Source organism: Streptomyces sp. NBC_00878, assembly GCF_026341515.1.
Lineage (GTDB): Bacteria > Actinomycetota > Actinomycetes > Streptomycetales > Streptomycetaceae > Streptomyces.
Map to the genome: position 1 here is coordinate 8307426 of NZ_JAPEOK010000001.1, position 57671 is coordinate 8365096.

Consider the following 57671-nt stretch of genomic DNA (forward strand, 5'->3'; position numbering starts at 1 on the left):
TGCGCAGCGTCTGCTGGGTGGTGCGGGGCGTGCCCCCGGCCTCGATCAGTAGCCGCCTCGCAGCACGCCGTGTCCCGGCACCTGCCGCGGCCAACTCCCCAAGCGTCGCGCCATGTTGCTCGTAGAGGCGGCGCAGATGTGCCGCGAGATTGCGGCGCGCCTGCTCGTCGCGCATCCGGCGCGTCTGCCACGAGGTGCGCATTTCGGTCCCGGCCTCGTGCAGCCGGTTGACGACCGTGCCGTACGACAGCCCACTGACGGCTACGAGCTCGGCGATCGTGGCCCCGGACTCGTAGCGCTGGCGCAGAACCTGAGCCGTGACCGCCCCATTCTCGAACCCCGTCTCGGTTCCTGCTGGTGGTGGTTGTGGTTGTGGATTCACGCGACGGACTCCCATTCACTGAGGGCTTCGGCATGGGCGGCGGCCAGCTCGTCGTAACTGCGCTGGTCAGTCGAGGTGATGAGGATCAGCCGGCCATCCGTGGCGACCCGCCAGTCGGCAGCAGGGCGACCGGTGGACGGATCGAGGACGGACCCGTCGGGGGCCTGCCACTCGCCCGGGATCTCATCGGGGCGGAGCGCGGGGACCAGGACCTGGCGCCCGTCTCGGACGATCACCAAGGCCTTGCTGCGGTGCTCCGCGAGCCGGTCCAGCGCCTTCCGGTATGCCGCGCGCTCGGCCGCGTGCAGGGCCTTGCGTCGGGTTGCGACGCCCGTGGTGCCGTGTCGGCGGGCGACCTCGTCCCAGCCCCGCGCCGGCCGTGTGTCTGGCCCGGAATCAGCATTCAGGGCGTCGTTACCGAAGCCTTCCAGTGCTCGGGGAGCCAGCGCCCAGGTCTCGCCGGTGTGGTCCACGAGGCCGTGGTCGGCCAGGCGTCGCAGCGTCCGGTAAGCGGTGGCACGGGATACCGAGGCCGTGCCGACAAGCTCGCTGACGGTCTGAACGGGCCGGACCTGCAGCGCTCCGATGATCATGAGGGCGGAGCTGCCGAGGCCGTGGCGGGCGAAGGCGTCGTGGCCCATCAGTCGGCTGATCACGGTGGAATCGATGTCGGCCGTCGTGCCTGTCTCAGAGGTGGGCCACTCCTCAAGTGCCGGGTCGGGGGGGTACTGAGTGGTCCGGGAACGAGACAGCGAAGCGGGGGCGCCATGGCCGGTGATGCCGTCGCCGAGATACCAGGTCGAACCCTCCCGCCCGTGGCCGACCCGCAGACGACGCAGCCAGCCCTCGGGCCTGAGGACGGTCTCGTAGACCACTCGCAAGGTCGTGCGTGAGATTCCTGCTTCCTCCGCGGTCTGCCGCTCGCTGGCGTGGTGCAGGGGGCCGCCCGCGATCTCAGCGAAGGTCAGATGGGCGCGCAGTACCCGCAGCGCGGTCCGCCGCCGCTCCCCACGCCAGGGCGTCGTCTCCATGCGGTCCCGCAGAGCGACGAGGACCTCAAACGCGTGATGGCGGGACTCCAGCACTCTCGTACTGCTGACCGCAGCCGAGGCGCTCGCCCACACCCGCCGGATGTAGTCCAGGGCGCGCGCCTGGCCGGAGCGCAGTGCGATGTGCCGGGCGTGCCGGCCACCCTCGTGGTCGGGGTGCAACAGCAGCCGGGTCAGCTGGGTGAAGGTTCCGCCGGAGCGGGCCACATGGCAGGCGATGGCCGCTGTGATCCGGTGACCGTGCTCTGCTGTGCCCTGGCGGTCCTCACGCAGGACCAGACTGCGGCCATCGGAGCCGAGCCTGCTGTAGCTGCCCGTGGCGTAGCGGCCGGTGAGGTCGCCGAGCAGGATGAGCTCAGCAGCCGCCGGGCGGAGTCGGTGGAGGCCCAGTAGACCGAACGGGTGAGAGGTCGGTCGTTGTGGCTCTGCCTGATACGTGAGGTTTGGCACGGTGGGGTCGTCTCGCAAAGACAGGGACGCCACCCAGGCCCGCTAAAACCGCGGGTGGTGTCCGGAACCGACCTCCAATCGGTGCCAGCGAAGCCTCCAGGATTCCCGTCCTGGGGGCTTTCGTATGCCTGGCTCCGGTGGAGGCAGGCGTCCCCATCACAGCTCGACCAAGGCCGAAGCGAAGAGCGTCAAGGTTGACGCCCTGATCGAACCGGCCAACTCGGGTCCACTCGGGGGCAAATGCAGAGGGATCGCCTCTGACTGCCTCCGAGCGGCCCGGGTCGAACCCGGGTCGAATCAGAGCGTTTACCTCTGACTGCCTCCGATCGCCTCTGCAACCCGTCCTAGCAGGTCACAGCCGCTTCGACCTTCATGGGCCCAGGTCAGAGGGGTGCTCCGGAATTACCAGCCGTCGTAGTACGCCTCGACGTCCTGGTGGCCGTACTCGAACCGCAGGGAGGCGGGTCGCAGGAAGCCTTCCGTGCCGACGACGAGTGCGGACCGGCCGCGCGGGCGCAGGGCTTCGGCGACGAGTTCGGCGAGGTCACCGGGCCGGGCGGCCGGAGTTCCGTCGAAGGCGATCCGCGGCCAGGGGCTCCCGTCGGCCGGCTTCAGATCGAGCAGGCGCTCGGCGAGGAGGCCGCCGAGCCGGTCCCAGGTGATCGCTTCGAGTCGCACACGGCCCATGATGCCGCGTGGGTGAACGGGGGTGGTGGGTGCGGAGTCACTTGTGGGTTCGAGGGTTCGAGGGCTTGACGGCTCCTGGTGGGTGCGGCGGGGGCGGGGTGGGGGTGAGGGTGCGGACGGGTGGGCGAGGGGTCGGGGTGGTCGGGTGCGGTGGGTTCGTCCACCGGGGGCCCGGGTGCGGTGTGGGTTCGTCCACCGGTGGCCCGGGTGGAGAGGCGGACGGGGGCCTGGGTCGACGGGTAGGCGGGGCCTGGGTCTACATGTGGGCGGGGGCCCGGGCTGGCAGGTGAGTGGGCGCCTGGCTGGCTGGCTGGCAGGTGAGTGGGCGCCTGGCTGGCTGGCGGGTGAGTGCGGGAGCCCGGGCGGGTCGCGATGTCACGCCGAAGCCGTGAACTTCCGGGTGCGTATCTCCCCGTACCCGGCAAGAATGTAGGGCGCCGGGACTAGCGGTGCCTTCCCGCGCCGCGCCGGCCGTCCGGCACCGGGAGGTACTACATGACCACCGCCGGAGACATCATGCACCGCGGCGCCCAGTGGATCCCCGCTCACGAGACGCTGGACCGTGCCGCCCAGCTGATGCGTGAGCTCAATGTGGGCGCGCTGCCCATCAGCGACGAGAACGAACGGCTCTGCGGCATCCTCACGGACCGCGACATCGTGGTCGGCTGCGTGGCCATGGGCCATGACCCGGCACGCATCACCGCGGGGGAGATGGCCAAGGGCACACCGCGCTGGATCGATGCGAGCGCCGACGTGGGCGACGTACTCGGCGAGATGCAGGGGCACCAGATCCGCCGCCTTCCTGTGATCGAGAACAAGCGCCTGGTCGGGATGATCAGCGAGGCCGACCTGGCCGCGCATCTGACGGACGAACAACTCGCGAGCTGGGCCGAGAGCGTCTACGCGAAGAGCGCGACACGCTGACCCCGAGGTCCACATGGGGACGCATTGACCCGGAGGTCCCCAAGGGGATGTGTTGACTCCGAGGTCCCCACGGCAGCGCCGGGACACGTGCTCGTTCGGCAGGACGTGCCGGACGAGTGCGTGTCACAGCCAGCCGTTGCGCTTGAACCCCCGGTAGAGCGTGGAGCACGCGACGGCGATGATGCCGACGGCCAGGCCGTATCCGAACTTCCAGTGCAGCTCCGGCATGTAGTCGAAGTTCATGCCGTAGACCCCGCAGACCATCGTCGGCACGGCGATCAGCGCCGCCCATGCCGTGATCTTCCGCATGTCCTCGTTCTGCGCGACGCTGACCTGCGCGAGATGCGCCTGCAGAATCGAGTTGAGTAGCTCGTCGAACGCGGCTATCTGCTCGGCGGCCCGCAGCTGGTGGTCGGAGACGTCGCGGAAGTACGCCTGTATCTCCGGGCCGATCACCCGTATCGGCTGGGTGGCGAGATCCATGATGGGGCGGCCCAGCGGGACCACCGCCCGCTTCAGCTCCAGGAGTTCACGCTTGAGCTGGTAGATGCGCCCGGGGTCGGCCCGCGCGCCGTTCGCGGAGAACACATCCGTCTCGACCTGGTCGATGTCCTCCTGTACCGAGTCCGTGACGTTCAGATAGTCGTCCACCACATGGTCCGCGATCGCGTGCAGTACCGCGGCCGGGCCCTTGGCCAGTTGCTTGGGGTTCGCCTCCAGCTCCTCGCGCAGCGGGCCCAGCGAACCGTGCCTGCCGTGCCGCACGGTGACCACGAAGTTCTGGCCGACGAACACCATGATCTCGCCGGTGTTCACCACCTCGCTGGTCGCGGTCAGTTCGGTGTGCTCGACATAGCAGACCGTTTTGAACACCGCGAACAGTGTGTCGCCGTACCGCTCCAGCTTCGGGCGCTGGTGGGCGTCCACCGCGTCCTCGACTGCCAGCGGGTGGAGGTCGAACAGCTCGGCGATGCCCGCGAACTCCACATCCGTCGGCTCATGCAGCCCGAGCCAGACGAATCCGCCGTCGACCTTGCGGACCCGCTCCACCGTCTCGACCAGATCGTGGCAGGCGGGGATCCTGGCCCCTTCTTCGTACGCCACGCAGTTCACCACCGCCGTGCCCAGTGGAGACCGGGCGGGATGGCTCAGGTCGACACGGGCATGCCGTCGTGTCAGCCGTGCCACCCTGCGGAGGCCACCGACCCTGCTCAGGCCCGTGACCCTTCGCAGATTCCCTGCCATGGACATCTGGATCTCCTCGCGTGGATCTCCTCGCGCCGCACTCTGCGCCTTGCCGCGGCCAGTCTGCCAGGATGTTTTGGCGGCCGGGAAAGCCTGTGGGAACGGAGGATTCCGCTCCGGATTCATCGCCTCGGCCGACAATCGGCCGAGGTGTCGACGGTTGTCGGCGTGCCGAGCGCGACGCGCTGGCATCGGGAGCGTCAACCATCATGGACAAGCGGGACAACTGGGATGATCGGCGCATGACGCGAACCGACGGGTATCTCCTCGACAACCGGCAGACCGAGGCGGGGCAGCGTTTCGACGCCCTCGCCGCTCTCTTCGACCCCACGACGTTCCGGCACATCGAACGGTTCGGCATCGGATCCGGCTGGCGCTGCTGGGAGGTCGGCGCGGGCGGCACGTCCGTGGTGTCCTGGCTCGCCAAGAAGGTCGGCCCCACCGGCAAGGTCGTGGCAACCGACATCGACACCTCCTGGGCCACCTCGGCGTTCCGCCCTCCCGTCGAGCTGCGCGTCCATGACGTGGGCGTGGACGAGGCGCCGGGGGAGGGCTTCGACCTCGTGCACGCGCGGCTCGTCCTGACCCATGTGCCGGACAGGGAGCGGGCGTTGCGCTCGATGATCAAGGCGCTGCGGCCCGGCGGACGGCTCCTGGTCGAGGAGGCCGATCCGGCGCTCCAGCCGCTGGCCTGCCCCGACGAGCGCGGCCCCGAACAGCAGTTGGCCAACCGGCTGCGCCACGGTTTCCGCAACCTGCTCACCGAGCACGGCGCCGATCTCGCGTACGGGCGCCGGTTGCCGGGCCTGCTCCGCGGGGCCGGGCTGCGACAGGTCGAGGCCGACGCGTACTTCCCGATCACCTCACCGGCCTGCGGCGCGCTGGAGTCCGCGACGATCCGTCAGATCCGCGGCCGGCTCGTTGCCGCGGGCCTTGCCACGGACCAGGACATCGACCGCCACCTCGCAAACGTGGCCACGGACGGAATGGACCTGGCCACGGCGCCCCTGATCTCGGCGTGGGGGCGCAAGGAGTAGCGCCGGGCGGGGGCGGGAAGGCTTGCGCCTCGCCGCCTCGCCGTCACGTTGGCGCGCGCCTCGGACTGCTCAAGCCTCTGCGGATGGCTTGGGTCGGCCTAGAGGCCAGGGGCGGCCTGCGGGTTGGGGTCGGCCTGTGAAATCCGGGTCGGCCTACGGGTCTAGTCCGGGGCGGCTCACGGGCCCGAGGTGTGGTGGCTCACGAGCCCGGGGCGGCTACCGGGCACACGGTGGCGCACGAGCCCGAGGCGCTCATGGATCCGGGTCGGCTAACGGGCCCGGGCGGCTCACGAGCCCGGGTTGGCTCACGGGCCCAAGGCGGCTGATGAGCCCGAGGCATCCCGTGGGTCCGGGGTGGCTCACAGGTCCGCGGTGGCTCATGGGCCCGAGGCGACTCACGGACCCGGGTCGGCCGACGGTCCCACGGCGGCTCATCCCGGGGTGGCCTCCGCCTCCGTCGCTGGCGCTGGCGGCGGCTTACGCTCCCGCCACTGGCCTCCCGCCTACCTGTTCCACCGCCCGAGCCCCGGCCCGGCACCCCTCCGCGGCGGCTTCCTCCGGCCGGGTGCCTGCGAGCAGCGCGGCCAGGAACGCTCCGGTGAAGGCGTCCCCGGCACCCGTGGTGTCGACGGGGGTCGCGGGTGCCGCCGGAACCCTGGCCCGGACCTCCCCCGACCGGGCGACCAGGGCTCCGGCCCCACCCTGTTTGACCACCACCAGCGGGATGTGGCGGCTCAACTTGGCCGCCGCGTCCGCCGGATCGGGCAGACCGGTCAGCAGACAGGCCTCGTCCAGGCTGGGCAGCAGGACGTCGACGCCCTCGGTGAGCGCGAGGAAGCGGTCCACGCCCAGCTCCGCGAGAAATCCCGCCGATGCGGGATCCACACTCACCGGCACCCCACGCGCGCGTGCCGACTCCACCGCCACCGCGACCAGAGCACGACACGACTCGGAGAAGAACAGATAGCCCGACAGATGCAGCCGCGCGACACCGTCGAGCAGGGACGGCGACCAGTCACCCGGGGTGAGGCGCAGGCAGGCGCCGCTGTCCGTGAGGAAGGTGCGTTCCGCCGCGGCACCCGTGTCCACCAGGCAGATCACCGTCCCGGTCGGCGCCTCCGGGTCGATGACAAGAAGGGGGCGTACTCCCGAAGCGGCCAGCTCGCTCTCGTGCCACGCGGCGGATTCCGCGCCCACCCTGCCGAGCAGCCGTACCTCCGTACCGTCGCGGCGGGCCGCCCAGCACGCGACGTTGGCACCCGCGCCGCCCGGCACGGTCCGGATGACGGCGGCCGTGTCCGTGCCGGACGCGAGCGGCCCACGGTGCCGGGCGACGACGTCCGTGACGACGTCGCCGACGACCAGGAGGGCCCCGCCGCGAGCCCCGCCGGGACCGCTCGTCCCGGTCACGCCCCTGCCCAGGCCGCCGCGATCCGCCCCGCGAGCCGTACGTTGCCGCGTACCGCCGCCAGATTGGCGCTCAGCGACGCCCCTTCGGTGTGGCGCACCAGGTAGCCGAGGAGGAACGGCGTCACCGCCTGGCCGCTCACGCCCTCCGCCTCGCACGCGTGCAGCGCGTCGGCGAGCACGCGCGCGTGGAGCTCGGGATCGAGCTGCTCCGCCTCCGGCACCGGGTTGGCGACGATGAGCGCCGACTCGGGCCCGTCGAGCGCGTCCTGTGCGCGCATGACGGCCGCGACCTCGCCGGGTGACTCCAGGGTCCAGTCCACCGGGTGACCCGAGTCGGACAGATAGAAGCCGGGGAAGTGCGCTGTCGCGTATCCGGCGACCGCCACCCCCAGCGTCTCCAGCCGCTGCAAAGTGGCCGGCACATCCAGGATCGACTTCACTCCCGCGCACACCACGGTGATCCGGGTCCGCGCCAGGAGCCCCAGGTCGGCGGACTCGTCCTGCGTCACCGTCCACTCCCGGTGTACGCCGCCGAGCCCGCCCGTCGCGAACACCCGTACGCCCGCCTGCGCGGCCAGCAGCGCTGTGGCGGAGACCGTGGTCGCGCCGCTGACCCCCGCGGCGACCGCGAGCGGCAGATCGCGATGCCCGAGCTTGCGGATGCCGTCCTCGTTGGCGACCCGCTCCAGCTGGTCCTTGTCGAGCCCCACGTGGGGCTGCCCGTCGAGCACGGCGATCGTCGCGGGAACGGCACCCTCCTGGCGTACGACGTCCTCCAGCTCCAGCGCCACCTGGAGATTGCGCGGACGCGGCAGCCCGTGCGCGATGATCGTGGACTCCAGTGCCACCACGGGCCGCCCCGCGGCGAGCGCCTCCCGCACCTCTTCGGACACCACCAGCACGCGCGTGCCTCCTGTCTGTCGGTTCTTCCCTCATCCCTGGCGGGCAACGCGCCCGGTCAAACCCTTGCGACCACCACAACGGGGCAGCAGCCTGAAGCCATGACGGACAACTCGACACGTCTCGACCATGTCGTCCTCTGGGTACGCGACCCCGCGGCCTCGGCCGACTTCTACGAGAAGGCGGTGGGCCTTGAGCCCATCAGAGTCACCGAGTTCGCCGCGGGCAAGGTGTCCTTCCCCTCCGTACGCCTCAACGAGGAGACCATCTTCGACCTCGCGCCCCTGACGATGGCCCCACGCATGGACGTCGTCCCCGACGCGGCCGACAGCGCCGGCCACCCGGTCAACCACGTATGCCTGTCCCTCCGGGGCGAGGACTTCGACGCGCTCCGTGCCCGCCTGGAGGAACGTGCCGTCCCCCTCTCGGACTTCACCCACGACGCGTACGGCGCTCGCGGAAAGGCCAAGCGGAGCTTCTACTTCCGGGACCCGGACGGCAACGTCTTCGAGGCGCGGCACTACGACTAGCTCCCAGGAATGAGCAGCTCCCAGGCACGAGAAAAGGGTGTCCGCGCGCGCGTGGACACCCTTGTGTCCTTCGGGGCTCAGGCGGGCCTCGCTCCGTTCAGCGCCCCGTGCGGATCGAGGACGTACTTGCGGCTGGCGCCCTGATCGCGGCACCGCTCCGGCCAGCCTTCGCGCGGGTCTCGATGGGCATGTCACGATGGGCACATCACGATGTGGCGGGCCGGCCTCGGGTGAACAGCGCCAGTGCGCCGAGCGGCAGCAGCAGGCAGGCGGCGATCAGGTTCAGCCAGCCGTAGCTCGCCTGGGCGACCACGAGGCCGGCCGCCGCGCCGCCGAGCCCCGCCGAGGTGTTCATGGTCAGGTCGGACAGGCCCTGTGCGGCGGCGCGCGCGGGCTGCGGCACGGAGTCCGTCAGGAGCGCGGAGCCGGAGACGAGACCGGCCGACCAGCCGAGACCCAGCAGGAAGAGCCCGGCGACGGTCTGCCCGTGACTGGCGCCCGCGGTGCCCGCGAGCAGCGCCGCGCACGCCAGCAGCCCCACGGCCAGACCGATCACCGGCAGCCGCCCGAACCGGTCGGACAGCCGGCCCATGACGGGCGAGAACGCGTACATCCCCGCGATGTGGATGCTGATGACCAGCCCGATCAGATCGATACTCGCGCCGTGGTGACCGAGGTCGATCGGCGTCATCGACATCACCGACACCATCGCCGTGTGGCAGACGGCCACGGTCACGAGGGCCAGCCGGGCCCGCGGCGAGGCCCGGACGGCCGCCGCCCCGGCCCGTATGGAACGCGCGGCGGGGGACCGCTCCTCGACCGGCGCCATCGCGCGGGCGGTGAGCAGCGGGTCGGGCCGCAGCAGCACGGCGACCAGCAGCGCCGATATGAGGAAGACTCCGGCCGCCCAGAGGAAGGGGCCCGCCGCCTCCGGTATGCCGAGCCCGGAGACGCTGCGGCCGGCGGGCGCGGCGATGTTGGGGCCGAGGACCGCGCCGATCGTCGTGGCCCATACGACGTTCGAGATGGCTCGTGCCCGGCGCTGCGGCTCGGCCAGGTCCGCGGCCGCGAACCGCGCCTGCAGATTCGCGGACGAGGCCGCGCCGAACCCCGCCATGCCGACCAGCAGCAGCGGAAAGTTGTCCACCTCCGCACCGAGCACGACGACCCCCGCCCCCAACGCCCCGATGAGGTACGCCAGCACGAGCCCCGGCCGACGACCGCGCGCGGTCATCAGCGCGGCCAGCGGCACCGAGAGCACGGCCGTCCCCGTGACCATCGCGGTGGGCGCCAGCCCGGCCAGCGACTCGGTGCCGGCGACCTCCTGGGCCAGGACGACCGCGAGAGCGATGCCGGTGGCCACCCCGAGCCCCCCGAGGATCTGCCCCGTGATGAGAACGGCGGCTATCCGGCGCCGCAGGGCAGGCAGCCCCTCCGCGTCGACGGGCCCGGCGGTGGACCGCTCGACGGCGGTCACCGAGAGCGTCCCGGAGCACCGCGACCGAACGCGCATACCTCGCCCGACTGTGCGGACCGCACCGTTTCGGACACATGCCCGCGCATGATCGATGTGGTCACCGCTGCGTACTCCCCCCTCATTCTGTGCCCAGGTCAAACTCTCACCACAACAGCGACCTCACGGCCGAGCTCCTCGAAGTACGTCCTCGAAGCACCCCTCAGAACAACGGCTCCGGCAGTACCCCTTCCAGCGCCAGCAGCTTCCGCTTGGTCTCCAGGCCGCCCCCGAACCCACCGATGCCACCGTCGCTCTCCACCACCCGGTGGCACGGCACGACGACCGGCAGCGGATTGGCACCCATGGCCATGCCCACCGCCTGGGCCGCACCCGGCTGGCCGACCCGCCGGGCCAGGTCGCCGTACCCCACCACGGACCCGTACGAAACGCCGGACGCCAGCTCGCCCAGCACCTGGCGGTTGAACCCGGAGATCAGGGACCAGTCGAGCGGCAGCTCGAAGTCCTTGCGCTCACCCGCGAAGTACGCCGCGATCTGACGTATCGCCTCGGCCAGCAGTGGGGACTCCGGTACCTCGACGGGGTCGGCGCCGAGTCGGGACCCGAGCCGGTCGAGCGCCTTGTCGCGCACCGCGTCCGTGGCGTGGAAAACGACGCTGACCAGGCCTTTGCCGGTCGCGGCCAGCAGCAGCGGACCGATGTCGCTGTCGACGACGGTCCACACCACCCGCTGCTCGTTCTGCCCATGGCTGTTCATGCGCTCCACGGTACGGCGCACCACTGACAACGCCGGTGGCGCGGACGCGTGCGAGCGTCCGCGCCACCGGCGAGGCCTTGTGACGTCGAGGTTCTGTGCCGTCGGGGGTTCCGTAATGCTGAGGTTCCGTGACGGCGGGGTCTTGTGAAGGCCGGGTCAGCCCTCGTTCAGCGCCTCCCGCACCACATCCGGCTTGTTCGTGATGACGCCGTCCACGCCGAAGCCCGCGACGCGCCGCGTGTCCTCCGCGGTGTCGACGGTCCACGTGGAGATCTCCAGCGGCTTGCCGTGCGGTCCGTCGAGCGCGTGGATCGCGGTGACGTAGCCGAGGGAGATGGTCGTGTGCGACGAGTTGATCTGGTCGGCGAACTGCGCGTACGCGGGCAGCTCCGCGACCGACGGAGTGCCCAGGAAACCCGTCCTGATGTCGGGCCGCAGCGCGTGCACGGCCCGAATGCTGTCCGCGCTGAAACTCTGTACGACCAGCTTGGTCCGAACGTGGGCCGGAGCCAGCCATCCCTCGTTGCTGAGGACCTCGAGGGTCTGCCGCTCGATGCCCGGGTAGAGCGCGGGATTCTTGATCTCCAGGACGAGCTTTTGGTGATTGTGTGAAACCCGGTTCATGTACTGCTTCAGCGTGGGCACGCGCGCGCCCGCGTACTTGGGGCTGAACCAGCTGCCCGCGTCGAGGCGCGCGATCTCCGCGGCGGTGAAGTCCTTGACCTTCCAGGGGGCCCGCCCGGGGAAGACCTCCTCGACGTTGGTCGTGCGGGTCAGGCTGTCGTCGTGGATCACCACGAGTTCGCCGTCCTTGGTGCGCTGTACGTCGTTCTCGACCCAGCGGAATCCGAGGTCGTCGGCCTTGTCGATGGCGGCCAGCGTGTTCTCGGGGGCATAGGCCGAGGCGCCGCGGTGGGCGATGACCAGAGGCCGGCCGGTGTCCGGCGCGGCGTGTGCGGTGGGGGCGGGGAGGACAAGGACGGCAGCTCCCAGGAGCGCGGTGGTCGTGGCGGCGGCAGCGCGCGCGTGCATGCGTACTCCTTGTGTCAGGGATCACGGACCGTTCCAGAGTGACAGCAGAGGGTCAACGAGAGGGGGGTGCAGGATGGCCACAGATTGAATGGAGTTGCTCAAGTCCGATCACGCGTGCCGCACAACTGCGGCAAGGCCGTGATTCTTTGCCGGAAAATCGTTCGAGCGTTCCGGGGCGAGTCATACTCACTGCGTCAACCCTGGCCGCCGTGGCGGCCCTGGGGCGGGGGCATCGCACACAATTCCGGGATGTAACAGGGCGGAAGGGCAACCGCGCATGCAGGGCACGGTCGACGGATTCAGCTACGGACTCGTCACGCCGTTGGTGGCGTATCTGATGGCCTGTCTCGGCGGAGCGCTGGGTCTGCGCTGCACCACGAGATCGATGCTCGTCACCCGTTCCTGGCGGCCGGGCTGGCTCGCGCTCGGCTCTGCGGCGATCGGCTCCGGCATCTGGACCATGCACTTCATCGCGATGATGGGGTTCTCCGTCCAGGAAACCCCGGTCCGTTACGACAAACTGACGACGTTCGCGAGCCTCGGCGTCGCGATCGTCATGGTCGGCATAGGGATCTTCATCGTCGGCTACCGGGGAGCCTCCGGAACGGCCCTGTTCACCGGGGGCACCATCACCGGCCTCGGCATTGCCACGATGCACTACCTGGGCATGGCCGGAATGCGACTCAACGGAAAGCTCGAGTACAACACCCTCACCGTTTCCGCCTCGGTCGTCATAGCCGTCGTCGCCGCGATCGCGGCCCTATGGGCGGCGGGACAGATCCGTGGCTTCATGTGGAGCGTGGGCGCGAGCCTCGTCATGGGACTGGCCGTCAGCGGCATGCACTACACCGGCATGGCCGCCCTCAACGTCCATCTGCACAACTCCGCCAGCACCCCTCCCGGGGACTCGCCCGCGTCCCTGCTGGCCCCCCTGATGGTCGGCCCTCTGGCCTTCCTGCTGCTGGCCGGTGTCGTCGTGATGTTCGACCCGCTGATGGTCATGGGCAGACCCGACTGGAGCCCCGTCGAGCAGAAGCCCGGCATCCCGGCCCACCCGGTCCGCCACACCGGCCACCCGCCCGTGCCCGGTCAGCGCCGGCGCTCCAGGCACCCCGGCTCCCGCACCCCGCAGAACTGGTGACGCGACCCCGTTGTCAGTGCGGGGTCGTACGGTGGAACCCATGCGGCCCGTATCCCAGATCGAACGCACGGTGGCGCCCTTCGAGGTCGTCAGTTCCTACCAGCCCAGCGGCGACCAGCCAGCTGCCATCGCCGAGCTCGAACGGCGCGTCCGCGCAGGTGAGAAGGATGTCGTCCTCCTCGGCGCGACCGGCACCGGCAAGTCCGCGACCACCGCGTGGATGATCGAGAAGCTCCAGCGCCCCACCCTGGTGATGGCACCGAACAAGACACTGGCCGCCCAGCTGGCCAACGAGTTCCGCGAGCTGCTGCCGAACAACGCCGTCGAGTACTTCGTCTCGTACTACGACTACTACCAGCCCGAGGCGTACGTCCCGCAGTCGGACACCTACATCGAGAAGGACTCCTCGATCAACGAGGAGGTGGAGCGCCTGCGCCACTCCGCGACCAACTCGCTGCTCACCCGCCGGGACGTCGTCGTGGTCGCCTCGGTCTCCTGCATCTACGGCCTGGGCACGCCGCAGGAGTACGTGGACCGCATGGTCAACCTCAAGATCGGCGACGAGATCGACCGGGACGACCTGCTGCGTCGCTTCGTCGACATCCAGTACACGCGCAACGACGTGGCCTTCACCCGCGGCACGTTCCGCGTCCGCGGCGACACCATCGAGATCTTCCCGGTCTACGAAGAGCTGGCCGTCCGCATCGAGATGTTCGGCGACGAGATCGAGGCCCTCTCCACGCTGCACCCGCTCACCGGCGAGATCATCAGCGACGACCAGCAGCTGTACGTCTTCCCGGCCACCCACTACGTCGCGGGGCCCGAGCGCCTGGAGCGCGCCGCCAACGACATCGAGAAGGAGCTCGGCGAGCGCCTCTCGGAGCTGGAGAAGCAGGGCAAGCTCCTGGAGGCCCAGCGGCTGCGGATGCGCACGACGTACGACCTCGAAATGCTCCGCCAGATCGGCTCCTGCTCGGGCGTCGAGAACTACTCGATGCACTTCGACGGCCGCGAGACCGGCTCCCCGCCGAACACGCTGATCGACTACTTCCCGGACGACTTCCTGCTCGTCATCGACGAGTCGCACGTCACGGTGCCGCAGATCGGCGCGATGTACGAGGGCGACGCCTCCCGCAAACGCACCCTCGTCGACCATGGCTTCCGGCTGCCCTCGGCCCTGGACAACCGCCCTCTGAAGTGGGAGGAGTTCCAGGAGCGCATCGGCCAGGCCGTCTATCTCTCGGCGACACCGGGCAAGTACGAGCTCTCGCGCGGCGACGGCTTCGTCGAGCAGATCATCCGCCCCACCGGCCTCATCGACCCCGAGGTCGTCGTCAAGCCCACCGAGGGTCAGATCGACGACCTGGTGCACGAGATCCGCAAGCGCACCGAGAAGGACGAGCGCGTCCTGGTCACCACGCTCACCAAGAAGATGGCCGAGGACCTCACCGACTACTTCCTGGAGCTGGGCATCCAGGTCCGCTACCTGCACAGCGACGTCGACACCCTGCGCCGTGTCGAACTGCTGCGTGAGCTGCGGGCCGGCGAGTTCGACGTCCTCGTCGGTATCAACCTCCTCAGGGAGGGCCTCGACCTGCCCGAGGTCTCCCTGGTGGCGATCCTCGACGCCGACAAGGAGGGCTTCCTGCGCTCCGGCACCTCACTGATCCAGACCATCGGCCGCGCGGCGCGCAACGTGTCGGGCCAGGTCCACATGTACGCCGACAAGATCACCCCGGCGATGGAGAAGGCCATCGAGGAGACCAACCGCCGCCGGGAGAAGCAGGTCGCGTACAACAAGGAGAGGGGCATCGACCCGCAGCCCCTCCGTAAGAAGATCAACGACATCGTGGCGCAGATCGCCCGCGAGGACGTCGACACGGAACAGCTGCTCGGCTCGGGCTACCGCAAGTCCAAGGACGGCAAGAGCGCCAAGGCCCCTGTGCCCGCGCTCGGTGGGAAGGCCGCCAAGGGAGCCAAGGGCAAGGCCAAGGAGACCGTGCCGACCGACCGGCCCGCGGCGGAACTCGCCGAGCAGATCGAGGAGATGACGGAGCGGATGCGCGCGGCCGCCGCTGACCTGCAGTTCGAGATCGCCGCAAGGCTGCGTGACGAGGTCTCGGAGATGAAGAAGGAGCTGCGGCAGATGAAGGAAGCCGGCATCGCCTGACGCCCGGAGTGGCGCGCTGTGTTGCAAGACCGACACAAAGTGTGCACCGGTCTTCGGCGCTGTCAGTGGCTCTGCGTAGGGTTGCTGGTCAACCGCAGGACTCTGCGGCAACAGGGGACAGTTCGAGAGGGGAACAGCGCGTGACGGTCAACATGACCAAGGGTCAGGCCATCAGTCTGCAGAAGAACGACGGAGGCACGCTGACCGCGGTGCGCATGGGGCTCGGCTGGCAGGCCGCCCCGCGACGTGGCCTGTTCGGCTCTCGCACCCGCGAGATCGACCTCGACGCGTCCGCCGTGCTGTTCGCGGACAAGCAGCCGGTCGACGTGGTGTTCTTCCGCCACCTCGTCAGCGACGACGGCTCCGTGCGCCACACCGGTGACAACCTCGTCGGTGGCGTGGGCCAGGGCGGCGACGACGAGGCGATCCTCGTCGACCTCGCGCGCATCCCGGTCCACATCGACCAGATCGTCTTCACCGTGAACTCGTTCACGGGCCAGACCTTCCAGGAGGTGCAGGACGCGTTCTGCCGCCTGGTCGACGAGACCAACGGCCAGGAGCTGGCCCGCTACACCCTGGCCGGCGGCGGCCAGTACACCGCGCAGATCATGGCGAAGGTCCACCGCGCGGGCGCGGGCTGGCAGATGACCGCTCTCGGTACGCCGGCCAACGGCCGCACCTTCCAGGACCTGATGCCGGCGATCCTGCCGCACCTGTAGGCAGCCAGGCACCCGGCGCACGAGCACATAGGGGGAACGAAGGCGATGACGGCTGAGCTGGTCCGGGGGCAGAACCACCCGCTGTCCCAGGCCCGACTTGAGATCCGGGTGTCGGCCGGCAAACCGATCGTGGCCGGGGCCACGCTCAGCGACGAACAGGGCACGGTGCACGGTGTCGAGTGGGTGGCCCACCCGGGCTCACCCACTCTGCCCGGCCTCGAGGTCTCCAAGCAGGCGGCAGCCGACCACCGCCTAGCCTGTGACCTGGATGCCCTGCCGGAGTCCGTGCACCGGGTCAGCGTGCTGCTGGCGCTGCCGTTGGGAGTGGGCGGCCCGGTCCGGTTCGGTGCCGTCGCCGCACCCTTCGTCGCGGTCACCGGACTCGACGGCTCCGAGGTCGCCAGCTACACCATCACGGACCTCGACGCCGAGTCGGCCGTCGTCGCACTCGAGCTCTACCGCAGACAGGGCGCCTGGAAGGTACGCGCCGTCGGTCAGGGGTACGCGGGCGGCCTCGCCGAACTCTTCGCCGACCAGGGCCTTCCCCAGGCCCGCCAACTCGCGGGCAGCATCAACGAAGCCGTCGCCCAGGGCCTCGCCCGTTCGGTGGCCGCGCCCCCGCCGCGTACGTCGGAGGGCGACCGCTCCCGGCACGCCGCGACGCCTGCGCTCGGCCAGAACCAGGGCGGATCCACACCCCAGGGCGCCTCCGGCCACGTAGCACCGCAGCACGGACACCCAGGCGGCCAGGGACCCACGTCATCCGGCACTCCCGGACACGCGACGCCGCAGGGCGGCCGCCCCTCAGGGCCCGGGCAGCCGGACCCGTCCGCCGTCACCCAGCCCGCCGGTGCCGGAGCCGGCGGCCCCGTCAACTACAGCCATCCGGGACGGCAGGCAGCGGCACCTCCGCCGCCCCCGCCGACGGCGCCCCCGGCCCAGCCGGGACAGCCCGCGCAGCCCGTCGCGGGCGACGCGACCGGCTGGTCCATGGAGGAGCGCCTCTACAACCAGGTGTGGGGCATGTTCGAGGACCTGGCCCGCGCCACGGCCGCGTACCGCAGCGCGGTCGACTTCGCCGAGTCGCGGATGGAGCAGGAGCTCGACAAGGTCCTGTCCGACCCGCGCAGCCGCATCGGCGGACAGGGCGACGCGGCGCGTGAGGCCGCCCGCGCCAAGCATGCCCAGTTGATCGACCGGGCCAGGGAGGCCCTCGACCGCGACCTCGCCCAGCTCACCGCCGAGGCCGAGGTCGTCGAGCCCGCGCTGCCGCCCGCCTTCGCGCGCTGGGACAATCCCACCTGGCACGGCTACCGGGTCCCGATGGAGATCCCCATGGCCCTGCGCCTGGGCGACCTCCACCTGCCCGAGAGCGCGGGCCTGAGCATTCCGATGCTGGTCCGGCTGCCGCTGGAGCGCGGCCTGTGGATCGACAGCGGACGCTCCGGATCCTTCGACGGCTCGATCGCCGACTCCGACGACCTGCGCCGCCTCGGCATGGACACGGCAGTGGCGATCGCGGCCCGGCTCCTCGCGGTCTACCCGGCGGGCGAGTACACGGTGCACGTCATAGACCCGGCGGGCTCCGGCACCTCGTCCCTCGCGCCCCTCGTACAGACGAGTGTGCTCGACGGCCCGCCCGCCGTCGGCGCCGCGGGGGTGACCGACGTGCTGGCCCGTCTGACGCAACGCGTCGATCTCGTACAGATGGCGATCCGCGGCGGCGCGGCCGACGCCCTGCCGCCCGGCCTCGACACGGCCGAGCAACTGCTGATCGTCAACGACTTCCCGCACGGTTTCGACGACCGCGCGGTGACCCAGCTGCGCTACCTCGCGGACGAGGGCCCGGCCGTCGGCGTCCACCTGATGCTGGTCGCCGACCGGGAGGACGCCACCGCCTACGGACCGTTGCTCGACCCGCTGTGGCGCTCGCTGCTCCGGCTCACGCCTGTGCCCGACGATCACCTCGCCGACCCGTGGGTCGGGCACGCGTGGACGTACGACCCCTCGCGCGTCCCCCCGGGCAGTCAGGTGCTCCAGCACGTTCTCACCCAGGTCGCGGCGGCCCGCCGCTCCTGGAACCGCTGAGACCCGCGCACCCTTTACCAAGAGTTCTTCAAGTCTTCTGACCAGCGCTTTTGGCTCTTCTTTTACCAATCTCTTTACCTTTCCTTGGTGATTGGGGTACTGTCGTCCGTGCGGAGGGGAGTACTCCCTACCTACTGCGGCGTACCCGTCAATACGGATCGAACCAGATCCCGGGGCGTCGGCCCGAGTGCACCGGGCGCATCACGCGCCCCACCTGCATCGGGTGGAAGAGACCTCCGGCAGCGACGACGCTGACACTTGCCGTTACGTACTGCCGGAGGCGCAGTGGATGTTTCCGTGACCCTTTGGGTCCTGACGATCGTGGGCCTCGCCGCCCTCATCGCGGTCGATTTCTTCATCGGCCGCAAGCCGCACGACGTATCCATCAAGGAAGCCGGTATCTGGACGGTCGTCTGGATCGTCCTGGCCGCGTTGTTCGGCCTCGGACTGCTCGTCTTCTCCGGAGGCCAGCCCGCCGGAGAGTTCTTCGCCGGCTTCATCACCGAGAAGTCGCTGAGCGTCGACAACCTCTTCGTCTTCGTCCTGATCATGGCGAAGTTCTCCGTGCCCACGCAGTACCAGCAGCGGGTGCTGCTGGTCGGTGTGCTCATAGCGCTCGTCCTGCGCGCGATATTCATCGCAGCGGGCGCCGCGATCCTCGCGAGCTTCGCGTGGGTCTTCTACATCTTCGGCGCGTTCCTCATCTACACCGCCTGGAAGCTGATCCAGGAGGCCCGGGCAGACGAGTCGGACGAGGACTGGGAGGAGAACAAGCTCCTCAAGGCCGCCGAGAAGCGCTTCGGAGTCGCCGACCGCTACCACGGCACCAAGCTGTGGATCCAGCAGAACGGCAAGCGGGTCATGACGCCGATGCTGGTCGTCATGCTGGCGATCGGCACCACCGACGTGCTCTTCGCGCTCGACTCGATCCCGGCGATCTTCGGTCTGACGCAGGACCCGTACATCGTCTTCACGGCCAATGCGTTCGCGCTGATGGGTCTCCGGCAGCTGTACTTCCTGATCGGCGGACTCCTCAGGAAGCTGGTCCACCTCAGCTACGGCCTGTCGGTGATCCTCGGCTTCATCGGCGTCAAGCTGGTGCTGCACGCCCTTCACGAGTCCGGCGTCCACGTCCCCGAGATCTCCATCCCGGTCTCCCTCGGCGTGATCTGCGCGGTCCTGGTGGTCACCACGATCACCAGCCTGATGGCCTCCAAGAAGCAGGCGGCGGCCGAGGCGGCGCAGAGCGACGCCGAAGGCGCTCCGAAGGACAGCATCGAGGCCTGACCACCTCGGACGTAGCAACAACCAGCACCGGGAGCGGCCCGCGGCGAATTGCCGGCCACCGCTCGCGGTGCTTGCTTGTTTCCTGAGTGCGTTTCCCGGCCCGGGGGCGCCGCGGTCGGATGGAGGCACCGATGAAGCTCGTGCAGATCATCGACTTCGAGACCGAGCGATTGGAAGAGATGCAGCTCCCTCAGGTGGTGGTCCCCGGCCGGGCCACTCCGCTTCAGGACGGCGTTCACCCGATCCCGTTCGCGGCTAGCTTGGAGCTTGCGGTCAATCCGTAGAGGCCGGGGACGCCCGTAGGTGCCGGGCGCGGAGAAGCCGTAAGGTCTGCGCGCCACGAGCCCCGGCACCCGCCGAGTCGGCGTACCGCAGGGCTCGGGCCCCGAAGGAGGGGCGCGGGCTGTCACATTGTGCTGCTCCGCCGCGCGGGCGCGACCAGCCACAAACAGTCCGCAGTCGCCAACTGAACCTGATCTTCGAGCTCTTGGGCGTATCGGCGAAGCCGGAGCTGCTCCGCAGGCCCCGCGTAAACGCTTACGCAAGCGTTTACGCGCCACCGCGCCCGATTCACCCCGTGGCCGGCTCCGCCGCCACCACCGCCACCGGCCGGGTCTCCGGCAGCAACGCGAAGCACCCCAGGCTGAGCAGCGAGATGGCCGTCAGATAGGCGGCCACACCCCAGGGAACCCGCCCGCTCTGCTCGGCGACCGCCGTCGCCACGATCGGCGTGAGCGCGCCTCCGAGCACACCGCCCAGGTTGTAGCCCACGGCGGCACCGGTGCAGCGCACACGCGGCTCGTACAGCTCCGGCAGATACGCGGCGATCACGCCGAACATCGTCACGAACGCGATCAGTGCCACCAGGAAACCGAGGAACATCAGCAGCGGCTCGCCCGTCGACAGCAGCGCGATCATCGGGAACATCCACAGGGCGGTTGCCGCGCAGCCCGCCAGGCACAACGGCCGCCGTCCGTACCGGTCGCCGAGAACCGCCGCCACCGGAGTCAGCGCACCCTTCACCACGACGGCCGCCATGATGCAGGCCAGCATGACCGTACGGCTCACCCCGAGCCGCTCGGTCGCGTAGGCGAGGGACCAGGTCGTCACCGCGTAGAACACCGCGTATCCGATCGCGAGCGCCCCCGCGGTCAGCAGGACGAGCCGCCAGTGCCCGCGTACGACCTCGACGAGCGGCACGCGCGCGTGCTCGCGCAGTTCGAGGAACTGGGGGCTCTCCGCGAGGGAGGAGCGCAGCCACAGCCCCGCCGCCGCGAGCACACCCGCCGCCCAGAACGGCACCCGCCATCCCCAGCTCGCGAACTGCGCCTCGGAGAGCGTCGCCGACAGCACCAGCATCACGCCGTTGGCGAGGACGAACCCCACCGCGGGCCCGATCTGCGGGAAGCTCGACCACAGCCCGCGCCGGCCGGGGGGAGCGTGCTCCGCGGTCAGCAGCACAGCCCCGCCCCACTCCCCGCCGAGCCCCAGCCCCTGGAGAAAACGCAGTACAAGGAGCAGTACGGGGGCGGCCGTTCCGATGGAGTCGTACGTCGGTACGCAGCCGACGGCGACGGTCGCGGTGCCGGTCAGCAACAAGGAGATGACGAGAACGGGCCGCCTACCGTGCCGGTCCCCGATGTGCCCGAACAGGACCGAGCCCAAGGGGCGCGACACGAACCCGATCCCGAACGTCCCGAAGGCCGCCAGTGTCCCCGCCACCGGCGAGAACGTGGGGAAGAACAGCGGACCCAGGACGAGCGCGGCCGCCGTCCCGTAGACGAAGAAGTCGTAGAACTCGATGGCCGTCCCGGCAAGCGCGGCGGCCGCGAGCCGCGGCATGGAAGGGGGCTTTACGGTGCGTGCACGGTACATGTCGCGTCAACTACCCACGGTGACCAAGAGTTACGGGGGCGCGTGGGGGCCCGGTCGGCCTCAGCAGGTCACCGTTATGCGCCGGGCGGGACCGTCCACCCGAATCACGCCCCCCGCCATGAGGGCCTTGATGCCCGGGTCGGCGAACGCCGAGTGGATGTCGTCCGGCCGCTCCGAGGCGTCGAACCCCATCTCCCCAGGAACGTAGGAGCCGTTCCGGTGTCGGCGCACCGTGATAAACCGGGTCTGAGCAGCGGTCCTGAACGGGCCGAGCCATCCGACCGGACCGGAGGAACCGTGCCCCGCACCCTCGCCAACGCCCCGATCATGATTCTCAACGGCCCCAACCTGAACCTCCTCGGGCAGCGCCAGCCGGAGATCTACGGCTCCGACACCCTCGCCGACGTCGAGGTGATGTGTGCCAAGGCGGCGGCCGCGCACGGCGGCACGGTGGACTTCCGTCAGTCCAACCACGAGGGTGAGCTGGTCGACTGGATCCACGAGGCACGCCTCAACCACTCGGGGATCGTGATCAACCCTGGCGCCTACTCGCACACTTCCATCGCGATCCTGGACGCCCTCAACACCTGCGACGGCCTCCCCGTGCTGGAGGTCCACATCTCCAACATCCACAAGCGCGAGGAGTTCCGGCACCACTCGTACGTCTCGCTCCGCGCCGACGGAGTGATCGCGGGCTGCGGAGTGCAGGGATATGTGTTCGGGGTGGAGCGGGTCGCGGCGCTGGCGGGAACGGGGCAGGCGCAGGCCTGACGCGAGGCGCCGGGCGGGCGGACGGCGGCCTGACGGGAGGGGCCGGGCCGACGGAGGCCGATTGTCAGTGGTGGGTGCCACCATCGACGCATGACCTTGATCCAGGATTTCCGAGCACCGTCCGCGTCCGCCGAGAGCCGCGCGTCCCGGCTCGCCCCGCGCCATGCCGGCGGCTACAGCCGTCCCGCCTCCACGATCCGGCGCAAGAAGCGCCGCGTGCGTTCCTCCCGCGGGTCGCCGAACACCTCCTCGGCCGTGCCGCGTTCCAGTACGACGCCGCCGTCGAGGAAACAGACCTGGTCTGCGACATCGCGCGCGAAACCCATCTCGTGCGTGGCCAGCACCATGGTCATGCCGTCGCCCTTCAAGTCCCGGACGACGGCCAGGACTTCACCCACCAGCTCCGGGTCGAGGGCCGCGGTGATCTCGTCGAGGAGCAGCAGCCTGGGGCGTACGGCCAGGGCGCGGACGATCGCGGCCCGTTGCTGCTGGCCGCCGCTGAGGCGGTCCGGGTACTCGCCCGCCTTGGCGCCGAGCCCGAGCCGGTCGAGCAGTTCACGGGCGTGCGCCTCCGCCGCCGCCCGGTCCACGCCGTGCACGCGGCGCGGGGCCAGCGTGATGTTCTCCAGGACGGTCATGTGCGGAAAGAGGTTGTACGCCTGGAAGACCACGCCGATCCGGCGGCGCACCGCGTCCTGGTCGGCCCGGGGGTCGGTGATCTCCTCGTCGTCCAGCCAGATCGCGCCGTCGTCGATCTCCTCCAGGAGATTCGCGCAGCGCAGCAGCGTCGACTTGCCCGAGCCGGAGGCTCCGATCAGTGCGGTCACCGTGTGCGGGGCGACCTCCAGATCGACGTCCCGCAGGACGACCGAGTCGCCGAAGGTCTTGCGGACGGCCTCCATCCGCAGCACAGGCACGCCCGAGTCCGTGAGTGTCTCGCTCATATGCTCCCTCCCTGCGCCTGCCGCCGGTCCATCCGTGCCGTGACCCAGTCGGTGAAGCGGGTCATCGGGATGGTCAGTGCGACGAAGACCAGTCCCGCGACGATGTACGGCGTGTAGTTGAGGCTGCGGCCCACGATGATGTCCGCGGCGCGCACGGCGTCGACCGCGCCGCCGATCGAGACGAGCCCGGTGTCCTTCTGCAGGGACACCAAGTCGTTGAGCAGCGGCGGCACCTGACGGCGCACGGCCTGGGGGAGCACCACGTACCGCAACGTCTGACGGTTGTTCAGCCCCAGCGAGCGGGCCGCGGCGCGCTGCGAGGGGTGGACCGACTCGATGCCGGCGCGGAACACCTCGGCGACATACGCCGAGTACGTCAGGGTGAGCGCCGTCCCGCCGAGCAGCACCGGATCGACCGTGATGCCCTGCAGCCGCAGCGCCGGCACACCCAGCACCACGATCATCAGGTTGATGATCAGCGGCAGCCCACGGAAGAAGTCGGTGTACGCGGCGGCCAGCGCCCTCAGCGGGAAGAACACCGGGCCGCGCAGGGTGCGTGCGACGGCGATCAGCATGCCGAGGACGAGGACCGCGACGCCGCACACCAGCAGGAGCCGGACGTTCAGCCACAGCCCTTCGAGGACCTTGGGCAACGCCTCGCGCGCGTATTGCGCGCTGAAGAACGTCTCCTTGGTGCGCGGCCAGCCGGGCGCGTTGACGACGACGAGGTAGAGGACGACGCCGGTCACGAGGGTGGACAGCGCGGCGATCGCCGTCGCGCGGCGGGCGCGGGAGCGTTTGTAGCGCTCCCGCTCGACCCGCCGTCGCGACGGGACGTACGCCTCGCGCGGGTCGCCCTCGCCGGAGTCTCCCTCCGGCTCCCCGCCCGACTCCTCCTTCACGACCGTCACTTGAGGACCGGTGCGTCGACGGCGTCGGACAGCCACTGCTTCTCGATGGCGGAGAGGGTGCCGTCCTCGCGCAGGGCGTCCACGGCGTCCGTCACGCACGAGGTGAGCGCGCTGCCCTTGTCGAGGACGAGCCCGAACTGCTCCGGCGTACCGCCCTGGTTCTCGAACTGTCCGACGATCCTCGCGTCCGTCACCTCGGCCGCGGTGATGTAGAACGCGGTCGGCAGGTCGACCACGATGGCGTCCACCTGGCCGTTCTTCAGCGCGGACTTGGCCTGGTCGTTTTTCGCGTACGCGGCCGGCTCCTCGGTCGGCTTCACCACGTCGTTGATGTAGTTCAGGCTGGTGGTGCCGACCTGGGCGCCCAGTTTCACGCCCTTGAGGTCGGCGATGCTCTTCGCCTTCGCGGCCTTGGAGTTCTTCAGCGCGATGACGGCCTGGCGTACGTCGTAGTAGCCGGACGAGAAGTCGACGGCCTTCTTGCGCTCGTCGCTGATCGACACCTGGTTGATGTCGAAGTCGAAGGTCTTCTCGCCGGGCGCGAAAGCCTTGTTGAAGGGCACGGTCTGCCAGACGACGTCGCCCTTGTCGTAGCCGAGCTGCTTCGCCACGGCGTACGCGACGGCCGACTCGAAGCCCTCGCCGTTGGCCGGCTTGCCGTTTTTGAACCATGGCTCGTACGCGGGTTCGTCGGTCGCGATGGTCAGCTTCCCGGAGGTCTCCGTGCCCAGTTCGCCCTTGGCGCACGACTCGGCGCCGGAACCGGAGGGCTTGTCGGCGGCCTTCTCCTCGGGTTGCGGGGCGCAGCCGACGGCGACGGCGAGCAGAGCGACGGTGGCGGTGGACGCGGCACGGCGCAAGGCGCGTTGGGCAAGATGCATGGCGGGAGAGTGACAGTGCGTGGGCCCGTTTGTCGAGGTCACAGGGGCAACTGTCCGCATCATGGGAACGAGTGTTGCAATGCTGTGAACTCGTGGGACGCCGCGGTGTCAGGACGGCCGGGGGCGGTGGCCGCCGGACGTCGGCCACCGCTGCCAGGGCGGGGCCGCCGGCCGAGGGCGGGGATCGATAGGCCGGCGACCCACCCGCGCAGGAGCCGTCATCCTGTGCGGGACCAACTACCAGTGGACCGCGCGCTCCCACGCGCCGGGAGCGCGTGCGGGGCACCGGCACGTGCGCTCCGTTCACACGGGGCGCGCACCGGCACGTACGGCTGCTGAACGCGCCCCCGACATCGGAGGCCTCACCAACTCCCGCCAGGCGTAGGACGGTTCACCAACTCCCGCCCGGCGCACGCCGGTTCACCAGCGCCTGCCCGGCGACGGACGAATCACCAGCGGCCTGCCTGGCTACGGAGGAATCGCCAACGTCTGCCCGGTGAAGGACGGTTCGCCAACGTCCGCCCGTCGTCAGAGCGGTCAGATCGGTGGGTTCGCCGACCGGCCTTCGGGGCGGGCGAGGTCACCAACCCCGCGCGCGCCACTCCGGCAGGTGCGGCCGTTCCGCACCCAGTGTCGTGTCGTCGCCATGGCCCGGGTAGACCCAGGTCTCGTCCGGCAGCACGTCGAAGATCTTTGTCTCGACGTCGTGGATCAGACTGGCGAACGCCTTCGCGTCCTTACGTGTGTTGCCCACACCACCCGGGAAGAGACAGTCACCCGTGAACACATGCGGGTGCCCGTGCGGGTCGTCGTAGACCAGGGCGATCGAGCCGGGCGTGTGCCCCACCAGATGGCGCGCGGTCAGGGTCACGTGCCCCACCCGGATCGTGTCGCCGTCCTGGACGGGCACGTCCGTCGGTACGGGGATGCCGTCGGCGTCGTCCCGTCCCGCGTACGTGCGCGCGCCCGTGGCCGCCACGACCTCCGCGAGCGCCTGCCAGTGGTCGCCGTGCTGATGCGTGGTGACCACGGACGCGATGCCGTCGTCGCCGATCAGGGTGAGCAGCGTCCCGGCGTCGTTGGCCGCGTCGATCAGGAGTTGCTCGTCCGTGGCCCGGCAGCGCAGCAGATAGGCGTTGTTGTTCATTGGGCCGACCGCGACCTTGGAGATCATCAGGTCCCGCAGCTCGTGCACATCGGCAGGGCCGTCGACCGTCACCGTTCCGCTGTACGTCATGGCACTCAGCCTATAGCGGAGGGAGTACGGGAAGCAGGCCGCCGTCGATGCTCAGCGCGGACCCGTCGCGGCGGCCCGCGAGCCAGCCGAGCAGGGCGGGCGCGGAACCGCTCACGGTCACGTCCGCACCTTCCCCGGCGCCCACGGCTCGCCCCGGACCGCCGTCTCCGGAGGAGCGTCCCGTGCTCCACGCGCGTGTGCCGTCCGTGACGCGCGTGTGCGGCACCTCCGGGTGCCCGGTGAAGCGGCCCGTGAGAAAGGAGATCTCGCGCTCCACGAACTCCTCCGGGAGGTGCTCCAGGTCGTACCCGATCCCCAGATCCACGTGGTGCAGCTCGACCTCGATCCACCGACGGAACGGCACCCCGGACGCCGAGTCGGTGACTCCGTTGCGCAGTTCCACCGTGCGGGACCAGTCCGCGGGCGCTGCCCCCGCCTCCTGGAAGCGGGCCGCGCTCTCGCGGAGGTCGGTGAGGTGTGTCTCCAGGGGGCGCGGGGCGTCCCGCTCGATGTCGGCGTCCCGGGCTTCACCGGAGACGTACATCGGCCGACCTTCGAGGACGTTCACGAGGGCGTCCGCGTTGCGGGCGAGGTGGGCCAGGACGTGGCCGCGGCTCCAGCCGGGCAGCCGTGACGGCCCGGTCACGGAAACGTTGTCCCGTTTGGCGACTGCGATGAGCAGCCGCTCGGTCGCGTCACGTACAGACGCCAGGTCGCGCACATGATCGTTCATGGGCACGACGATAGTCCCGCCACACGTTTGGGTGAAGGTTGTGGGCGGCCCCCGTAAATCGAATGCACGTGCTATATGGTCGGTTGCGGCGTCGGGCATGCTGGAGGGCCCGGGATTGTTGTGAACCAGGGAAACCAGACCGGCGCTGTCAGTGGCTCCCTCTAGTCTGAAAAAGACGGGGGTCCCGTCGTCTGAAAAGCCGGGGGCCTCGCCCCTGTCACTTCTTCTCAAGAAAGGTGCGGACCGGCGTGGCCGACCGTCTCATCGTCCGTGGAGCGCGCGAGCACAATCTGAAGAATGTCTCGCTCGACCTCCCGCGCGACTCGCTCATCGTCTTCACGGGCCTGTCGGGGTCGGGCAAGTCCTCGCTGGCCTTCGACACGATCTTCGCCGAGGGCCAGCGGCGCTACGTGGAGTCGCTCTCCTCGTATGCCCGGCAGTTCCTCGGCCAGATGGACAAGCCGGATGTCGACTTCATCGAGGGCCTCTCCCCGGCGGTCTCCATCGACCAGAAGTCGACCTCGCGCAACCCGCGCTCGACGGTCGGCACCATCACCGAGGTCTACGACTATCTGCGTCTGCTCTTCGCGCGCATCGGCAAGCCGCACTGCCCCGAGTGCGGGCGCCCCATCGCGCGCCAGTCGCCGCAGGCCATCGTCGACAAGGTCCTGGAGTTGCCGGAGGGAAGCCGCTTCCAGGTTCTGTCGCCGCTGGTGCGCGAGCGCAAGGGCGAGTTCGTCGACCTCTTCTCCGATCTCCAGACCAAGGGGTACAGCCGGGCCCGGGTCGACGGCGAGACGATCCAGCTCACCGACCCGCCCACGCTGAAGAAGCAGGAGAAGCACACCATCGAGGTGGTCATCGACCGCCTCACGGTCAAGGAAGGCGCCAAGCGCCGTCTGACCGACTCCGTGGAGACCGCCCTCGGCCTCTCCGGAGGCATGGTGGTCCTCGACTTCGTCGACCTTCCCGCCGACGACCCCGAGCGCGAGCGCATGTACTCGGAGCACCTGTACTGCGCGTACGACGACCTGTCCTTCGAGGAGCTGGAGCCCCGCTCCTTCTCCTTCAACTCGCCCTTCGGCGCCTGCCCGGAGTGCACGGGCATCGGCACGCGCATGGAGGTCGACCCCGAGCTGATCGTCCCGGACGAGGACAAGTCCCTCGACGAGGGCGCCATCCACCCCTGGTCGCACGGCCACACCAAGGACTACTTCGGGCGTCTCGTCGGAGCCCTCGCGGACGCGTTGGGATTCCGGACCGACATCCCCTTCGCCGGTCTTCCGCAGCGCGCCAAGAAGGCGCTGATCCACGGCCACAAGACACAGATCGAGGTCCGCTACCGGAACCGGTACGGCAGGGAGCGTGTGTACACCACGCCCTTCGAAGGCGCGGTCCCCTTCGTGAAGCGGCGGCACAGCGAGGCCGAGAGCGACGCGAGCCGCGAGCGCTTCGAGGGCTATATGCGCGAAGTGCCCTGCCCCACCTGTCAGGGCACGCGCCTCAAGCCGGTCGTCCTCGCCGTCACGGTCATGGAGAAGTCGATCGCCGAGGTCTCCGCGATGTCCATCAGCGACTGCGCGGACTTCCTGGGCGAGCTGAGGCTCGACGCCCGCGACAAGAAGATCGCCGAGCGCGTCCTGAAAGAGGTCAACGAACGACTGCGGTTCCTGGTCGACGTCGGCCTGGACTACCTCTCGCTGAACCGCGCCGCGGGCACCCTCTCCGGCGGCGAGGCTCAGCGCATCCGCCTGGCGACCCAGATCGGCTCGGGCCTCGTCGGCGTCCTGTACGTGCTCGACGAGCCCTCCATCGGCCTGCACCAGCGCGACAACCACCGGCTCATCGAGACTCTGGTCCGGCTGCGAGACATGGGTAACACGCTCATCGTCGTCGAGCACGACGAGGACACCATCAAGGTCGCCGACTGGATCGTCGACATCGGCCCCGGCGCGGGCGAGCACGGCGGCAGGGTCGTGCACAGCGGCTCCCTGAAGGAGCTGCTCGCCAACGAGGAGTCGCAGACCGGTCAGTACCTGTCTGGCAAGAAGGCCATCCCGCTGCCCGACATCCGGCGTCCCCACGACCCGTCCCGGCAGCTCACGGTGCACGGTGCCCGCGAGAACAACCTGCAGGACATCGACGTGTCGTTCCCGCTGGGCGTCCTCACGGCCGTGACCGGAGTCTCAGGATCCGGCAAGTCCACGCTGGTCAACGACATCCTGTACACACACCTGGCCCGCGAGCTGAACGGCGCCAGGAGCGTTCCCGGGCGGCACACGCGCGTGGACGGCGACGACCTCGTCGACAAGGTCGTGCACGTCGACCAGTCGCCGATCGGCCGCACGCCCCGGTCGAACCCGGCGACGTACACCGGAGTCTTCGACCACGTCCGCAAGCTGTTCGCCGAGACGACCGAGGCGAAGGTCCGCGGTTACCTGCCCGGCCGCTTCTCCTTCAACGTCAAGGGCGGCCGCTGCGAGAACTGCTCGGGCGACGGCACGATCAAGATCGAGATGAACTTCCTCCCGGACGTGTACGTCCCGTGCGAGGTCTGTCACGGTGCCCGGTACAACCGGGAGACGCTGGACGTCCACTACAAGGGCAAGTCCATCGCCGACATCCTGAACATGCCGATCGAGGAAGGCATGCACTTCTTCGAGGCCGTCCCGGCGATCTCCCGCCACCTCAGGACACTGAACGACGTCGGTCTCGGGTACGTCCGGCTAGGGCAGTCCGCTACCACCCTGTCCGGTGGCGAGGCCCAGCGCGTGAAGCTCGCCAGCGAGCTCCAGAAGCGGTCCACCGGACGCACGGTGTACGTCCTCGACGAGCCGACCACCGGTCTGCACTTCGAGGACATCAGCAAGCTGCTCACCGTGCTGTCCGGCCTGGTCGACAAGGGCAACACGGTCATCGTCATCGAGCACAACCTCGACGTCATCAAGACCGCCGACTGGGTCGTCGACATGGGCCCCGAGGGCGGTGGCGGCGGTGGCCTCGTCATCGCCGAGGGCACACCCGAGGAGGTCGCCGGGGTTCCGGCCAGCCACACGGGCAAGTTCCTGCGCGAGGTCCTGGGCGCCGAGCGCGTCAGCGACGCCTCGCAGGTGAAGGCCCCGCGCAAGACGGCCGCCAAGGGGGCGGTGGCCGCCGGCTCGACGACAAAGAAGACGGCGACGGCCAAGACCACCACCGCCAAGGCCGCCGCCAAGACCACCACGGCCAAGGCCGCCAACAACACGGCCACCAAGAAGACAGCCGCGGCCACGAAGAAGGCGACCTCGGCGAAGAAGACGACGCGGGCCCAGAAGGCCTGAGCCGCTTCGGCCGTACGCGTACGGCCTCGCGAAGGAAGCCCCGGCCGCCCCGGCCCCCAGGCCTCCCGCCTTCGCACAAGCAGGCCGGTCTCCTGCGCGCACGTACATGGACCACGCACAACGCGTCGCGTCCCACGGAAACTCAACCTCCCGTGGGACGCGACGCGTTGCACAATCAGCCGCCGAGCCGCCGAGCCGCCGAGCCGCCGAGCCGCCGAGCCGCCGAGCCGCCGAGCCGCCGAGCCGCCGAGCCGTCTGCCCCGCGTCCGCTAGAAAGCGCCCACCTCATGTGCGTACGGTGGCTCCGCGCCCGCTCGGGAGCAGGTGATCGCCGCAGCTCGTGCGGCGAACCGGAGCAACGCGTGCCAGCCGTCGGCGCCCAGATCCGCCAGTGCCTGACCGGAGAGCGCGTCGTGGGCTGCGAGGCCGTGCAGCAGCGCCGCGTTCACCGTGTCGCCCGCGCCGATCGTGTCCACCACGTCGACCGGTTCGCCCGGCACGGCGTACTCCGCGCCGTCGCGGGTGTAGGCGGTCAGCCCGTCGCCGCCCCGTGTGACGACCACGGCCGAAGGACCCGACGCCAGCCACTCGCGCGGAGTGCCGCCGAGCCACTCCGCGTCCTCCTGGGACAGCTTGAGCAGCGACACCGACGGCAGCCAGCTCTTGAACCGGGCACGGTAGGCGTCCGCGTCCGGGATCAGCACCGAGCGGATGTTGGGGTCGAGCGCGGTGAACACACCCCGCGCCGCCGCGATCCGCATCAGCTCCTCGTACGCGGTCGCGCCCGGCTCCAGGACGAGCGAACACGTACCGAAGGACACCGCCCTTGTCCCGTCCGGGAGTTGGGAGGACGCCGAGAACAGCCGGTCCGCCGTGCCCTCGACGTAGAAGGAGTAACCGGCCGAGCCGTCCGCGGCGATCGACGCGACCGCGAGGGTCGTCGGCTCGGCGCCCCGCTCCACGGACGACACATCGACGCCCGCCTCGCGCAGTCCTGCGACCAGGGCCTCGCCGAAGGCGTCGTGCGAGATCCGCGAGCAGAAGGCCGCGGGGGAGCCGAGCCGGCCCAGCGCCACCGCCGTGTTGTACGGGCCGCCGCCGCGGCGCGGGTCGAGCGCCGCGAGCGCGCCAGCCTCACTCGGCACCAGATCGATCAGGGCCTCACCGGCGACGACGATCACGAGTCGGATCCTTTCTCGGGGCAGCCGCACGAGGTGCGGTGCACGAAGGCGGAGGGCAGCCGGACCGTACGGGCCTCGCGGCCGGGGGAGTCCAGCCGGTCCAGCAGCAGCCGTACGGCCTGGGAGCCGATCTCCTTGCTGGGCTGGGAGATCGCGGTGAGCCGGGGCGAGAAGAGGTCCGCCCAGGAGAAGTCGTCGAAGCAGCACAGGGCCAGGTCGCCGGGCACGGACAGACCTCTCGCGCGCACGGCCCACAGTGCGCCGATGGTCATCGCGTTGTTGGCGGTGACCAGTGCCGTCGGCGGCGCCGGGAGGGACAGCAGGACCTCGGTCGCGCGCTCGGCGCCCGCCGCCTCGGAGTTGCCGGGGACCACGAGCCGCTCGTCGTACGCGAGCCCCGCGTACGCCAGGCCGTGCCGGTAACCGGAGATCCGTTCACTCGTCGTGCTGAGCCCCGGCAGACCCGCGACCAGGCCGATCCGCTTGTGCCCCAGCTCGGCGAGATGTCTGACCAGGAGCGTGACGGGCTCGGTGTTCTCCGCACAGACCTGGTCGAACGTGAAACCTGGTGGCGTCCGGTCGCCGGCGATCAGCCGGTCCAGGAACACCGTCGGTACGTCGTGCCGCCCGAGGTAGCCGAGCAGCTCCTCCGGATGCGCGGACGGCGCGACGAGCATGCCGTCCACGCGCCGCTCGTGCAGCAGCTGGACCACCTTGCGCTCATGCACCGGATCGTCGTGCGGGTCCGCGATCAGCAGGCTGTATCCGCGCTCCAGAGCGCCGGCCTCCACACCCTGGAGGATCTCCGTGAAGTAAGGATTGCTGATCGCCGACACCGCGAGCCCGATCGACCGGGTGCGCGAGGTGACGAGGGATCTGGCCAGGGTGTTGGGCGTGTAGCCGAGTTCGTCGATCGCGTCGAGCACGGCCTGGCGGGTGGCCGGCCGCACGGGGCGTGTGTCGTTGAGTACGTGCGAGACCGTCGCGACGGACACACCCGCGCTCCGGGCCACATCGACCATGGTCGCCATGAGAGACCCCCTCCCTCGCACTCGCCGACGCCCTCGTCGGGCGTCGTCCCGACTCGGACCGTACCCGATCCTTCGGGACACGTAAACGCTTACGTAAGCGTTTACGTGTCCCGAAGGATCGGGCAGAGGCCCTCGCCGCGACCTCGATCGGCGCTCACTCCCAGTCCCACGCGATCCCCACGATCCCGGCCCGCACCCGCTGCTCCACCATGTGGACCGACCGGTGGCGGTCGCTCAGTGCCAGCTCCTGGCGGCCGCTCCGGGGCGCCGCGGCCGAGTGCTGGGCGAACCGGTGGCAGCGCACGGGCAGCGCGTCCTCGGCGAAGCGCACCTGGAGGGCGTACTGCCCGCCGGAGAAGCCGAACCCGCGGACGTACTCACTGGACGCGCCGGCCGTGCCGTCCTCGACGCCGTAGCGGAACAGAAAGGTTTCGCCCGCGCGCAGCCGCGTGTCGAAGAGCAGCTCGGCGACGAGTACGCCGGTGTCGTGGTGCCAAAGGACGCGTCCTGTGCGGCAGTTCTCCAGGGCGTGCACCGTCATCTGCTCCGGGGTGCAGCCCGGGTCGCCGTGGTGGATGGCGATGAAGCGGTCGATGCCGTCCTTGTGTGCGCGCACGATGTGCTGGGAGTCGCGTCCCAGCAATTCGCGCCGGGTGCCGATCCGTACGCGCTCGTGGTGGCCGAGGGTGTGCAGTCCGCCGTCGAGCGGTGAGTCCAGTTCGGTCAGCAGCTTCTCCAGGGCGCCGGAGGCCTCCACCAGGGAGCGGTACGAGCGGGTCGCGGCGCGTTCCGCGTCGGGTCGCTCGTGGGCCTTCGCGAGCAGCCGGATCAGCGACTCGTCCGGCAGCTGGAGGATCTCCTCCAGGGCGCGCACGGCCCGCAGGGACTCGGGGCGCTGGGGGCGCCGGGCGCCCTGCTGCCAGTAACTCAGGCTCGTCACGCCGACCTTGACCCCGTAGCGCGTCAGATGGTGCTGCACGCGCTGCAGCGGCAGTCCACGGGCGGCGATCGCGGCGCGCAGGGCGACATGGAAGGGGCCGCCCCGCAGGGCCGTCTCCAGCTCCGTCGTGGCGGCGTCCGCGTGCTGAGTGCCGTCCCGCATACAGGGGCCCTTCTGTGAGTGCTAGCAGCGGCTGGTCGGGCCGTTCGCGCTGGTCGGAGGGGCCGCACGGTCGGCGTGCGGGGACGTGCGCATCTCTGCGCGGAGGTTCCCGGCCCAAGTCACCCCGCATTGAAGCGTGTTGATCAGGCCCGGACAACACCTCTGCGCAACCTCGCTGTTCGGACGCGCTCCTCGCCATCCCGGGCTGGGGCTCCCGTCGTCCCGGTCGGGGCGTCCGCCTCACGGCTCCAGCAAGTCCCGGACCGCCCGCGCCGACAGGGCCGACTTGGCCAGGAACTCGCGCGCTTGAGCGCCTCCGCGCCTGTCGAGGCGAAGCCGACGACCTGGACCCCGCCACGCTCCAGCAGGGCGCGCGGCCGCCCGGCCTCCAGGAACCGGGCGCTGTCATCGACGATGAGACAGCGCATGTCGTTGCCCTGAGTGACCGTGTCCTGTCGTCTGGTGGGGGTGCGCGATGAGCCGGGCGGCTGCTCCGGGCCGATCGGGCTCACCGACCGGGTCGAGGCGATCGGCGGCAGGCTGACCGTCAGAAGCCCGCCGGGCAGAGGGACCACGCTGATCGCACGGCTGTCCCTGCCGAGACCCTCCCCGGACTGACCGGCGGCGAATTCAGGGCAGACGAATCGCGGGCAGACGAATCGCGGGCAGGCGAATTGCGGACAGGCGAATTGCGGACAGGCGAATGCCCGGAACGTACGCAGCATGGAGGTCCGACACGGGGGCGTCCTGGACTCGGTGACATGCGTACGCTCCGGGCAGACTTCACAGACGGTGCGGAGTGCACAGACGGTGCGGACTTCCCAGATGCTGAGGCGACCGGTCCGGCTTCAGCGGCGGGGCGTCCCGCCGTTCGCCGCCGATCGCAGGCGCTTGGCGCGCACGATGTCGGGGTCGCGGGGGTCGAGGCCGGACAACAGCCCTTCCGCGTACCGCTCCTCGTCCCCGTACGGCGATGCCTCGTCCTCGTACGGGCGGACACGGACCGACCGCCGCCCCTTCTCGATCCGTGTCTGTCGCATCTGCCGCAGCCTTTCGGTCGTCGGCCCGCCGCCCCTCGCCCGGGGCGCCGGTCCGTCTGCATCTGCACTGGTACGAGCTTTTCCTCGAACTGTCTTCGTGTCGTCACGGGCAGTCCCCGAAACGGCTTCCGGTTCTCCTCCATTGCCCACCTGCGGCCAGCCGTAACCGGCCATGTCCGGCAGGCTGTTGAAGGCGTACCCGCAGACACGTACCGCACAGGTCGGGTGAGCGGACGGGGAACACCATGGACGCAGCACGGCGTCCCGCGCGGGACGGTCGTCCTGGCTGACGACGATGTCCTGCTCAGGGAGGGTCTGGCCAGCCTCTGCGAGCGGCTCGGCTACGAGGTGGCGGGCCGGGCGGGCGACGCGAACGCGCTCCTGGAACCGGTCGCCGAGCATCTGCCCGACGTTGTGATCGTCGACATCGGAATGCCGCCCACCCACTCCACCGAAGGACTGAAGGCGGCCCGCGGCAACCGCGAGCGGTATCCCGATCTCGGCATTCTCGTCCTGTCCGCCTTCGTGGAGGTCGAGGACGCCCTGGAGCCGCTCGCGAGCGGCCACCGGATCGGCTATCTGCTCAAGAGCCGCTCGAACGCCGGCATCGGCCGCCGTCCGTGGGTGACCGAGGGCACCGTCGAGAAGCACGTCCGCGGCATTCTCGGCAAGCTCCGCCTGCCGGAGGCCGCGGACGACCACCGGCGGGTGCCGGCGGTTCTCACGTTTCTGGTCTGGAGTCACGCCAAGCGCCCCGCTGGAGGGGCGCAGGAAGGTCGTGTGCAGTCTGCGGGCCGACCGCGGCTTGTCGCGCCCACGCGGCGGAGCCGCATATGTGCACAGCCCCGCGCCCCTTCAGGGCGCTGGGTGCCCGGCACGCCATCCGCGCTGTCACACCCCGCCAGTAGGGTGTGAGACATGGCCGACCCCTCCAGCTACCGCCCCAAGCCGGGACAGATCCCCGACTCGCCGGGGGTCTACAAATTCCGCGACGAGCACCGCCGGGTGATCTACGTCGGGAAGGCAAAGAGCCTGCGCCAGCGCCTGGCCAGCTACTTCCAGGACCTTTCCGGCCTCCACCCGCGGACGCGCACGATGGTCACCACGGCCGCGTCGGTGGAGTGGACGGTGGTGTCCACGGAGGTCGAGGCGCTGCAGCTGGAGTACTCCTGGATCAAGGAGTACGACCCCCGGTTCAACGTCAAGTACCGCGACGACAAGAGCTATCCGTATCTCGCGGTCACCATGAACGAGCAGTTCCCGCGCGTGCAGGTGATGCGCGGCCAGAAGAAGAAGGGCGTGCGCTACTTCGGCCCCTACGGGCACGCGTGGGCGATCCGCGACACCGTGGACCTCCTCCTGCGCGTCTTCCCCGTACGGACGTGCTCCGCGGGCGTGTTCAAGAACGCCGAGCGGACCGGCCGCCCCTGTCTGCTCGGCTACATCGGCAAGTGCTCCGCCCCCTGCGTCGAGCGGATCTCCCCCGAGGACCACCGCGAACTCGCCGAGGAGTTCTGCGACTTCATGGCCGGCCGCACCGGGACGTACATCCGCCGCCTGGAGCGGCGCATGACGGACGCCGCCGAGGAGATGGAGTACGAGCGCGCCGCCCGCCTGCGCGACGACATCGAGGCCCTCAAGAAGGCCATGGAGAAGAGCGCCGTCGTGCTCGCCGACGCGACGGACGCCGACCTGATCGCGCTCGCCGAGGACGAGCTCGAGGCGGCCGTGCAGATCTTCCACGTACGCGGCGGCCGGGTGCGCGGCCAGCGCGGCTGGGTCACCGACAAGGTCGAGGCCGTCACCACGGGTGACCTGGTCGAGCACGCGCTCCAGCAGCTCTACGGGGAGGAGACCGGCGACTCCGTACCGAAGGAGGTGCTCGTCCCGGCGCTGCCCGACCCCGTGGGGCCCGTCCAGGAGTGGCTCACCGAGCGCCGCGGGTCGAACGTCTCGCTGCGGATTCCGCAGCGCGGCGACAAGAAGGCCCTCATGGAGACGGTCCAGCGCAACGCGCTCCAGGCACTCGGCCTGCACAAGACCAAGCGGGCCTCCGACCTGACCACCCGTTCCCGGGCCCTGGAGGAGATCGCCGAGGCCCTCGACCTGGACAGCGCGCCCCTGCGGATCGAGTGCTACGACATCTCGCACCTCCAGGGCGACGACGTCGTGGCGTCGATGGTGGTCTTCGAGGACGGGCTGCAGCGCAAGAGCGAGTACCGGCGCTTCCAGATCAAGGGCTTCGAGGGCCAGGACGACGTCCGGTCCATGCACGAGGTGATCGCCCGCCGCTTCAAGCGGTATCTCGCCGAGAAGGAGAGGACCGGCGAGTGGGCCGACGGCGAGACCGGGCTCACCGAGGAGGACGGGCGGCCCAAGAGGTTCGCGTACCCCCCGCAGCTCGTTGTCGTCGACGGAGGACAGCCACAGGTCGCCGCAGCCCGGAAGGCGCTGGACGAGCTCGGTATCGACGACATCGCCGTATGCGGCCTGGCCAAGCGCCTCGAAGAGGTCTGGGTGCCGGGCGAGGACGACCCGGTGGTGCTGCCACGTACCAGTGAAGGGCTCTATCTTCTTCAGCGTGTGCGCGACGAGGCGCACCGCTTCGCGATCACTTACCAGCGCGCCAAGCGGGCACGGCGCTTCAGGGCTAGCCCGCTCGACGACGTACCGGGCCTCGGGGAGACACGCAAACAGGCGTTGATCAAGCATTTCGGTTCGGTGAAGAAGCTGCGGACCGCGACCATCGAGCAGGTCTGCGAGGTTCCCGGCATCGGCCGCAAGACGGCCGAGACGATCGCCGTGGCCCTCGCCCAGGCGGCTCCGGCGGCACCCGCCGTGAACACCGCGACTGGAGAGATCCTGGAAGAAGAGGAACCCGGGACGACGGCGGGTTCCGCAGGGGAGTCCGTGTCCGCGGGCACCTCGGACGAACGACGGGGGCAGGAGAGATGACCGAGCACGAGAAGGAAGAACCCTCGGCACGGAGTACGGCGGAGAGCGAGGAACCACGCGCGCCCGGAGCCGGGAATTCGCACACGGCCGAAACCGACGCATCGCACAGGGAAGCAAGCGAAGATCCCGCACAAGAGAAGCAAGCAGCGGGACAGACAGCAGGACAAGCACCAGAACGACAAGCAGGACAAGCACCAGAACGACAAGCAGGACAAGCACCAGAACGACAAGCAGGACAAGAAGCGGCCGACGAAGCCGCGCTCGTAGACGGAGCGGAAGTGAACACGGGCACGAACAACGAGACGGCCGGCGTCCCCGAGGCGGCCATTCCGGAGCTGGTGATCATCTCCGGGATGTCGGGCGCGGGCCGGTCCACCGCCGCCAAGTGTCTGGAGGACCTCGGCTGGTTCGTCGTCGACAACCTGCCGCCCGCGCTGATCCCCACCATGGTGGAGCTCGGCGCCCGCTCGCAGGGGAACGTGGCGAGGATCGCGGTCGTCGTCGACGTCCGCGGACGACGGTTCTTCGACAATCTCCGCGAGTCCCTCGCCGACCTGGAGACCAAGAACGTCACCCGGCGGATCGTCTTCCTGGAGTCCTCCGACGACGCCCTGGTGCGCCGCTTCGAGTCCGTGCGCCGGCCGCACCCCCTCCAGGGCGACGGCCGCATCGTCGACGGCATCGAGGCCGAGCGCGAACTGCTGCGCGAGCTGCGCGGCGACGCCGACCTGGTGATCGACACCTCCAGCCTGAACGTGCACGAGCTGCGCGCCAAGATGGACGCCCAGTTCGCGGGCGACGAGGAGCCCGAGCTGCGGGCCACCGTCATGTCCTTCGGCTTCAAGTACGGCCTGCCGGTCGACGCCGACCTGGTCGTGGACATGAGGTTCCTGCCCAACCCGCACTGGGTACCGGAGCTGCGCCAGTACACCGGCCTGAACGAGGAGGTGGCCGCGTACGTCTTCAACCAGCCCGGCGCCAAGGAGTTCCTCGACCGCTACGCCGAACTGCTGCGCCTCATCCAGACCGGCTACCGCCGCGAGGGCAAGCGCTACGTGACCATCGCGGTCGGCTGTACCGGCGGCAAGCACCGCTCCGTCGCCATGTCGGAGAAGCTCGCCGCCCGTCTGGTGTCCGAGGGAGTGGAGACGGTCGTCGTCCACCGGGACATGGGCCGCGAATGACGGGACGGAGTCCGCGGTTGAGCATGCTGCGGCGGATGGCCCCCGAGGCACGCGGCGGCAAGGCCGTCGAAGGCCGCGGCGCCAAGCCGCGCCGCCGCGGCGCGCAGCCCAAGGTTGTCGCGCTGGGCGGCGGCATGGGCCTGTCCGCCTCGCTCACCGCGCTGCGCCGCATCACCGGCGACCTCACCGCCGTCGTCACGGTCGCCGACGACGGCGGCTCCAGCGGCCGGCTGCGCGACGAGCTGGGCGTGCTGCCGCCCGGCGACCTGCGCAAGGCCCTGGCCGCGCTGTGCGGCGACGACGACTGGGGCCAGACCTGGGCGCGCGTCATCCAGCACCGTTTCCAGTCCAAGGGCGAGCTGCACGAGCACGCGGTCGGCAATCTGCTGATCGTCGCCCTCTGGGAGCAGCTCGGCGACCACGTCCAGGCCCTCGACCTGGTCGGCCGGCTGCTGGGCGCGCACGGCCGGGTGCTGCCCATGTCCGCCGTGCCGCTGGAGCTCCAGGCGCTGGTCAAGGGCCACGACCCGGAGCGGCCCGAGGACATCGACACCGTCCGCGGACAGGCGACCGTGGCGCTCACGCCCGGCGAGGTGCAGTCCGTGCACGTCGTGCCGCACGACCCGCCCGCCGTCCCCGAGGCCGTCGCGGCGGTCCTCGACGCGGACTGGGTGGTCCTCGGCCCCGGCTCCTGGTTCTCCTCGGTGATTCCGCACCTGCTGGTGCCCGAGCTGCTCGACGCGCTCACCAACACGAAGGCCCGCCGGGTGCTCTCCCTGAATCTCGCCCCGCAGCCCGGAGAAACCGATGGCTTCTCCCCGCAGCGTCATTTGGAGGTTTTGGGACGACACGCCCCTAAACTCGCCCTGGACGTGGTGCTGGCCGACGAGGCCGCCGTGCCCGACCGCGATTTACTGACCGATGCCGCCAAGCGGTTCGGCGCCGCGGTCGAGCTGGCGCCCGTGGCCCGGACCGACGGGACTCCAAGGCACGATCCGGAGCTGTTGGCCGCCGCGTACGACCGTATTTTTCGGATGCATGGAAGGATCGGCCCATGGCGATGACGGCAGCGGTGAAGGACGAGATTTCCCGGCTTCCCGTCACCCGGACCTGCTGCAGAAAGGCGGAAGTCTCCGCCCTCCTGCGCTTCGCGGGCGGCCTTCACCTGGTGAGCGGCCGCATCGTGATCGAGGCGGAGCTGGACACGGCGATGGCGGCGCGCCGGCTGAAGCGGGACATCCTGGAGATCTTCGGCCACGGTTCCGAGCTGATCGTGATGGCTCCGGGCGGTCTGCGCCGCGGCTCCCGCTATGTGGTACGGGTCGTCGCGGGCGGTGACCAGCTGGCCCGCCAGACGGGGCTCGTGGACGGCCGTGGACGCCCGATCAGGGGCCTGCCGCCGCAGGTGGTCTCGGGGGCCACCTGCGACGCCGAGGCGGCCTGGCGCGGGGCCTTCCTGGCCCACGGCTCGCTCACCGAGCCCGGCCGCTCGTCCTCCCTGGAGGTGACCTGCCCGGGCCCGGAGGCCGCGCTCGCGCTGGTCGGCGCCGCCCGCCGGCTGTCGATCGCCGCGAAGGCCCGCGAGGTACGGGGCGTGGACCGGGTCGTCGTCCGTGACGGAGACGCCATCGGTGCCCTCCTGACCCGGCTCGGCGCCCACGAGTCCGTGCTGGCCTGGGAGGAGCGGCGGATGCGCCGCGAGGTCCGCGCCACCGCGAACCGGCTCGCCAACTTCGACGACGCCAACCTGCGCCGCTCGGCCCGTGCCGCGGTCGCCGCCGGAGCCCGTGTCGGGCGTGCCCTGGAGATCCTCGGCGAGGAGGTCCCGGAGCACCTCGCCGCCGCCGGACGGCTGCGCATGGACCACAAGCAGGCCTCTTTGGAGGAGCTGGGCGCGCTCGCCGACCCGCCGCTGACCAAGGACGCCGTCGCGGGCCGTATCCGCCGACTGCTCGCCATGGCCGACAAGCGGGCGCAGGACCTCGGCATCCCGGGGACGGAGTCCACACTCACCGAGGAGATGGCCGACAACCTCGCGGGCTGATCCCCGATCCCCGATCCTTGCTCTCTGCTCTCTGATCCCTGATCTCCGGAGACGGCCGACGCCCGCGCGGACCGATGCGCACAGCTCGTCGCGGGCCGGTCCGCGGATGCGGATCCCCGCCGCGGGTGCTCCACGGACAGCGGGGTGCTCCACGGACACCCGGCGGGCTTCGGTCCTAGATCCTCAACACGCCGGTGCGTGCGCCCATTTGGGGCAACCGCACCGGCGTTTTGCTGTCCGTGTGGCGCTCTTGACTTGACCATGAAGTGTCATGAGCCTGGCATCTGTTGATCGCCGCTGTGGCGAACTACTGCAAGGGGGGTTCATGAGACGAAGAGCGAGATCGATCCTCGCTGCCGGCGCACTCCTGCTCGGCGGAGTGGCCGTCGCGCCCGTGGCGCAGGCGGATCCCGGCGCCACGACCGCCCCGGGCGCGGACGAGGTCAAGGTGTTCCGCGCGGACGTCACGAAGGAGCAGGTACCCCTGCTCCTCGCGGCGGGCCAGGACAGCCATGAGCTGGGCGAACAGGTACCGGAGAAGGGCACGGCCACGGTCGAGGTCTACCTCACCGACAAGCAGGCCGACGGGCTGGAGAAGAAGGGCGTCGACCTCGCCGAGCACAAGCTCTCGGCGAAGGCACGCGCGCGTGTGGCTGCCGCGGGGGACGGCGTCTACCGGCCCTACAGTGGCGCGGGCAACCTCCAGGAGGAGATCCTCAGGACCGGGCAGCAGAACCCGTCCCTGACCAAGGTCGTCTCCATCGGCAAGACCCTTCAGGGGCAGGACATCCTGGCCCTCAAGCTCACCAAGGGCGCCAAGCAGACCAAGGACGGCGCCAAGCCCGCCACGCTGTACATGTCCAACCAGCACGCCCGTGAGTGGATCACGCCGGAGATGACCCGGCGCCTGATGCACTACTACCTGGACAACTACGGCAAGGACCAGCGGGTCACCAAGCTCGTGAACTCCACCGAGCTGTGGTTCGTCCTGTCCGCCAACCCGGACGGCTACGACTGGACGTTCGAGGCCGAGGGCGACCGACAGTGGCGCAAGAACATGCGCGACGTCAACGGCGACGGCGCCTGGACCACCGGTGACGGCGTCGACCTCAACCGCAACTTCTCCTACAAGTGGGGCTACGACGACGAGGGTTCGTCCCCGTACCCGACCAGCCAGACCTACCGCGGCGCGAGCCCCGGCTCCGAGCCCGAGACCAAGGCGCTGGACGCCTTCGAGAAGCGCATCGGCTTCGAGTACGGCATCAACTACCACTCGGCCGCCGAACTGATCCTCTACGGAGTCGGCTGGCAGGTCGCCACCCCCAGCCCGGACGACGTGCTCTACAAGTCCCTCGCCGGCACGCCCGAGAACCCGGCGATCCCCGGCTACCGCCCGCAGGTCTCCTCCGAGCTCTACACGACCAACGGCGAGGCGGACGGCCACGCTTCCAACGTCAACGGCACGGCGATGTTCACCCCTGAGATGTCGACCTGCCAGACCGCGTCGACCATCGACCCGAACGACGCCTGGAACGCGGTGGACTGCGCGTCGGTCTTCACCTTCCCGGACGACGAGAAGCTGATCCAGCAGGAGTTCGCGAAGAACGTCCCGTTCGCGCTCTCCGTCGCCGAGAGCGCCGCCAAGCCCGACCAGCCGAAGTCCTCGGTCGGCATCGACGCCCCCGACTTCACCCCGGCCCCCTTCACCACCTCGTACTCCCGCGGCGCCGACCAGGAGATCACGGTCGTCGCCCGCAAGTCCGTACGCGACAAGGAGCTCAGGTACCGCGTCAACGGCGGCCGTACGGAGGACATGGCGCTCAAGCCGTGGAAGGGCGGCGAGACCTTCGGCGGCGAGGACAACCTCTACTTCGACGAGTACCGCGCCTTCGTGGCGGACGGCGACCCGGGCGACAAGGTCGAGGTCTGGTTCACCGGTGAGACGAAGAGCGGGAAGCCCACCTCCAGTGAGCGCTTCACGTACACCGTGGCCGAGCGGCCGCGTGCCGACACGCTGGTGGTCGCCGAGGAGGGTGCCGCCGCAGCGACGCAGGCACAGGCCTACGTCGACGCCCTGAAGGCCAACGGCCGCAAGCCCCTCGTCTGGGACGTCGCCACCCAGGGCGTGCCCGACGCGCTCGGCGTCCTCGGCCACTTCAAGACCGTCGTCCACTACACGGGCGCCGACCGCCCCGGCTACGCCACCCAGCTGCAACTGCGCGCCTACCTCAACGAGGGCGGCAAACTGATCGAGGCGGGCGAGCAGGCGGGCGGCAATGTCGCACTGCCGGGCGCCCTGACGAACGACTTCAGCCAGTACTACCTGGGCGCCTACTCCCGTACGACGACACCGGGCGTCACGGCCTTCACCGGCTCGGGCAAGCTCGCCGGAGCCACCGGACCGCTCGGCGACGCGCCCGGCAACCCGCTGAACGCGGCGGGCGCCTACAGCGTCACCTCGGACACCCTGCCCGCCGCCACGTACCCGCAGTTCGCGAGCGCTGGAGCGGGACAGTACCCGGGGACCGTCAACCCGTACGGACCGTACGCGGGCACGTCCATGGCGGCCGTCACGCACTCCGACTTCGCCTGGAACCGCCTCACCCGCACCATCGACCTCACCGGGGTGAGCGCGGCCGACGCGCCCTCCCTGAACACGAGGCTCCTGTGGGACACCGAGGCGGGCTACGACCACGCGGTGCTCGAAGCGCACACGGCCGGGGCCGACGACTGGACGACACTCCCGGAGAAGGGCGGCGCCACCAGCACCGCGGTTCCCGTGGAGTGCGAGGCCGGGTACTTCATCCAGGCGCACCCCGCCCTCAAGCGCTATCTGACGCCGGGCTCCGCCGGTTGCACCGCCACCGGCACGAGCGGCTCGTGGAACAGCTTCACCGGGGCCTCCGAGGGCTGGCAGGAAGTCACCTTCGACCTCTCCGCGTACGCCGGAAAGACGGTGGAGGTGTCGCTGAGCTACATCACCGACCCGGGAACGGGCGGCCACGGTGTCCTGGCCGACAACGCCTCCGTCGTCATCGGCGGCACGGCCGGCGAGACCGAGGGCTTCGAGACGTCGCTCGGCGCCTGGAGCGTCCCCGGGCCGCCCGCGGGCAGCCCCGCGGTCGTGCAGGACTGGGGCCTTTCCGGTGAACTCTTCAAGACGTACGGAGCGGTCACCACGCGTGACACCGTGCTGCTCGGCTTCGGCCTGGAGCACGTCACCGCGGCCGCCGACCGAACGGCCCTGCTCGGCAAGGCCCTGGCGGCTCTGCGCAGCTGACACGGGTGACGCCGTGAGCGGCTGACACGGAAACAAGGGCGTCGAGCCCGGGCGGTCCGTACCCCTACTGGTGGGTACGGACCGCCCTGCCGTGTATGGGGCGCTCGATGTCACTCCGGGAGCGTCAGGGAGGTAGGGTCGTAGGCGGTCGGGGACATCCCATACAAACTCGCCGGCGTCCAAAGCCGGCGTTCCTAACGAGGAGATCGGTTCGTGACGATCCGCGTAGGCATCAACGGCTTTGGCCGCATCGGTCGTAACTACTTCCGCGCGCTGCTGGAGCAGGGTGCAGACATCGAGATCGTGGCTGTCAACGACCTGGGTGACACCGCGACCACCGCTCACCTGCTGAAGTACGACACCATCCTGGGCCGACTCAAGGCCGAGGTGTCGCACACCGCCGACACGATCACCGTCGACGGCAAGACGATCAAGGTTCTTTCCGAGCGCAACCCCGCCGACATCCCGTGGGGCGAGCTGGGCGTCGACATCGTCATCGAGTCGACCGGCATCTTCACCAAGAAGGCCGACGCCGAGAAGCACATCACCGGTGGCGCCAAGAAGGTCCTCATCTCGGCTCCGGCCAAGGACGAGGACATCACCATCGTGATGGGCGTCAACCAGGACAAGTACGACCCGGCGAACCACCACGTCATCTCGAACGCCTCCTGCACCACCAACTGTGTGGCGCCGATGGCCAAGGTCCTCGACGAGAACTTCGGCATCGTCAAGGGCCTGATGACGACGGTCCACGCGTACACGAACGACCAGCGCATCCTGGACTTCCCGCACTCGGACCTGCGCCGCGCCCGCGCCGCCGCCGAGAACATCATCCCGACCACCACGGGTGCCGCGAAGGCGACCGCCCTCGTCCTCCCGCAGCTCAAGGGCAAGCTCGACGGCATCGCGATGCGCGTCCCGGTCCCGACCGGCTCCGCCACCGACCTGGTCGTGACACTGCAGCGCGAGGTCACCAAGGACGAGGTCAACGCCGCGTTCAAGAAGGCCTCCGACGACGGCGACCTCAAGGGCTACCTGGCCTACACCGAGGACCCGATCGTCTCCTCGGACATCGTCAGCGACCCGGCCTCCTGCACCTTCGACTCCTCCCTGACCATGGTCCAGGAGGGCAACACGGTGAAGATCCTCGGCTGGTACGACAACGAGTGGGGCTACTCCAACCGCCTCGTCGACCTCACGGTCTTCGTCGGCGGCCAGCTCTAAGTCCCAGAGCAAGGCCTCTCGATGTGAGCACAGGGCTCGGGCAGCGCACCGCCGCGCTGCCCGAGCCCTGTGCCGCGTGCCGATCGATCAGCCCTCTCCGGACCAAGAGCCCTCCTAGGAGTCCCCTCATGAAGACGATCGACGAACTTCTCGCCGAAGGTGTGGACGGCAAGCGGGTCTTCGTCCGCGCCGACCTGAACGTGCCGCTGGCCGACGGCCTCATCACCGACGACGGCCGCATCCGCGCCGTCCTGCCGACCGTCAAGGCCCTCGCCGCGGCGGGCGCCAAGGTGATCGTCGCCTCGCACCTGGGCCGCCCCAAGGGCGCCCCGGACCCCGCCTTCTCGCTGCTCGCCGCCGCCGAGCGCCTCGGCGAGCTGCTGGACGCGCCCGTGGCCTTCGCCCAGGACACCGTCGGCCCCGCCGCGCACGACGCCGTGAACGGGCTGCAGCCGGGCCAGGTCGCGGTCATCGAGAACCTCCGCTTCAACGCGGGCGAGACGTCCAAGGACGACGCCGAGCGCGGCGAGTTCGCCGAGCAGCTCGCCGCCCTGGCCGATGTCTACGTAGGCGACGGTTTCGGTGCCGTGCACCGGGGGCACGCCTCGGTCTTCGACCTTCCGGCGCGGCTGCCGCACTACGCCGGCTACCTCATCGCCACCGAGGTCGGTGTCCTGAAGAAGCTCACCGAGGACGTCAAGCGCCCCTACGTGGTCGCGCTCGGCGGCGCCAAGGTCTCCGACAAGCTCGCCGTGATCGACCAGCTGCTCGGCAAGGCCGACCGGCTGCTGATCGGCGGTGGCATGGCGTACACCTTCCTCAAGGCCAAGGGCTACGAGATCGGCGCGTCGCTCCTCCAGGAGGACCAGATCCCGGCGGTCCAGGAGTACATCGAGCGCGCCGAGAGGAACGGCGTCGAGCTGGTCCTTCCCGTCGACGTCCTGGTCGCCCCCGAGTTCCCGGACCTGAAGACCAAGGCTCCGGCCAACCCCACCACCGTCGCCGCGGACGCCATCCCGGCCGACCAGATGGGCCTGGACATCGGTCCGGAGTCCCGCAAGCTGTACGCATCGAAGCTCACCGACGCCGCCACGGTCTTCTGGAACGGTCCGATGGGCGTCTTCGAGCACCCCGACTACGCCGAGGGCACCAAGGCGGTCGCCCAGGCTCTCCTCGACTCCCCGGCCTTCACGGTCGTCGGCGGTGGCGACTCCGCCGCGGCCGTCCGCATCCTGGGCTTCGACGAGACGGCATTCGGCCACATCTCGACCGGCGGCGGCGCCTCCCTCGAATACCTAGAGGGCAAGACGCTCCCCGGCCTCGCCGCACTGGAGGACTGACCCCGTATGACCACTCGCACGCCGCTGATGGCGGGCAACTGGAAGATGAACCTCAACCACCTCGAGGCCATCGCCCACGTCCAGAAGCTCGCTTTCGCCCTGGCCGACAAGGACTACGAGGCCTGTGAGGTCGCGGTCCTGCCGCCCTTCACCGACCTGCGCTCGGTGCAGACCCTGGTCGACGGGGACAAGCTCAAGATCAAGTACGGCGCCCAGGACCTCTCGGCGCACGACTCCGGTGCCTACACCGGCGAGATCTCCGGCTCGATGCTCGCCAAGCTCAAGTGCACGTACGTGGCGGTCGGCCACTCCGAGCGCCGCCAGTACCACAACGAGACCGACGAGATCGTCAACGCCAAGGTGAAGACCGCCTACAAGCACGGCCTCACCCCGATCCTGTGCGTCGGCGAGGAACTGGAGGTCCGCGAGGCGGGCAACCACGTCTCGCACACGCTCGCCCAGGTCGAGGGCGGTCTCAAGGACCTCTCGGCCGAGCAGGCCGAGTCGATCGTGATCGCGTACGAGCCCGTCTGGGCCATCGGCACCGGCAAGGTCTGCGGCTCCGACGACGCCCAGGAGGTCTGCGCGGCGATCCGCGGCAAGCTCGCCGAGCTGTACACGCAGGAGCTCGCCGACGCCGTCCGTATCCAGTACGGCGGCTCCGTGAAGGCCGGCAACGTCGCCGAGATCATGGCGAAGCCGGACATCGACGGCGCCCTGGTCGGCGGCGCGTCCCTGGACTCCGAGGAGTTCGTCAAGATCGTCCGCTTCCGCGACCAGTGAACCGCGTTCCGTAGCCGAACCGACGACCTGCGAGTAGGCCGTAGCGGCGTTACGTCGTACCCTTGCGGGGGCCGGGCGGCTTCGTACCCGAAGCACCGGCCCCCGTCGTCCGTCTAAGTCCGAGGAAGTTGGTCCAGCCGTGGTTATGGGGTTCTCGATCGCCCTGATCGTCTTCAGCCTGTTGCTGATGCTGCTGGTGCTGATGCACAAGGGGAAGGGCGGCGGCCTGTCCGACATGTTCGGTGGCGGCATGCAGTCCTCCGTCGGCGGCTCCTCGGTCGCCGAGCGCAACCTCGACCGCATCACCGTGGTGGTCGGTTTGCTGTGGTTCGCGTCCATTGTGGTGCTGGGCATTCTGATGAAGGTCAACAACTGATCACCGCCGACATCGGAACGGCAGCACAAACGCACATTACGCAAGCACATTCCGCACGTAAGGCCCCATGTCCGGTACGCGCCCGCAAGCGCGGCCTATCATGGGGCTTGCGTCTTCGTGCGGGGTGTAACTCCATCCACTAGACGCGCGTTGGGCCTTACGTAGACTGAGGCGCTCGCAGCGAAGCGAAACGCCGACTCGCTTTGCGGCACCATTACGCAGGGAGTTACGACCGTGGCAAGTGGCAACGCGATCCGAGGAAGCCGGGTCGGGGCGGGGCCGATGGGCGAGGCCGAGCGTGGCGAGTCCGCGCCCCGGCTGCGCATCTCCTTCTGGTGCTCGAACGGGCACGAGACGCAGCCCAGCTTCGCCAGCGACGCGCAGGTCCCCGACACCTGGGACTGCCCGCGCTGCGGCTTCCCCGCCGGACAGGACCGGGACAATCCGCCGGACCCGCCGCGCACCGAGCCGTACAAGACGCACCTCGCGTATGTACGGGAACGGCGCAGCGACGCGGACGGTGAGGCGATCCTCGCCGAGGCGCTCGCCAAGCTGCGGGGCGAGATCTAGGAGTTGACGTCCGGCCGGACACCCACGGGGTGTCCGGCCGGACGCGTTCGGGACGTGCGTCGGGACCGCGCCCGTGCCTTCTCCCGTGCCGCGCTGATACGCGTGCTCCAGCCGGACGTATCTGTTGTTGAGCCGGACGACGGCGGGACGACAGCTCACGTTCCGCCCTGATCAATTAGGTTGGGACCGGCAGCGGGGCAAGGTACGCAGCAGGACAGGTACGAAAGAAGGCTGAAGTCCCAGATGAACGCAGAAAGCCGTACCAGGCTCAACCAGACGCCCGAGTGGACCGCTCTGGCCGGGCACCGGGAGGAACTCGGCGAGGCACAGCTCCGTGAGCTGTTCGCCCAGAACCCCGGACGCGGCACCGGATACACCCTCCAGGTCGGCGATCTGCACGTCGACTACTCCAAGCACCTCGTCACCGACGAGACACTGCGGCTGCTGCGCGCGCTGGCCGCCGCCACGGACGTGTTCGGCCTGCGGGACGCCATGTTCCGCGGGGAGAAGATCAACACGACCGAGGACCGTGCGGTCCTGCACACCGCGCTGCGCGCCCCGCGTGACACCGTTGTCGAGGTCGACGGCGAGAACGTCGTACCGGCCGTGCACGCCGTCCTCGACAAGATGGCCGGCTTCGCCGAGCGCGTCCGCTCGGGCGAGTGGACGGGACACACCGGCAAGCGCATCAAGAACGTCGTGAACATCGGCATCGGCGGCTCCGACCTCGGCCCGGCGATGGCGTACGAGGTGCTGCGGTCCTTCACCGACCGCGACCTGGCCGTCCGCTTCGTGTCGAACGTGGACGGGGCCGACCTGCACGAGGCCGTACGGGACCTGGACCCGGCCGAGACACTGTTCGTCATCGCCTCGAAGACCTTCACCACCATCGAGACGATCACCAACGCGACCTCCGCCCGGGACTGGCTGCTGACCGAGCTGAAGGCCGGTCAGGAAGCCGTCGCCAAGCACTTCGTGGCGCTGTCGACGAACGCCGAGAAGGTCGCGGACTTCGGTATCGACACGGCCAACATGTTCGAGTTCTGGGACTGGGTCGGCGGCCGCTACTCGTACGACTCGGCGATCGGTCTGTCGCTGATGATCGCGATCGGCCCGGACCGCTTCCGGGAGATGCTGAACGGCTTCCACCTCGTCGACGAGCACTTCAGGACCGCGCCCGCCGAGTCCAACGTGCCTTTGCTGCTGGGCCTGTTGGGCGTCTGGTACGGCAACTTCCATGACGCGCAGGCGCACGCGGTGCTGCCGTACTCGCACTACCTGTCCAAGTTCACCGCGTACTTGCAGCAGCTCGACATGGAGTCCAACGGCAAGTCCGTGGACCGCGACGGGCTGCCTGTGGCGTGGGAGACGGGCCCGGTCGTATGGGGCACGCCCGGTACCAACGGGCAGCACGCGTACTACCAACTCATCCACCAGGGCACGAAGTTGATCCCGGCGGACTTCATCGGGTTCGCCGAGCCGGTCGTCGATCTGCTGCCGGGTCTGGTCGCCCAGCACGACCTGCTGATGGCCAACTTCTTCGCGCAGACGCAGGCGCTGGCCTTCGGCAAGACGCCGGACGAGGTGCGGGCGGAGGGCGTGCCCGAGGAGCTGGTGCCGCACAAGACGTTCAAGGGCAACCACCCGACGACCACCATCCTCGCGCGCGAGCTCACCCCGTCGGTGCTCGGCCAGCTGATCGCCCTCTACGAGCACAAGGTGTTCGTCCAGGGCGCGATCTGGAACATCGACTCCTTCGACCAGTGGGGCGTCGAGCTCGGCAAGGTCCTCGCCAAGCGTGTGGAGCCCGCGCTGACGGAGGGTGCGGACGTGCCGGGACTCGACGAGTCCACCACGGCGCTCGTGGCCAAGTACCGGGAGCTGCGCGGCCGTCAGTAGTCCCGCACCCGCGGTCCCGTAGCCCTGCGCCGGTAGTCGTGCAGTAGTCGTGTGGATCGGGAAGCGGTCGGCGAGAATGTCGTCCGCTTCCCGTAGAATCCCGGGCGATCATGGCGTCGAGGGCTCGGGGGAGCTGAACATGGCTGGTTCGCGCGGAAGATGGCTCAGCCGCAACCTGTCGGTGGCGTCGATTCTGCAGCCCAAGGCCGTGGCGCAGGCCGTGTTCCACCCGGCGTGGATCCCGCCCGCGGTCGATCCGTCGATGGAGCGGCTGAAGCGGGTGCGTGTCATCGCCGGGGCTGTCGCGGCCTTCGGCGTGTACACGTTCGTGGAGGGCAGGTTCGACTTCAACGAAGTTCTGGAGAACATCGTTGTCGCGGCCCTCGTCCTGCTGTTCATCACGCCTCTGACGGTGGGGGTGATGCTCCTCGTCTGGCGGCGCACCGGGCGGATCCGCGAGCTGCGCGGGTCCCTGTTCAACACGCTCAAGCTGCTGCTGCTCTTCATCGGCATGGTCGTCGGGACGGTGTTCCTGTGGCAGGCGTCGATCGCGTACGGACCCATCTGGACGGTGGTGCTCGGCCTGCCGGCGATGTGGATCACCGGCATGCTGATGTACGGGGCCGTGCAGCTGTCCGGGAACTTCTTCGGTTCCGCGGCCGTGCACCGCGGCCTGCCGCCGCTGCTCGCCACGGTGACGACCTGGCTGATGGCCATTCCCGACCTGGTCACCGGTGATCTGCACGGGCTCAGCTTCACGATGGGGATCGTCTTCATCCTGGGCGCCCCGCTGGCGGTCACGTCCATCGCCGCCCTGGAGTCGCACCGGCTCCGACGCCACCACGGCATCCGGCTGGGCGCACACCCCGCGACGCTCCCGCCCCCGCGGCCGTACGCACCGAACAACGGGTACGTGCCGCCCCAGGGGAACCCGTACCCGTACCCGCAGCCGGGCCAGCCGTACGCGCCGCCCGGCCAGCCGTACATGCCGCCGGGCCAGCCGTACGCACCTCCGGGTCAGCCCTACCCGCCCGGCCAGCCGTACCCGCCGGGCACCGGCACGCCGTACCCTCCGCCGTACGTCCAGGGCAATCCGTACGGGCCGCCCACGCAGCCCCCGTACGGTTCCTGACCCGGCTCGGGCCGCCGCGTCCTGACCCGGCTCAGGCCACCGCGCTCAGCGTGTCCGCGAGCCGTCGGCGGGCCGCGCGGGCCGCGGGCAGGGCGGCGAGGGCTGCGGCGCCGAGCACGGCGGCCGTGCCGAAGAGCAGCAGGAGGACGGGGGAGGGGCCCCGGGCGATCCCCGCGCCGATGCCGCTCGACCTGCCCTGCGCGTCGATCAGCCAGTGCGCGAGCGGCACCCCCAGCGCCGTACCGACGAGGACCGCGGCCAGCGCCGTGCACGCCGTGGCCGTCACCGTGACCGCGGTGATCTGCCGCGGGGTCAGCCCGATCGCCTTCAGGGCGAGGAGGTCCCGCTCGCCCTCGCGCACCGTGCCGCCGATGGCTGTGAGCAGCTCGATGAGGCCGATCAGGGCCAGTACGGCGATCAGTCCCACGACGACTCCGCGCAGCGGCGAGAGCCCGTCGGCCGGGTTCGGCACGGCGTGCACACTGATGTCGCCGTGCGCCGCCTCGGTCAGCTCCGCGGCCACCCGCCGCGGGTCGGCGCCGGGGCGCAACTGGAGCTGGTAGAGGGCCGCCCGGAGCTCCGGGTCGTTCTCCCGGAGGGTGTCGAGCGAGGTGGAGATGACCCGGCCGCTGTTCTCCGGCTCGATGCTGCGTCCGACGATGTGCAGGATCTGCGGCTGCGCGCCCACCGTCATTCGCACCCTGTCCCCGACGCGCACGTCCAGCAGGTCGAGCAGCCCCTGACCCGCCACCGCCTCGTCGGGGCCGCGCGCGGGGCGTCCCTCCGCCAGCGAGAACGGGTACGGATCCTGGCGCGTGCCCAGCCCGCGCAGCGCGATCGTGCCCGTCTGGCCGGGGACCAGGGCGGCCACCTCGACGCCCGGGTGGACGGCGGCGACCTGCGGGTGCCGGTCCAGCAGGGCGCGTACGTCCGGATCGGTCAGGGTCTCGTCCGCCCTTACGGTGAGCGCGGCTGCGAGACCGATCTGGTCGGGCCTGCTCTGGAAGCGGTCGATGGTGGTCCAGGCGCTCATGGCCACGACCATCAGCAGCAGCGGCAGCGCCAGCCGGGCGAGCGTGGCCAGCGAGCGTGGCCGGCGCGAGAACGCCTTGTGCCAGCCCAGGACCAGCGGGGACGGCAGCCGCAGCCCGAGCGCTCCGCGCGCCAGGCCGGACAGCCGGCCGCCGAGCGGTGCCGCGGCCCGCAGCCCCGGTACCGGCGGCACCTGTCCGGCCCGCCAGGCCGCGAGCCCGGTCGTCGCGGCGATGAACAGCACGGCGCCCACGGGCACGCCGAGGAGTGCCGCGGTGTGCCCCGGCAGCCCCTGCCACACACCGACCGCGTCCCCGAGACGCCCCGGGATCCGGCTGCCGAGGGTCTGGGTGAGGACGGCGGCGAGCACGGCGCCGAGCAGCGCGAACGAGACGTGCTGGAGCAGGAAGTTCCGCACCACCTGGCCCGGGGTGAAGCCGATCGCCTTCAGGACCGAGATGTCCCGCAGATGGCCTCGGATACGGGTGCCGATCGCACCGTGCACGGCGAGCGCGGCGGCGACCAGGGCGCCCAGGCCGAACAGGCCGAGGACCTGGCCGAGCAGCCGGTTGCCGCCCTGGGCCGCCGACCGCGCCTGCTGCCAGTGCGAGACGTCGGTGACCGCTCCGGCGCCGAGCAGGGTCACCGCGCGCTGCACGGCGTAGTCCGTGTCGTCGGGATCGGCCAGGCGCAGTCCGGTCACCTGGCCGCTACGCCCGTCGGTGCGCTGCACGGCGGACGGGAGGGCCCAGACGAGGCCGGGCCGCTCTCCGGGGCTGTAGTGGGGTTCGGCGCTGTCGGCGATGCCGAGGACGGTCAGGGTCCGTGCGGTGCCGGGCACGGTGAGGGTGTCCCCGGGCGCGGCCCACAGCGATCGGGCGAGGCTGCTCTCCAGCACCACACCGTCCGGCGCCGCGGGGTCGAGCCAGCGGCCGGAGGCGAGCAGCGGACGGCCGGTCTCGGGTCGGCCGACGATGCCGCGCAGCTCGACGGAGGCGCGGGTGCCGCGCGACTCGACGGAGGCGGCGGCGGTGGGGTACGGGCCCGAAACGGACGTGACGCTGTCCAGCTCGGCGAGTTCGCGCGCGTCGGCCGACGGGCCGGTGTGGATCCACACGTGCGCGCCCTGCGACTGGGTGAAGACACGTTGCCAGGGGTTGGTCGCGTACCCGAAGAGCGCCGTGGCCAGCAGCAGCGAGGCGACGATCCCGGTGGTGGCGAGCACGATGAACAGCGCCTCGCCGCGATGCCTGCGCAGATCGGCGTGTGCCCAGCGCAGAGTGGCCCGCACGCCGGCTCAGCCCCTCGGCCCGTGCGCGGGGAAGAGGCGATTGCCGGGGACGTGCGCGAGGGGTTCGTGCATGCCGCTCAGTCCCTCAGTTCCAGCACGCCGGATATGCCCGCGCCGCGCACGGGCGTGGCGTCGAGTTCCGCGTCGTCGGCGATACGGCCGTCGAAGAAGCTGATCACCCGGTCCGCGGCGCTCGCGAGCCGCGCGTCATGGGTGACCAGCACGATGGTCTGGCCGCGCTCGTGGAAGCGGGACAGCAGCCGGGTCACCTCGCGGGTGCCCTTGCTGTCGAGGCTGCCCGCGGGCTCGTCGGCCAGCAGCAGGGGCGGGTGGTTGACCAGGGCGCGGGCCAGCGCGACCCGCTGCTGCTCGCCGCCGGACAGCTCGCCCGGCATGCTGCGCTCCTTGCCCTCCAGGCCCAGCTCGGCGAGGAGCCGCTCGCGCTCGGCGCGCGCCTGCTTGGGGGAGAGGCCGGCGAGCAGGGCGGGCAGCTCGACGTTGTCGGCGACCGACAGGTTCGAGACCAGGTTGAAGAACTGGAAGACGATGCCGATACGGCGCCGACGCTCGACAGCCCAGCGGGCCTCGCCGTACGCGTCCGCGCACTCGCCGTCCAGCCAGATGCTGCCGGAGTCCGGTCGCTGGAGCCCGCCGAGCAGATGCAGCAGCGTCGACTTCCCGGCGCCCGAGGGGCCCGTGACGGCGACGAACTCACCCTGCCGTACGGCGAGATCCACGCCCCGCACGGCATGCGCGGGGGCGCCCTCGCCGTAGTAGGTCTTGACCAGGCCCTCGGCACGCAGCAGGGCGGCGCCCTCGGCGCGCGACGAAGGAGCGGTGCGGCTCACTCCAGCTCCTCCAATTCCTCCTGGCAGCGTTCCAGCCAGTCGAGGTCCGCCTGCAGATGCAGCATGGCGCCCTCTATGAGCAGCTGGGAAATGCGGTTGTCCCGGCTCTCGCTCGCGGCGAGTTTCGACAGACTGCGCATGGTGTTCAGGTACTCGCGCCGTTGTTTGTTGATCAGGGTGATCTGGTCGGCGAGCCCGGTCTGCGGTGCGAGCGCGAGCTTCATGAAGAACTCGTCCCGCACGCGCGGCTCGTCCGCCGTCTCCTCGTACCAGGCGCGCAGCGCCTCACGCCCGGCGTCGGTGAGGTGGTAGATCTTCTTGTTGGGCCGGCTCGACTGCTCGACTTCCTCGCCCTCGATCAGTCCCGACTTCTCAAGGCGGCCGAGCGTCACATAGATCTGGCCGACGTTCGGCTGAGGGTACGCGGAGCCCAGCAGTTGCTCAAGGCCCTGCTTGAGCTCGTATCCGTGGGCCGGGCCGCGCGCCAGCAGGGCCAGGAGGGGCAGCCGCACCAGTGCTCTCCTCCGCCCTTTCTCTCGGTTCGCCTTCGGGGCGCGCCGGCCGGTGTTGAGGGGCCGATGTGCCGCAGGCCCTAGTATCGCCCATACCTAACAGGTATACATGGCCTGACTCTGGGCGAAGGTGCCCGGCAGCCGGTGTACCAAGGAGGAACCTATGCGGTGGATGCGTGCCGCGGGTAGGGGACTCCTGGTCGCGGCGGTGGTGCTGAGCGGTTATGTCGCCTCGGGCGCGCAGGCCGACCGAGCACGCGGCGGCGGCCGGGGTCCGCTCACGCTGGCCACCGCCGGGGATCTCACCAGCTATCTGGGGCCGCTGCTCGACGGCTGGAACCGTACCCACCCCGGCGAGAAGGTCACCCTCGTCGAACTCCCGGACTCCGCCGACGAGACCCGTGCGCAGCTGACCACCGACCTGCGCGGCGGTGACCGGAGCCGCTTCGACGTCCTGAACATCGACGTCGCCTGGACCTCGGAGTTCGCCGCCGCGGGCTGGATCTCCCCACTGTCCCGGGACCGCTTCCCGCTCGACGGCTTCCTGCCGCAGGTCGAGGACACGGCGACCTACGACGGACGGCTGTACGCGGTCCCGTACGTCACCAACGCGGGGCTGCTCCTCTACCGCAAGGACATCCTCGACAAGGAGGGCGTCGCGCCCCCGCGCACCTGGGCCGAGCTGGAGAAACAGGCGAGGGTCATCGCGCCGAAGTACGGGCTCGACGGCTACGCGGGCCAGTTCCTGCCCTACGAGGGGCTCACCGTGAACGCCGCCGAGGCGGTCTATTCGGCGGGCGGCACGATCCTGGGTGACGAGGGTGAGCGTGTCACCGTCGACTCGGCGGCGGCTCGCGAGGGCATCGGGTTCCTGGCCCGTGGAGTGCGCGACGGCTGGATCCCCAAGGAGGCGCTGACGTACAAGGAGGAGGAGTCCAAGCAGGCCTTCCAGGACGGCCGGCTCCTCTTCCTGCGCAACTGGCCGTACGCCTATGTCGGCGCCTCCGCCAAGGGCTCGGCGGTCGCCGGGAAGATCGGCGCGGTGCCGCTGCCCGGACCCGACGGGCCGGGTGCGAGCGTGCTCGGCGGCTCCAACCTCGCGGTCAACGCGCACGCCCGCCACCCCGACTCCGCCGCGCGTCTCATCTCGTACCTGACGAGCGAGCGGGTCCAGCGTCTGGTCCTCACCAAGGGGGCGCTGCCGCCCGTGCGGGCCGCGCTCTACCGGGACCCGGAGCTGATCCGGCGGTTCCCGTACCTGCCGACGCTGCGCGCGAGCCTTGTCACGGCGGCGCCGCGTCCCAAGAGTCCGCGCTACGACCAGGTCAGCCTGGCCGTGCAGGCCGTGGTGCAGGACGCGATGACCGGGCATCAGACGCCCGAGGCCGCGGTGCGTCGCCTCGCGAACGAGCTGGCGGACATCTCCCGCCGAGGCTGAGCGCTCTTTCCGACGCGCTCGACGGCTCCTAGTTACCTGTTAGGTAACGCGTGTATCTCGTCTTCGGTCGCAGTGGGTAGAAATATCCTATTATTAAATCCCACCTTCCGAGTGCTCTCTGTCTACTCGTTGACATCTGCGCGACACGGTTACTTAACATGCATGCATAACCGTCGGCACGCACAGACAGGTCAACGGGTGACGCTCAACATGCACCGCTGGTGGCGCGACGCAGTGATCTACCAGGTCTACGTCCGGAGTTTCCTGGACAGCACCGGGGACGGCATCGGCGATCTCGCCGGAGTCAGGGCCGGACTGCCGTATCTGAAGAAGCTTGGCGTCGACGGCGTCTGGCTGAGCCCCTTCTACCCCTCGCCGCAGCACGACCACGGCTACGACGTGGCCGACTACCGCGACGTCGACCCCGTCTTCGGTGACCTCGGCGAGTTCGACCTGCTGATGACGGACGCCCGGCGGCTCGGCATCAAGGTGCTCCTCGACATCGTCCCGAACCACTGCTCGCAGGAGCATCCGTGGTTCCAGGAGGCACTGGTCGCGGCACCGGGCAGCGACGCCCGCGCCCGCTTCCACTTCGCCGACGGCCGCGGCCCGGACGGCTCCGAGCCGCCCAACAACTGGCACTCCATGTTCGGCGGCCCCGCGTGGAGCCGGGTCACCGAGCAGGACGGCACCTCCGGCCAGTGGTACCTGCACATGTTCACGCCCGAGCAGCCCGACCTGAACTGGCGCAACCCCGAGGTCGGCGACCACTTCGACCAGGTCCTGCGCTTCTGGCTCGACCGGGGCGTCGACGGCTTCCGCATCGACGTCGCCGCCGGCCTCTACAAGCACCCCGACCTGCCGGACTCGCCCGACCCCGAGGCCGACGCCCGCACCCGCGACTCGGTCAATCCGCTCGCCTGGAACCAGCCCGAGGTGCACGACGTCTGGCGGCACTGGCGGTCGGTGTGCGAGGAGTACACCGCCCGCGACGGCCAGGAGCGGCTCCTCGTCGGCGAGGTCTCCGTGCCGACCGCCCGCGAACACGCCCTGTACGTACGCCACGACGAGCTGCACCAGGCCTTCTTCTTCGACCTGCTGAGCGCGCCCTGGAACGCGGACGCCTTCCGCAAGGTCATCTCCCACGCCATGCAGGACATCGCGGGCACCGGCTCGACGGTCACCTGGGTCCTCAACAACCACGACCAGGTCCGCACGGTCACCCGCTACGGCGAACTGGGCACCGAGGGCAGCGGCCTGGGCGCCGCCCGAGCCCGCGCCGCCGCGCTGCTGATGCTGGCGCTGCCCGGAGCCGCGTACATCTACCAGGGAGAGGAGCTCGGGCTGCCCGAGGTCGTCGATCTGCCCGACGACGTGCTCACCGACCCGATCTTCCGCCGCACCGGCAGCCGCGCCCGGATCCGCGACGGCTGCCGGGTGCCGCTGCCGTGGTCC

General features: G+C 70.1%; 48 protein-coding genes and 2 pseudogenes (2 of these 50 cut by a window edge). 27 read left to right on the forward strand and 23 right to left on the reverse strand.

Features of this window, described 5'->3' with window-relative positions:
* The 3 genes and pseudogenes from OHA11_RS35990 to OHA11_RS36000 form a co-directional block, all read right to left on the reverse strand.
* Positions 1–382 carry the 5' portion of a helix-turn-helix domain-containing protein gene (locus tag OHA11_RS35990; RefSeq protein ID WP_266503454.1) on the reverse strand. The gene continues 206 nt to the left of window position 1, outside the view, so only the first 382 of its 588 coding nucleotides appear in the window; its start codon is at positions 380–382; the stop codon falls past the left edge of the window.
* Entirely contained in the window at positions 379–1881 is a 1503-nt protein-coding gene (locus OHA11_RS35995; RefSeq protein WP_266503456.1) for a transcriptional regulator, read from the reverse strand. Before OHA11_RS35995 ends, OHA11_RS35990 begins: the two co-directional genes overlap by 4 nt.
* A 405-nt stretch (positions 1882–2286) precedes the next feature.
* Positions 2287–2568: pseudogene (locus tag OHA11_RS36000) on the reverse strand (uridine kinase); the annotation flags it as partial.
* A 495-nt stretch (positions 2569–3063) separates the two neighbouring features.
* On the opposite strand from OHA11_RS36000, the gene OHA11_RS36005 reads away from it, so the two are divergent.
* On the forward strand, positions 3064–3492 hold the full coding sequence (locus OHA11_RS36005) for a CBS domain-containing protein (RefSeq protein WP_266503458.1): 429 nt from the start codon (positions 3064–3066) through the stop codon (positions 3490–3492).
* A gap of 123 nt (positions 3493–3615) precedes the next feature.
* Here OHA11_RS36005 and OHA11_RS36010 read toward each other — a convergent pair whose 3' ends face one another.
* Positions 3616–4743, reverse strand: coding sequence for a magnesium and cobalt transport protein CorA (locus OHA11_RS36010; protein WP_266503459.1), 1128 nt, complete (start codon positions 4741–4743; stop codon positions 3616–3618).
* A 236-nt stretch (positions 4744–4979) separates the two neighbouring features.
* On the opposite strand from OHA11_RS36010, the gene OHA11_RS36015 reads away from it, so the two are divergent.
* Positions 4980–5774, forward strand: a complete 795-nt coding sequence (locus OHA11_RS36015; protein WP_266503461.1) for a methyltransferase domain-containing protein — start codon at positions 4980–4982, stop codon at positions 5772–5774.
* Between the two features lie 477 nt (positions 5775–6251).
* Here the strand turns inward: OHA11_RS36015 and OHA11_RS36020 are convergent, their stop codons facing one another.
* Together OHA11_RS36020 and OHA11_RS36025 are read right to left on the reverse strand one after the other, a co-directional pair.
* Complete coding sequence (locus OHA11_RS36020; RefSeq protein ID WP_266503462.1) at positions 6252–7184, reverse strand: carbohydrate kinase family protein; 933 nt, start codon at positions 7182–7184, stop codon at positions 6252–6254.
* On the reverse strand, positions 7181–8086 hold the full coding sequence (locus OHA11_RS36025) for a pseudouridine-5'-phosphate glycosidase (protein WP_266503464.1): 906 nt from the start codon (positions 8084–8086) through the stop codon (positions 7181–7183). Before OHA11_RS36025 ends, OHA11_RS36020 begins: the two co-directional genes overlap by 4 nt.
* A gap of 99 nt (positions 8087–8185) precedes the next feature.
* Here OHA11_RS36025 and OHA11_RS36030 point away from each other — a divergent pair, with 99 nt between their 5' ends.
* Positions 8186–8614, forward strand: a complete 429-nt coding sequence (locus OHA11_RS36030) for a VOC family protein (protein ID WP_266503466.1) — start codon at positions 8186–8188, stop codon at positions 8612–8614.
* 205 nt (positions 8615–8819) lie between these two features.
* On the opposite strand, the gene OHA11_RS36035 is transcribed toward OHA11_RS36030, so the two are convergent.
* The 3 genes from OHA11_RS36035 to OHA11_RS36045 all read right to left on the reverse strand — a co-directional run bounded on the left by OHA11_RS36035 (position 8820) and on the right by OHA11_RS36045 (position 11877).
* A complete protein-coding gene (locus tag OHA11_RS36035; RefSeq protein WP_266503467.1) occupies positions 8820–10127 on the reverse strand; it encodes an MFS transporter in 1308 nt (435 codons plus the stop codon).
* 163 nt (positions 10128–10290) lie between these two features.
* The gene (locus tag OHA11_RS36040; protein ID WP_266503468.1) at positions 10291–10845 is read right to left on the reverse strand and encodes a methylated-DNA--[protein]-cysteine S-methyltransferase; all 555 of its coding nucleotides are present in this window, start codon (positions 10843–10845) and stop codon (positions 10291–10293) included.
* A 156-nt stretch (positions 10846–11001) separates the two neighbouring features.
* A complete protein-coding gene (locus OHA11_RS36045) occupies positions 11002–11877 on the reverse strand; it encodes a glycerophosphodiester phosphodiesterase family protein (protein ID WP_266503469.1) in 876 nt (291 codons plus the stop codon).
* Positions 11878–12154: 277 nt separating this feature from the next.
* Between OHA11_RS36045 and OHA11_RS36050 the strand changes: the two genes are divergently transcribed.
* The 6 genes from OHA11_RS36050 to OHA11_RS36075 all read left to right on the forward strand — a co-directional run bounded on the left by OHA11_RS36050 (position 12155) and on the right by OHA11_RS36075 (position 19566).
* Positions 12155–13018, forward strand: a complete 864-nt coding sequence (locus OHA11_RS36050; RefSeq protein WP_266503471.1) for an MHYT domain-containing protein — start codon at positions 12155–12157, stop codon at positions 13016–13018.
* Positions 13019–13058: 40 nt separating this feature from the next.
* Complete coding sequence (uvrB, locus tag OHA11_RS36055; protein WP_266503473.1) at positions 13059–15188, forward strand: excinuclease ABC subunit UvrB; 2130 nt, start codon at positions 13059–13061, stop codon at positions 15186–15188.
* A 140-nt stretch (positions 15189–15328) separates the two neighbouring features.
* Positions 15329–15907 (forward strand): TerD family protein, encoded by a 579-nt coding sequence (locus OHA11_RS36060; RefSeq protein ID WP_055615261.1) that lies wholly within the window; start codon positions 15329–15331, stop codon positions 15905–15907.
* Between the two features lie 45 nt (positions 15908–15952).
* Positions 15953–17995 (forward strand): TerD family protein, encoded by a 2043-nt coding sequence (locus OHA11_RS36065; protein ID WP_266503477.1) that lies wholly within the window; start codon positions 15953–15955, stop codon positions 17993–17995.
* Between the two features lie 285 nt (positions 17996–18280).
* Positions 18281–19282: a TerC family protein gene (locus OHA11_RS36070; protein ID WP_266503478.1), complete on the forward strand. Its 1002-nt coding sequence runs from the start codon at positions 18281–18283 to the stop codon at positions 19280–19282.
* A 131-nt stretch (positions 19283–19413) separates the two neighbouring features.
* The gene (locus tag OHA11_RS36075) at positions 19414–19566 is read left to right on the forward strand and encodes a hypothetical protein (protein ID WP_266507893.1); all 153 of its coding nucleotides are present in this window, start codon (positions 19414–19416) and stop codon (positions 19564–19566) included.
* Positions 19567–19852: 286 nt separating this feature from the next.
* Here the strand turns inward: OHA11_RS36075 and OHA11_RS36080 are convergent, their stop codons facing one another.
* Both OHA11_RS36080 and OHA11_RS36085 read right to left on the reverse strand, forming a co-directional pair.
* On the reverse strand, positions 19853–21124 hold the full coding sequence (locus tag OHA11_RS36080; RefSeq protein ID WP_266503479.1) for an MFS transporter: 1272 nt from the start codon (positions 21122–21124) through the stop codon (positions 19853–19855).
* A 93-nt stretch (positions 21125–21217) separates the two neighbouring features.
* A complete protein-coding gene (locus OHA11_RS36085; RefSeq protein ID WP_266503481.1) occupies positions 21218–21349 on the reverse strand; it encodes a hypothetical protein in 132 nt (43 codons plus the stop codon).
* Between the two features lie 105 nt (positions 21350–21454).
* Here OHA11_RS36085 and aroQ point away from each other — a divergent pair, with 105 nt between their 5' ends.
* The gene (gene aroQ / locus OHA11_RS36090) at positions 21455–21928 is read left to right on the forward strand and encodes a type II 3-dehydroquinate dehydratase (RefSeq protein ID WP_266503483.1); all 474 of its coding nucleotides are present in this window, start codon (positions 21455–21457) and stop codon (positions 21926–21928) included.
* Between the two features lie 173 nt (positions 21929–22101).
* On the opposite strand, the gene OHA11_RS36095 is transcribed toward aroQ, so the two are convergent.
* The 5 genes from OHA11_RS36095 to OHA11_RS36115 form a co-directional block, all read right to left on the reverse strand.
* Positions 22102–22872: an amino acid ABC transporter ATP-binding protein gene (locus OHA11_RS36095; protein WP_266503485.1), complete on the reverse strand. Its 771-nt coding sequence runs from the start codon at positions 22870–22872 to the stop codon at positions 22102–22104.
* The gene (locus tag OHA11_RS36100; RefSeq protein ID WP_266503487.1) at positions 22869–23783 is read right to left on the reverse strand and encodes an amino acid ABC transporter permease; all 915 of its coding nucleotides are present in this window, start codon (positions 23781–23783) and stop codon (positions 22869–22871) included. Before OHA11_RS36100 ends, OHA11_RS36095 begins: the two co-directional genes overlap by 4 nt.
* The gene (locus OHA11_RS36105) at positions 23780–24664 is read right to left on the reverse strand and encodes an ABC transporter substrate-binding protein (RefSeq protein WP_266503488.1); all 885 of its coding nucleotides are present in this window, start codon (positions 24662–24664) and stop codon (positions 23780–23782) included. Before OHA11_RS36105 ends, OHA11_RS36100 begins: the two co-directional genes overlap by 4 nt.
* A 580-nt stretch (positions 24665–25244) precedes the next feature.
* Positions 25245–25901: an MBL fold metallo-hydrolase gene (locus OHA11_RS36110; protein ID WP_266503489.1), complete on the reverse strand. Its 657-nt coding sequence runs from the start codon at positions 25899–25901 to the stop codon at positions 25245–25247.
* Between the two features lie 10 nt (positions 25902–25911).
* Complete coding sequence (locus tag OHA11_RS36115) at positions 25912–26634, reverse strand: maleylpyruvate isomerase family mycothiol-dependent enzyme (RefSeq protein WP_266503491.1); 723 nt, start codon at positions 26632–26634, stop codon at positions 25912–25914.
* Positions 26635–26882: 248 nt separating this feature from the next.
* Between OHA11_RS36115 and uvrA the strand changes: the two genes are divergently transcribed.
* Positions 26883–29954: an excinuclease ABC subunit UvrA gene (uvrA, locus tag OHA11_RS36120; RefSeq protein ID WP_266503493.1), complete on the forward strand. Its 3072-nt coding sequence runs from the start codon at positions 26883–26885 to the stop codon at positions 29952–29954.
* A 269-nt stretch (positions 29955–30223) separates the two neighbouring features.
* Here the strand turns inward: uvrA and OHA11_RS36125 are convergent, their stop codons facing one another.
* The 3 genes from OHA11_RS36125 to OHA11_RS36135 all read right to left on the reverse strand — a co-directional run bounded on the left by OHA11_RS36125 (position 30224) and on the right by OHA11_RS36135 (position 33268).
* Complete coding sequence (locus tag OHA11_RS36125) at positions 30224–31135, reverse strand: carbohydrate kinase (protein WP_266503494.1); 912 nt, start codon at positions 31133–31135, stop codon at positions 30224–30226.
* Positions 31132–32166 (reverse strand): LacI family DNA-binding transcriptional regulator, encoded by a 1035-nt coding sequence (locus tag OHA11_RS36130; protein ID WP_266503496.1) that lies wholly within the window; start codon positions 32164–32166, stop codon positions 31132–31134. Before OHA11_RS36130 ends, OHA11_RS36125 begins: the two co-directional genes overlap by 4 nt.
* Positions 32167–32320: 154 nt before the next feature.
* Positions 32321–33268, reverse strand: coding sequence for a hypothetical protein (locus OHA11_RS36135; protein ID WP_266503498.1), 948 nt, complete (start codon positions 33266–33268; stop codon positions 32321–32323).
* 447 nt (positions 33269–33715) lie between these two features.
* Here OHA11_RS36135 and OHA11_RS36140 point away from each other — a divergent pair, with 447 nt between their 5' ends.
* Positions 33716–33886 (forward strand): hypothetical protein, encoded by a 171-nt coding sequence (locus OHA11_RS36140; protein WP_266507894.1) that lies wholly within the window; start codon positions 33716–33718, stop codon positions 33884–33886.
* Positions 33887–34116: 230 nt separating this feature from the next.
* Here the strand turns inward: OHA11_RS36140 and OHA11_RS36145 are convergent, their stop codons facing one another.
* On the reverse strand, positions 34117–34308 hold the full coding sequence (locus OHA11_RS36145; RefSeq protein ID WP_266503500.1) for a hypothetical protein: 192 nt from the start codon (positions 34306–34308) through the stop codon (positions 34117–34119).
* Positions 34309–34533: 225 nt separating this feature from the next.
* On the opposite strand from OHA11_RS36145, the pseudogene OHA11_RS36150 reads away from it, so the two are divergent.
* The 13 genes and pseudogenes from OHA11_RS36150 to OHA11_RS36210 all read left to right on the forward strand — a co-directional run.
* Positions 34534–35040, forward strand: a pseudogene (locus tag OHA11_RS36150) (response regulator transcription factor); the annotation flags it as partial.
* A 186-nt stretch (positions 35041–35226) separates the two neighbouring features.
* A complete protein-coding gene (uvrC, locus tag OHA11_RS36155; protein ID WP_266503502.1) occupies positions 35227–37263 on the forward strand; it encodes an excinuclease ABC subunit UvrC in 2037 nt (678 codons plus the stop codon).
* Positions 37260–38447 carry an RNase adapter RapZ gene (rapZ, locus tag OHA11_RS36160; protein ID WP_266503503.1) on the forward strand — a complete coding sequence of 396 codons (1188 nt, stop codon included), beginning with the start codon at positions 37260–37262 and terminating at the stop codon, positions 38445–38447. Before uvrC ends, rapZ begins: the two co-directional genes overlap by 4 nt.
* Positions 38444–39511 (forward strand): uridine diphosphate-N-acetylglucosamine-binding protein YvcK, encoded by a 1068-nt coding sequence (gene yvcK, locus OHA11_RS36165; RefSeq protein WP_266503505.1) that lies wholly within the window; start codon positions 38444–38446, stop codon positions 39509–39511. Before rapZ ends, yvcK begins: the two co-directional genes overlap by 4 nt.
* Complete coding sequence (gene whiA / locus OHA11_RS36170; RefSeq protein ID WP_266503507.1) at positions 39502–40491, forward strand: DNA-binding protein WhiA; 990 nt, start codon at positions 39502–39504, stop codon at positions 40489–40491. The genes yvcK and whiA overlap by 10 nt, the downstream gene beginning before the upstream one ends.
* Positions 40492–40816: 325 nt before the next feature.
* Positions 40817–43771 (forward strand): M14 family metallopeptidase, encoded by a 2955-nt coding sequence (locus OHA11_RS36175; protein WP_266503509.1) that lies wholly within the window; start codon positions 40817–40819, stop codon positions 43769–43771.
* Positions 43772–43984: 213 nt separating this feature from the next.
* Complete coding sequence (gap, locus tag OHA11_RS36180; RefSeq protein ID WP_055615081.1) at positions 43985–44995, forward strand: type I glyceraldehyde-3-phosphate dehydrogenase; 1011 nt, start codon at positions 43985–43987, stop codon at positions 44993–44995.
* Positions 44996–45123: 128 nt separating this feature from the next.
* Entirely contained in the window at positions 45124–46335 is a 1212-nt protein-coding gene (gene pgk, locus OHA11_RS36185) for a phosphoglycerate kinase (protein ID WP_266503511.1), read from the forward strand.
* Positions 46336–46341: 6 nt separating this feature from the next.
* On the forward strand, positions 46342–47118 hold the full coding sequence (tpiA, locus tag OHA11_RS36190; protein ID WP_266503513.1) for a triose-phosphate isomerase: 777 nt from the start codon (positions 46342–46344) through the stop codon (positions 47116–47118).
* A gap of 145 nt (positions 47119–47263) precedes the next feature.
* Positions 47264–47494 carry a preprotein translocase subunit SecG gene (gene secG, locus OHA11_RS36195; protein ID WP_030358806.1) on the forward strand — a complete coding sequence of 77 codons (231 nt, stop codon included), beginning with the start codon at positions 47264–47266 and terminating at the stop codon, positions 47492–47494.
* A 234-nt stretch (positions 47495–47728) separates the two neighbouring features.
* Positions 47729–48064 carry an RNA polymerase-binding protein RbpA gene (locus tag OHA11_RS36200; RefSeq protein ID WP_003957010.1) on the forward strand — a complete coding sequence of 112 codons (336 nt, stop codon included), beginning with the start codon at positions 47729–47731 and terminating at the stop codon, positions 48062–48064.
* A 243-nt stretch (positions 48065–48307) separates the two neighbouring features.
* Positions 48308–49963, forward strand: a complete 1656-nt coding sequence (gene pgi, locus OHA11_RS36205; protein WP_266503517.1) for a glucose-6-phosphate isomerase — start codon at positions 48308–48310, stop codon at positions 49961–49963.
* 139 nt (positions 49964–50102) lie between these two features.
* Positions 50103–51095 carry a hypothetical protein gene (locus OHA11_RS36210; protein ID WP_266503519.1) on the forward strand — a complete coding sequence of 331 codons (993 nt, stop codon included), beginning with the start codon at positions 50103–50105 and terminating at the stop codon, positions 51093–51095.
* A 31-nt stretch (positions 51096–51126) separates the two neighbouring features.
* Here OHA11_RS36210 and OHA11_RS36215 read toward each other — a convergent pair whose 3' ends face one another.
* The 3 genes from OHA11_RS36215 to OHA11_RS36225 all read right to left on the reverse strand — a co-directional run bounded on the left by OHA11_RS36215 (position 51127) and on the right by OHA11_RS36225 (position 54778).
* A complete protein-coding gene (locus tag OHA11_RS36215; protein ID WP_266503521.1) occupies positions 51127–53418 on the reverse strand; it encodes an ABC transporter permease in 2292 nt (763 codons plus the stop codon).
* Between the two features lie 77 nt (positions 53419–53495).
* Positions 53496–54266 (reverse strand): ABC transporter ATP-binding protein, encoded by a 771-nt coding sequence (locus OHA11_RS36220; RefSeq protein WP_266503522.1) that lies wholly within the window; start codon positions 54264–54266, stop codon positions 53496–53498.
* The gene (locus OHA11_RS36225; protein ID WP_266503524.1) at positions 54263–54778 is read right to left on the reverse strand and encodes a PadR family transcriptional regulator; all 516 of its coding nucleotides are present in this window, start codon (positions 54776–54778) and stop codon (positions 54263–54265) included. The genes OHA11_RS36220 and OHA11_RS36225 overlap by 4 nt, the downstream gene beginning before the upstream one ends.
* 163 nt (positions 54779–54941) lie before the next feature.
* Here OHA11_RS36225 and OHA11_RS36230 point away from each other — a divergent pair, with 163 nt between their 5' ends.
* Positions 54942–56216 (forward strand): ABC transporter substrate-binding protein, encoded by a 1275-nt coding sequence (locus OHA11_RS36230; protein ID WP_266503526.1) that lies wholly within the window; start codon positions 54942–54944, stop codon positions 56214–56216.
* 162 nt (positions 56217–56378) lie between these two features.
* On the forward strand, positions 56379–57671 hold the 5' portion of the coding sequence (locus OHA11_RS36235; protein ID WP_266503527.1) for a glycoside hydrolase family 13 protein. The gene runs 381 nt beyond the window's last position; 1293 of the gene's 1674 nt are visible here — the first part of the coding sequence; the start codon lies at positions 56379–56381; the stop codon falls past the right edge of the window.

Coding starts and splice junctions, on each gene's coding strand:
- OHA11_RS36005 (WP_266503458.1), top strand. CDS start 3,064: ATGACCACCGCCGGAGACATCATGCACCGCGGCGCCCAGTGGATCCCC.
- OHA11_RS36010 (WP_266503459.1), bottom strand. CDS start 4,743: ATGTCCATGGCAGGGAATCTGCGAAGGGTCACGGGCCTGAGCAGGGTC.
- OHA11_RS36015 (WP_266503461.1), top strand. CDS start 4,980: ATGACGCGAACCGACGGGTATCTCCTCGACAACCGGCAGACCGAGGCG.
- OHA11_RS36030 (WP_266503466.1), top strand. CDS start 8,186: ATGACGGACAACTCGACACGTCTCGACCATGTCGTCCTCTGGGTACGC.
- OHA11_RS36035 (WP_266503467.1), bottom strand. CDS start 10,127: ATGCGCGTTCGGTCGCGGTGCTCCGGGACGCTCTCGGTGACCGCCGTC.
- OHA11_RS36040 (WP_266503468.1), bottom strand. CDS start 10,845: ATGAACAGCCATGGGCAGAACGAGCAGCGGGTGGTGTGGACCGTCGTC.
- OHA11_RS36045 (WP_266503469.1), bottom strand. CDS start 11,877: ATGCACGCGCGCGCTGCCGCCGCCACGACCACCGCGCTCCTGGGAGCT.
- OHA11_RS36050 (WP_266503471.1), top strand. CDS start 12,155: ATGCAGGGCACGGTCGACGGATTCAGCTACGGACTCGTCACGCCGTTG.
- uvrB (WP_266503473.1), top strand. CDS start 13,059: ATGCGGCCCGTATCCCAGATCGAACGCACGGTGGCGCCCTTCGAGGTC.
- OHA11_RS36065 (WP_266503477.1), top strand. CDS start 15,953: ATGACGGCTGAGCTGGTCCGGGGGCAGAACCACCCGCTGTCCCAGGCC.
- OHA11_RS36075 (WP_266507893.1), top strand. CDS start 19,414: ATGAAGCTCGTGCAGATCATCGACTTCGAGACCGAGCGATTGGAAGAG.
- OHA11_RS36080 (WP_266503479.1), bottom strand. CDS start 21,124: ATGCCGCGGCTCGCGGCCGCCGCGCTTGCCGGGACGGCCATCGAGTTC.
- OHA11_RS36085 (WP_266503481.1), bottom strand. CDS start 21,349: ATGGGGTTCGACGCCTCGGAGCGGCCGGACGACATCCACTCGGCGTTC.
- OHA11_RS36095 (WP_266503485.1), bottom strand. CDS start 22,872: ATGAGCGAGACACTCACGGACTCGGGCGTGCCTGTGCTGCGGATGGAG.
- OHA11_RS36105 (WP_266503488.1), bottom strand. CDS start 24,664: ATGCATCTTGCCCAACGCGCCTTGCGCCGTGCCGCGTCCACCGCCACC.
- OHA11_RS36110 (WP_266503489.1), bottom strand. CDS start 25,901: ATGACGTACAGCGGAACGGTGACGGTCGACGGCCCTGCCGATGTGCAC.
- OHA11_RS36115 (WP_266503491.1), bottom strand. CDS start 26,634: ATGAACGATCATGTGCGCGACCTGGCGTCTGTACGTGACGCGACCGAG.
- OHA11_RS36130 (WP_266503496.1), bottom strand. CDS start 32,166: ATGGCGACCATGGTCGATGTGGCCCGGAGCGCGGGTGTGTCCGTCGCG.
- OHA11_RS36135 (WP_266503498.1), bottom strand. CDS start 33,268: ATGCGGGACGGCACTCAGCACGCGGACGCCGCCACGACGGAGCTGGAG.
- OHA11_RS36145 (WP_266503500.1), bottom strand. CDS start 34,308: ATGCGACAGACACGGATCGAGAAGGGGCGGCGGTCGGTCCGTGTCCGC.
- uvrC (WP_266503502.1), top strand. CDS start 35,227: ATGGCCGACCCCTCCAGCTACCGCCCCAAGCCGGGACAGATCCCCGAC.
- rapZ (WP_266503503.1), top strand. CDS start 37,260: ATGACCGAGCACGAGAAGGAAGAACCCTCGGCACGGAGTACGGCGGAG.
- yvcK (WP_266503505.1), top strand. CDS start 38,444: ATGACGGGACGGAGTCCGCGGTTGAGCATGCTGCGGCGGATGGCCCCC.
- whiA (WP_266503507.1), top strand. CDS start 39,502: ATGGCGATGACGGCAGCGGTGAAGGACGAGATTTCCCGGCTTCCCGTC.
- OHA11_RS36175 (WP_266503509.1), top strand. CDS start 40,817: ATGAGACGAAGAGCGAGATCGATCCTCGCTGCCGGCGCACTCCTGCTC.
- pgk (WP_266503511.1), top strand. CDS start 45,124: ATGAAGACGATCGACGAACTTCTCGCCGAAGGTGTGGACGGCAAGCGG.
- tpiA (WP_266503513.1), top strand. CDS start 46,342: ATGACCACTCGCACGCCGCTGATGGCGGGCAACTGGAAGATGAACCTC.
- secG (WP_030358806.1), top strand. CDS start 47,264: ATGGGGTTCTCGATCGCCCTGATCGTCTTCAGCCTGTTGCTGATGCTG.
- pgi (WP_266503517.1), top strand. CDS start 48,308: ATGAACGCAGAAAGCCGTACCAGGCTCAACCAGACGCCCGAGTGGACC.
- OHA11_RS36210 (WP_266503519.1), top strand. CDS start 50,103: ATGGCTGGTTCGCGCGGAAGATGGCTCAGCCGCAACCTGTCGGTGGCG.
- OHA11_RS36230 (WP_266503526.1), top strand. CDS start 54,942: ATGCGGTGGATGCGTGCCGCGGGTAGGGGACTCCTGGTCGCGGCGGTG.